Origin of the sequence: Comamonas sp. E6 (genome assembly GCF_001010305.1) — a bacterium.
GTDB classification, from domain to species: domain Bacteria; phylum Pseudomonadota; class Gammaproteobacteria; order Burkholderiales; family Burkholderiaceae_C; genus Comamonas; species Comamonas thiooxydans.
This window is the reverse complement of sequence record NZ_BBXH01000018.1, coordinates 55,239-112,204: the sequence shown is the minus strand read 5'-3', so window position 1 is coordinate 112,204 and position 56,966 is coordinate 55,239. Positions and strand designations below refer to the sequence as shown.

Sequence of the window (56,966 nt, the reverse complement as noted above, 5' to 3'; positions counted from 1 at the left end):
TGAGCTTGTGCATCTCGGCACCCTTGGGCGAGAGCACCAGCACATCGGCTTGCGTGCCGTTGTGGATGACGCGCAGAGCCAGCGGGTTCTTGCCGTTGCCGCGCTCGATCTGGCAGGTGAACGCCTTGCCGTTGCAGACGCCGCGCACCACCAGATCGCGAATATCGGCATTGCTGCGGAATTCGTAGGCCTTGTCGTCGATCACCACCTTGCAGACGCGGGCCTGGGCATCAAAGTCGGTCACCTCGCCAGTCACATACTGGTTCTTGCCTTCTGCCCCCAGAACCACAGCGGTGTACTTCTCGCCCACCTGCACCTGGTGGCCTTGCATCTGGCCGGTGATGGTCGATGCACGCGCACGGTAGCGGCGATTGCGGAACAGGGCCAGAGCCACCAGGAAGTCGGGATCATCGTGGGGCACGTCCTCGGCATGGAAGCCGTCGGCATAGTGCTGGGCGATGAAACCGGTGTTGAACTTGCCCGAGACAAAGTCCGGGTGCGCCAGCAGGGCCGCCTGGAACGGGATGTTTGAGCTGATGCCGCGGATGGCAAAACCGTTGAGTGCTTCGCGGGCCTTGGCGATGGCATCGTTGCGATCCTTGCCATGCACGATGAGCTTGGCAATCATCGAATCGTAGTACATGGGGATCTCGCCACCGTCATAGACGCCGGTATCCACACGCACGCCGTTCAGGTGCTCGGTGTCGGACTGCCACATAGTCTGCTCGGGCGGCGCAAATCGCACCAGGCGGCCAGTCGAAGGCAGGAAATTGCGGAACGGGTCTTCGGCGTTGATACGGCACTCGATGGCCCAGCCGTCGCGCTTCACATCGGCCTGGGTGAAAGACAGCTTTTCGCCGGCGGCCACGCGGATCATCTGCTCGACCAGATCGAGGCCGGTGATGCATTCGGTCACCGGGTGCTCCACCTGCAGACGGGTGTTCATCTCCAGGAAGTAGAAGTCCTGGTCCTTGCCGACCACGAACTCCACGGTGCCGGCGCTCTGGTATTTGACGGCCTTGGCCAGGGCCACGGCCTGCTCGCCCATGGCCTTGCGGGTTTCGTCACTGATGAAGGGCGAAGGCGCTTCCTCGATCACCTTCTGGTGACGGCGCTGGATCGAGCATTCGCGCTCGTTCAGGTAAACCACATTGCCGTGGCTATCGCCCAGAATCTGGATTTCGATATGGCGGGGCTCCTGAACAAATTTCTCGATGAAGATACGGTCATCGCCAAAGCTGTTGCGAGCCTCGTTCTGGCAGGAGGCAAAACCTTCAAAGGCTTCCTTGTCGTTGAAGGCCACGCGCAGACCCTTGCCGCCGCCACCGGCCGAAGCCTTGATCATCACGGGGTAGCCTATGCCCTTGGCGATTTCCACTGCCTGCTCGGGGCCTGCGATGGCGTCGTTGTAGCCAGGGATGGTGTTGACTTGGGCTTCGCCGGCCAGCTTCTTGGAGGCAATCTTGTCGCCCATGGCAGCAATGGAATGCGACTTGGGGCCGATGAAGGCAATGCCCTCTTCTTCGCAGCGCTTGGCAAAGCCCTCATTTTCCGAGAGAAAACCGTAGCCGGGGTGCACTGCCTGTGCGCCGGTCTGCTTGCAGGCTTCAATGATTTTCTCGCCCAGCAGATAGGACTCGCGACTGGGTGCAGGGCCCAGGCGCACGGCCTCGTCGGCCAGCTTGACATGGCGCGCGTCCTTGTCGGCATCGGAATAGACCGCCACGGTCTGGATGCCCATCTTGCGCGCGGTGGCGATGACTCGGCAGGCGATCTCGCCACGGTTGGCGATCAGAATCTTGGTAAACATGGATATATCTCCTGGTTCTTCTTGTTCTTACAGAGGAATGTTCCCGTGCTTGCGCCAGGGGTTGTCCAGCTGCTTGTTCTTGAGCATCTCCAGCGAGCGGCAGATGCGCTTGCGCGTTTCATGCGGCTGGATCACATCGTCGATAAAGCCACGGGCACCGGCCACAAAGGGGTTGGCAAAGCGTTCCTTGTATTCCGCTTCGCGCGCGGCCAGCTTCACCGGATCGTTCTTGTCTTCGCGGAAGATGATCTCCACCGCGCCCTTGGCACCCATCACGGCGATTTCCGCATGGGGCCAAGCCAGGTTCACGTCGCCACGCAAATGCTTGGAAGCCATCACGTCGTACGCGCCGCCATAGGCCTTGCGGGTGATGACGGTGATCTTCGGCACCGTGGCTTCGGCATACGCGAACAGCAACTTGGCGCCGTGCTTGATGATGCCGCCGTATTCCTGAGAGGTACCGGGCATGAAACCGGGCACGTCGACAAAGGTGACCACGGGGATGTTGAAGGCATCGCAAAAGCGCACGAAGCGCGCCGCCTTGATGGAGGATTTGATGTCCAGGCAGCCAGCCAGCACCAGGGGCTGATTGGCTACGACGCCCACGGTCTGGCCGGCCATGCGGGCAAAACCGATGATGATGTTCTTGGCGTACTCGGGCTGCAGCTCGAAGAAATCGCCATCGTCCACGGTCTTGAGAATCAGCTCCTTCATGTCGTAGGGCTTGTTGGCGTTTTCAGGCACCAGCGTATCCAGCGACATGTCGGCGCGGCCCACGGGGTCTGTGGTTTCGCGCACGGGAGCCTTTTCCTTGTTGTTCAAGGGCAGATAGTTATAGAGGCGACGCAGCATCATCAGTGCTTCCACGTCATTGTCGAAAGCCATGTCGGCCACGCCGCTCTTGGTGGTGTGGGTGATGGCTCCGCCCAGCTCTTCGGCCGTGACTTCCTCGTGAGTCACTGTCTTCACGACTTCGGGCCCGGTCACGAACATATAGGAGCTGTCCTTGACCATGAAGATGAAGTCGGTCATGGCCGGCGAGTACACGGCGCCGCCGGCACTAGGGCCCATGATCATGGAGATCTGGGGCACCACACCCGAGGCCAGCACATTCTTCTGGAATACATCGGCATAGCCGCCCAGAGAGGCAACGCCTTCCTGGATACGCGCGCCGCCCGAATCGTTGAGGCCGATGACGGGAGCGCCGACCTTCATGGCCTGGTCCATCACCTTGCAGATCTTCTCTGCATGGGTTTCGGACAGCGCGCCGCCGAACACCGTGAAGTCCTGGCTGAACACAAAGACCAGACGGCCGTTGATCATGCCGTAGCCGGTGACCACGCCGTCGCCCGGGATCTTGGTGTTTTCCATGCCGAAGTCCGTGCAGCGGTGCTCCACGAACATGTCCCACTCTTCAAAAGTGCCGTCGTCCAGCAGCAGCTCGATACGCTCACGCGCCGTCAGCTTGCCTTTCTTGTGCTGCGCATCGATGCGCTTTTGTCCCCCACCCAACCGAGCGAGTTCTCGCTTGGCTTCCAGCTGCTTCAGGATATCGTCTTGCATGCTTGTCCTCTAACGTGATTTGGGTTGCTTGTCTCGCAATGGTGATGCTGCGATGCTATGGTAATAAGAGCTGCTAGCGCCTACTGCATTTGGGCTAGAAGCAGATTTCTTGCTGCGGTACTGGCAGCGATACGACCTGCTGCCACATCGTCCTGAAGGACGGGGAGCATGGCCTTGACCTGCGGATGCTGGCGAAACGCCTGCTTGAGGCCGAAGTCGATGCGCTCCCACATCCAGGACAGGGCTTGCTTCTCGCGGCGCAGGGCCAGGCGACCGTTGACGGTCTGCAGCTCTCTGAAGCTGCTGACTGCAGCCCAGAAGCCCTCCACCCCCTGCCCCAGCAAGGCACTGATCTGCAGCACACGCGGCTGCCACAGCGCACCGGTGTTGGCGTGGTCGGGGTTGCCGTGCATGCCCAGCAGGCGCAGGCTCGATGTGATCTGGGCCTGGGCACGCGTGGCCGCATGGGGGTCGATGTCGGCCTTGTTGATGACCACCAGATCGGCCAGCTCCATCACGCCCTTCTTGATGGCCTGTAGGTCGTCACCCGCATTGGGCAGCTGCAGCACGCAGAACATGTCCGTCATGCCGTGCACGGCGATCTCGCTCTGACCCACGCCCACGGTCTCGACGATGACCACGTCGTAACCGGCGGCTTCGCAGACCAGCATGGCCTCGCGCGTCTTTTCGGCCACACCGCCCAGCGTGCCGCTGCTGGGGCTGGGGCGAATATAGGCCTCCAGCCGCATGGACAGTTGCTCCATGCGAGTCTTGTCGCCGAGGATGGAGCCGCCTGAGACTGTGCTGGACGGATCGATCGCAAGCACGGCCACACGCAGACCCTTCTCTATCAGGTACAGGCCCAGGGCTTCGATGAAGGTGGATTTGCCGACGCCCGGCACGCCGCTAATGCCAAGGCGAAACGCCTTGCCCGTATGCGGCAGCAGAGCGGTGAGCAGGCCGTCTGCCTGTTCACGATGGTCGGCCCGGGAGGATTCAAGCAAGGTAATGGCCTTGGCCATGGCCCGGCGCTGCACGGCAGGGTTGCCGCGCAGGATACCGTCTTGCATTTGCTCAGGGGTCACGTCGCGATCGCCTTTGCTATCGATGCTTGCCGGCCGATCAGAGACCGTTGGCCTTCTTGATCTGCTCCAGCACATCCTTGGCGCTGGCAGGAATGGGAGTGCCGGGTCCGTATACGCCCTTGACGCCCGCGTTGTAGAGGAAATCATAGTCCTGAGCGGGAATCACACCGCCCACAAAGACGATGATGTCGTCCGCACCCTGCTTCTTGAGCTCGGCAATGATGGCTGGCACCAAAGTCTTGTGCCCGGCGGCCAGAGTGGAGACACCCACAGCGTGCACATCGTTCTCGATGGCCTGGCGAGCGCATTCTTCGGGGGTCTGGAACAGAGGCCCCATGTCCACGTCGAAACCCAGGTCGGCAAAGGCAGTGGCGACCACCTTGGCTCCACGGTCATGGCCATCCTGACCCAGCTTGGCGATCATCACTCGGGGGCGTCGGCCCATGGCCTGCGAAGCGGTGTTGATTTCTTCCTTGAGCTTGTCCCAGCCTTCGGCGGAGTCATAAGCGGCAGCGTACACACCGGTCACCTTCTGGGTATCGGCGCGGTGGCGGCCAAACGCCTTTTCCATCGCGTCGGAAACTTCACCTACCGTGGCACGCAGACGCACGGCCTTGATGGACAGGTCCAGCAGATTGCCCTCGCCGGACTCTGCCGCTGCCGTGATGGCAGCCAGCGCAGCTTCGACCAGGGCTGCATCGCGCTTAGCCTTGATATTCTTGAGCCGCGCAATCTGGCTGTCACGCACCTTGACATTGTCCACTTCCAGAATGTCGACCGGGTCTTCCTTGGCCAACTTGTACTTGTTGACGCCGACGATGACTTCCTTGCCCGAGTCGATACGCGCCTGCTTCTCGGCGGCGGCAGCCTCGATCTTGAGCTTGGCCCAGCCGCTATCCACCGCGGCAGTCATGCCGCCCATGGCATCGACCTCCTCGATGATGGCCCAGGCCTTGTCGGCCATTTCCTGGGTCAGTTTTTCCATCATGTAGGAGCCGGCCCAGGGGTCGATCACATTGGTGATATGGGTCTCTTCCTGAATGATCAGCTGCGTGTTGCGGGCAATACGGGCAGAGAACTCTGTTGGCAGGGCAATGGCTTCGTCCAGCGCATTGGTGTGCAGGGATTGGGTGCCGCCAAACACGGCCGCCATGGCTTCGATGGTGGTACGAACCACGTTGTTGTAGGGGTCCTGTTCGGTCAGCGACCAACCCGAAGTCTGGCTATGGGTGCGCAGCATCAGGCTCTTGGGGTTCTTGGCGTCAAAGCCTTTCATGATGCGGCACCACAGCAGGCGCGCAGCACGCATCTTGGCCACTTCCAGGTAGAAATTCATGCCCACGGCCCAGAAGAAGGACAGACGGCCCGCAAAAGCGTCCACGTCCATGCCCTTGGCAATGGCTGTCTTCACATATTCCTTGCCGTCGGCCAGCGTGAAAGCCATCTCCAGCGCCTGGTTGGCACCGGCTTCCTGCATGTGGTAGCCCGAGATCGAGATCGAGTTGAACTTGGGCATGTTCTGGCTCGTGTACTCGATGATGTCGCCAATGATCTTCATCGACGGCTTGGGCGGATAGATATAGGTGTTGCGCACCATGAACTCTTTCAGAATATCGTTCTGAATCGTTCCGGCGAGCTGGTCCTGCGAGACACCCTGCTCTTCGGCGGCTACCACATAGCCGGCCAGCACGGGCAGCACGGCGCCGTTCATGGTCATGGAAACGGACACCTTGTCCAGAGGGATCTCGTTGAAGAGGATCTTCATGTCCTCGACGGAGTCAATCGCCACACCGGCCTTGCCCACATCCCCCGTCACGCGTGGATGGTCAGAGTCGTAGCCACGGTGCGTAGCCAGGTCAAAAGCGACGGAAACGCCTTGACCGCCGGCAGCCAGGGCCTTGCGATAGAAGGCGTTGGATTCTTCGGCGGTGGAGAATCCCGCGTACTGGCGAATGGTCCAGGGCCGGCCTGCATACATGGTGGCCTGGGGGCCGCGGATATAAGGGGCGAATCCCGGCAGCGTGTTGGTAAAGGGCAGATCGGCAGTGTCTTCAGCCGTATACAGCGGCTTGACGGTGATACCGTCCGGCGTGACCCAGTTCAGGTTGTTGATGTCGCCACCGGGGGCCGCCTTGTTGGCGGCCTTGTTCCAGGCTTGCAGATCAGCGGGTGCAAATTCTTGTGGGTCCTGTGCCGGATTCTCTTGGCTCATGTTGTCTCTCGTATGCGGTGCGCGCAGTGAAGTTTGGAATTGCGGTGAACTACCTAGATGCGCCTAGTGTACATGATTCATAATTATGAATTCAAAATACTTGCAGCATATAATCTCGCGTAATGACAAGCAAAACACTTACTCCTCTTGCGCTATATGAGCAGGTCGCCGAGCAGTTGCGTCAACGCATCTTCCGGCGAGAGCTTGAGCCCGGAGCCTGGATCGACGAACTCAAGATTGCCGAGGAATACGGCATCAGCCGCACCCCCCTGCGCGAGGCACTGAAAGTACTGGCCGCTGAAGGCCTGGTGACCATGAAACTGCGCCGAGGCGCTTACGTGACCGAGGTATCGCGCAAGGACATCTCCGACGTCTATCGATTGCTGAGTCTGCTGGAGGCAGATGCTGCGGCCGAGGTTGCCGGCAAGGCCACGGACGAGCAATTGCAGCGTCTGCAGCAGACCCACGAGGAGTTGAAGCGGAACACAGCCGACGCCGAGCGGTTCTTCGCGCTCAACGAAAGCTTTCACATGCAGATTCTCGATATTGCCGATAACCGCTGGCGTAACCAACTGGTGGCCGATTTGCGCAAGGTCATGAAGCTGAACCGTCACAAATCACTGTTCAAACAAGGCCGTATTGAAGATTCCTTGGCAGAGCACGAAGCCATCATGCAAGCACTGCTGAAGCGCGATCCGAAAATTGCCATGAGCGCAGTGCAGCAGCATTTCTCAAATGGACTCGACGCTGCGATCTAAAAGATCCATGTTCGATCCGCTCTAGTATTTATCCTATAAATTTGAAATATTGGATTACCCACTTCATGCGATGCTTGTCAGGTAACTGAATGTGCTTTCAGTGTTACAGGACCATGATTCATGCTGGCGCAATTTTTCTGGAGCCCGTCTGCCGACGCTCACGTGCTAAAGGGTGAATATGACCCCTTCCTTGTGACCTTATCGCTGGCAGTTTGTTGGATTGCCTCTGGTCAAGCTTTGCGCCATGCTGCTTTTGCCAGACTGGCCACATCAAGGCAGTTGCGCAACTGGTCCATTGTGAGCGGGTCGCTGGCACTGGGCATAGGCATCTGGGCCATGCATTTCATCGGCATGCTCGCTTATTCGATGCATGCTGCAGTTCAGTATGATTTGCCGGTCACCGTCTTCTCGATCATTCCAGGTATCGCGGCATCAGCAGTGGCCCTTGCCTTGCTGGCTCACAATGAACTCAATCTCAGGCAATTGGCATTAGGCGGCTTGACGGTTGGTATTGGCATTGCTGCAATGCATTACAGCGGCATGGCAGCAATGCGCATGCCTGCCACGCACCAGTACTCACCACTCTGGTTTGCCATTTCTCTCATTGTTGGCGTAGCGCTGGCCACCTTGGCGCTCTGGATTCGTTTCGGGCTGGCACGCTTCAACCTCAAACAAGACCACTGGCGCAAAACGCTGGCAGCCATCATCATGGGCGCCGCGATCTCGGGCATGCATTACACAGCCATGCTGGCGCTGCGAGTCACGGCCGAGCATGAAACGCATGACGCGGCATCATCGAACGATCGTTTGATTCTGGCGCTGACCATTGCCGTGATTACTCTGCTATTTGGCGGACTGATTGCACAGGCCAATGCCTTGATTCAGTACCGCAGTCGCTGGCAGAAAGTGGATATGAATGAAGCCCGACTGCAAGCTTTGGTGAATATGGCAGCAGATGGAATTATCTGCATCGATAATCGGGGATGCGTAACGGATTACAACCCAGCAGCTGAGGTCATATTCGGCTGGAGTCCAGATGAAGTATTGGGCCAGAACGTGAAAATGCTCATGCCCGCAGCGCTGTTCAACCAGCATGATCATTATCTGGAACAGCATGAAGCCGGCCAGCGAAACAACGCGCCACCTCTGAAGAACAAGATTTCAGAGGTGCTCGGCCAGCACAAGGACGGTACGCTGATTCCCATGCGCCTGGCCTTGAGCCAGGCCGAGGCCCGGGGTCAGCGCATGTATGTAGGCCTTCTGACCGATCTCTCAGACCGCAAGCGAACCGAACGGCAACTACATATAGCTGCCACGGTATTCAATCATTCCTTCGAAGGCATGGTGGTCCTTGATGCAAACCGGAAAATAGTAGATATCAATCCGGCCTTTGCGCGTATCAGCGGCTTGAACCGCCAAGGAGCGAAGAACAAGGAGTTCTCCAGTCTTTTCATCCACGACGATGACAACACGGCTGTCCAATGGTCGCAGATCTGGACCGAAATCGGTAAAAAAGGGCACTGGCAAGGCCTGCGTATCATGCACCATGACAGGAACCGACATCAGATTTCCCTGACGGCAGTGCGCGACGAGCAGCATCGCCTGCACCATTACATCGCCGTCTGCTATCAAAGCATCGATATCCCGCTTGGAGCCACGATCTGAGCCCTATACCAGCCTGGATGTCTCTGGCGCTATCATTCGCGTAGCGGGAAATTGCCCGCTTCCTGAAGGCAAGCGCATGAACCAAGCAAGTGAAACTGATGTACTGGGTCTCCAAGCAGAGAAACAGCATTTGACTATCGAGCAAGTGCAAACCTTGCCAGAGCTTCTGGCCATGCGGGTTCGCTGCACGCCATCAGGCGAGGCTTACCGAGAGTTCGATGAAAGCACAAATGCCTGGAAAAGCCTGAGCTGGGCCGAAACAGCCGAACGTGTCGCTCTGTGGAGCCACGCCTTATGTGCCTCGAATCTTCCTCCAGGCGCAAGGGTTGCAATCTTGCTGCCCAATGGTTTTGATGCAATGACCATCGACCAGGCCTGTCTGCGCTGTGGTTACGTGCCAGTTCCTCTGCATGCCATCGACAATGCTGGCAGCATTGCCTACATCCTGGCCGACTCGGGTGCTTCCTTGCTGGTCGTGGCCGACGCCAAGGCCTGGCAGAGAATCTGTGCTACAGGTCAGGACCTGCCGGGACTCCAGGCCGTTATTCACGCACAGCAAGGCCATCCAATCGATTCATCGAATGCCTACGTCGTACCTGTCGAGCAAGCAGAGCAGGACTCAGTCAAGGCCTTGCAGCGTAAGCCGGTCATTGTTTTGTCTGCCTGGCTTCAGGCTGGTCAGCAGCATACCTCTGCCCTCCCCCTGCCACCAAAGAAAACGGAGCTGGCGGGCATTGTCTACACCTCCGGTACGACGGGAAAGCCCAAGGGCGTCATGCTCACTCACGACAACGTGGTCAGTGATTTACACGCGGTGATGCAGCGTGTGAAGGCCTTCCCTGAGGACGTCTTTCTCTCGTTCCTGCCGCTCTCTCACACTTTCGAGCGAACTGCAGGCTACTACCTGGCCGTTGCTACCGGTTCCTGCGTCGCCTACGCACGCTCTGTTGCACAACTCGCACAGGATATGAAACAGGTCAAGCCGACCGTACTGATCTCGGTGCCTCGCATCTATGAACGTGTTTATGCCAAGGTTCAAGAGTCGCTTGCTTCCAGCCCTTTCAAGCACAAGCTGTTCGACGCTGCAGTCAACAAAGGCTGGAAGAGCTTCTGCGCTCATCAAGGCATGCCCTTGGGCGAGCAACTGGAAGCCAAGGCAAGCTGGGCTTCTGCCTTGCCCGGCTGGCTTTTGCGCAAACTTGTCGACCAGCCCCTACTTGCGCAGTTTGGAGGCCGGCTTCGCGTGGCTGTGAGTGGCGGAGCTCCACTGTCTCCGACAATTGCGCGCACTTTTCTAGGTCTGGGCCTGCCCATGGTGCAAGGCTATGGCATGACCGAAACCTCTCCTGTCGTCAGCGCCAACGGGCTCGACGATAACTGGCCCGATACCGTTGGCCGCGTACTGCCGGGAATTGAGGTTCGAATTGGCGAGGATCAGGAGTTGCAGGTGTCTGGCCCGGTAGTGATGCGCGGTTATTGGAACCGTCCGGAAGACACTACCAAAGCCTTTACTGCCGACGGATGGCTGAGAACCGGCGACCAAGCTTCAATCGAAAATGGCCGTATCCGAATTAAAGGTCGCATCAAGGAAATCATTGTTACATCGACGGGTGAGAAAGTGCCTCCCAATGATGTGGAACAGGCCATCCTCGTCGATCCCCTGTTTGAGCAAGTGTTTGTCGTTGGCGAGGATCGTCCGTTCATCGCCTGTATTGCGGTTGTTAGTCAAGTGGAGTGGGAAATCCTTTCCAGGAGTATTGGCCTAAACCCGAATGATGGATCCAGTCTGCAGCATGCAGCGGCAGAGAGAGAAGCGCTTACCCGAATCGAAAAGCAGACACGCAGCTTTGCCCGTTATGCAGTGCCCAGAGCCATCCACCTGGTCAGGGATAGTTGGAACATTGACAACGGCTTGATGACCCCTACCCTCAAGCTCAAGCGAAAGAATCTGATGGCTCACTACAAAGACGCTATCGAGCAGATGTACGTCAAACCCATTGACAGCTGGAAGACAAAGGCTTAGTAATTGATCGAGATAGGGCTTAAGGAGCCCTTGAGAAATTCATGTAAGTTACATTAAATATCTCTATCAATCTCACGCACGGCCAAGATGCCTTGCAATCAATTTCTGATTCTGTTACTAACTTCATATTCACCGACCTTCTCTCTTCTTCAGCCATTCGATGACGATGTCTGACACCGGCTTCTCATAGCCACGGTAATCATGCTTTGCTCCGGAAACCTCCACTTGCGTAAAGTTCTCGGAAACGAGGGACTTGCGAAAAGACGCTGCTCTCGCATCCATTTCGTTGTCACCGTACACATCGACAACTGGAAGCTTCACTTTTCGCAGATTTAGATTGGTGTTAACAGGTTCCTTGCCTCCCGCAGTCAATCCGACCCCGATGAAACCTACAATCGGCGCAGTGGGATTGTTTGCCAGGAAGCCAGTTGCCATACGCCCACCCATGCTGTGCCCCATCAAGTAGATGCGCTCCACTCCTTTCTGCATTTTCAGATATTCAATTGCAGATTGAATTCGCTGATAGGCCTCCGGAAACGAGGCGGCAAGCTCGGGCGAATCAGGCGAGTCTGCGCCAGGATCCGGCATCCGCAAAGAGAAGGTATGGAAGCCTAAGTCTTTGTGAATAGCACGCCTCAATGGACCGACTACGTTACCGTCTGGAGAGTTCCCTCTGCCGTGAGCCAGGACAACTCCCACCTTGGAGTCCTTTCCGTCAAGATACTCACCTTGAGGCATCTGCGCCGTAACCGGCATCGCCAAGACGCAACTGAAAACCCATATGAGTGATTTGAGCACTGACATCACAGGTACTCCCTTGGTAAGAGTTAGCTCTGGCGTGACGGACTTGCGCTTCAATAGCGCTAACTTGAGAGAATTGAACCCGCTACACATACTCTTGGAAGTCATCAATAGAGGCTCACTACTGTCCTCCAAAAGCCAGCTTACATGACCGCCAGGAGTCTTCTACCGCTCTTGAACTTAGCAGCTCTCGATAAATCAATCGATATTCATAGACCGCTTGATCTGCACCTGCAGGCTAAGCTGCTCTAATTCGTCGTCTCACCTTGCAAGATCACCTCTCAAACGGCAAATGATCTACAGTCTCTGCAGCTCCTGCACCAGCTTGTGCCTGCCATAGCGTGCCACGCGCCCAGGCAAGCCCGGTGCAACCAGACAATGTCATTGAGTACCTTGGCCAAGCCTATCCCCTCTTCGGTGCGCTAACCAGGCCTTCTGTAAGCACGTGATGTCGGCCGTCTTGGACCGCCCCCATGCCACGATGCCTTTTGCATCGCTGACATAATCCTGCAGTATCTGCTTAAGGGTGACGAGACCGTGAACAGGCAGGCCTGTCGCTTGGACTTCCTCGATTTCTGCTGCACGTCTCCGCTGCCATTCCTGGGCAAGAGCGCGCCGGGTGAATGTCTTGGACTCGGAAAGAGTCAGTTCTCCGCCTTCCTTCAGGCGGATCTGAGCCCGGAACGATATGACGCCATCGGCGTTCCTTCTCTGGGCGATGGTCCCAATCAGCGCACCATGAAATTTGTGGCGCACCAATGCAGCATTAGCATCAAAAAACCCGGTAGGACGGGTAAAACAAGGTCAATTTTCAGTGCACCACAAGGCACTTTTCATAGTATGAGCACCGAACAAACCGTTAAAAAACAAATAGATAGCAGAATGTGGCGTATGTCGGTGGCCCCTATGATGGATGGTTGCGATTAACCAACATCCATGCGGGTTTCTGGGCAGTCGTGTGCACGCGGTGTGCACTACCTAAACCCAAAGTCATGTGACAAAATGAAACCTCCAATCCAAAGGAGGCTACATGTCCGACGAACTTCTCGAACAACTCATTGAGAAAACCCAAGAGCTGATTGACCTCACCGGGGGGTGCTATTCGATGCTGGAAACAATTTCGGCAAAGATCACATCCTTAGAAGATAGCGCCATAGGTCAGGCCGATTTGTTTGCCGCCGTCGAACCAATAGGTCAGGCGCTAGATGAAGTTTCCCGTAGCCTCAGACGCTCATAAGACGATACGGGGCAAGCAGCCGCTCAAATAGCTTGCCCTCAACCATGGCGGCGCTGTCCACCGTCTCCCGGCAGACATAGAGCGTGCCCACCAGCAGCAGGCAAGCGGCGCGCACGGGCGGCTGATCTGGCAGCGCTTCAGCATTCAGGTACTCACGCACAGACGCCTCAGCGGCAGCAATCATTGCTGTAATGGCGGCATCTTCTGCCCCGTGGTCAACACGCAAGTGCAATTTGGTTTCGGCTAGTGTCAGCATTTGAGGCTTTCAGTTTCAAGGTGTAGGTGCCCCGGCCCTGCATCGCGCAGGCCGGGGCTTGTTTGCTTGCGCCCACCTTGGGAGCTGGTGCCGCACGCTGTCGGGGTTTTTCATGAAGCGGCACTCACCGACTAATCCGCCCCCGGCTTTCCACTTGCGTGGCCCCTCCGGGCAGGGTTAAACAAACGTGAATCCAGCCCCCTCATAGGGCTGTGCATAGTCGGAACGGCTGGCAGCCCCCATCGCCATGGCAAGAGCTTGCAGGCCGTCTATGCGACCCGTGGCCTTTGCTTTCGTCAGCTTGCGTGCGCCAGTCGGGTCTTTCACCACCGTGGCATTGGCGGCGCACATGGTCAGCACGGGATGGCCGCCATGTGCAATGCGCCCATTCAGCAGCTCGGCCTCTAGGGCATCCAGCGCCGGGGCCATGTCTCTGAAGCCCTGGCCCCATTCGACTAGAGGCAGCTCCACGCCCAGCATGTCCAGCTCACGGCGCAAGATGGTGATGCGCCAGCGGTCATAGGCAATAGCCTGCACGTCTAGGCCGTCCAAGATTTCCAGCATGTCATTGGCAACGTGTGAGTAATCCACGGTTGCGCCTGGCGTAGTGCGCAGCAGGCCTTGCTGTGCCCACATCGCATAGGGTGCTCGGTCACGGTTGCCACGGTCATGAATGCCCTGCTCTGGCGTCCAGAAGAACGGCTGCACCTGCCATACGCCCTCCACCTGCCCCACCAGCACCAAGGCTGTGAGGTCGGTGCGGGCTGACAAGTCCAGACCGGCATACACCGGGCCATCAAACGGCAGCGGCTCGGCGGCGCATTCCTTCCACACGTCGGGCGACACAAACGGGCTGTCTGTGCTGACTCGCTGATTCAGCAGCAGATTGCGGGCCATGTTCGCCATGCTGGGCATACGGACGGCTTGGGCCATCTGCTCGCGCAGGTCGTCACGGCTTCGGAATAGGTCTAGCGCCGGGTTTGCGGCCTGCCATGCTGCCTCATCGATCAGGTCTGCACCTTCAGGCGCTGCATACAGGCGGCACACAATGCGCTGGTCTTCACTGCGCTGGGCGTCGTCAATCCATTGGCTCAATAGGTCGGCATCGCTGGCCGCCTGTGTGGATATGGCGATCAGCAGCGGGGCCTCATGCGCGCCCTGCGATGTGGTCACAGCATCCACAAAGTCAGATTGCGGGCCACGAATCTGGCCGATCTCATCCAAGATAGCCAGCACGGGGCTAAGTCCGTGGGCGGTCTTGCCGTCTGCGGCCAGTGCTTTGTATTCCACATTTAACGGCAGGCCGATCAGGCGCTTACCGCTGGGCACAATGCGCACGATCTTGGACAGCTTGGGCGATAGCTGCACCATCTTGCAGGCCAGCGCAAAAACCAATGAGGCTTGGTCACGACTCATGGCACCGCTGACAATCTGGCTGTTTTGCTTGGCCTCTGGGCCTACCAAGTGCGCCAGCAGCAAGGCCCCGATCAGGCCGCTTTTGCCGTTCTTACGGGCAATGCTCAGGATGGCGCGGCGCGTGCCTGCCGGGTTGTCGTACACATCGCGGATAAATTGCTTTTGAAAGCCTGCCAAGCGCATGGGCTGGCCCACCTGGGCGCCCTCTGGCGTCAGGCAGAACTGCTCAATAAACTTGATGACTTTTTCAGCGCGGGTCATTGCAGTGTGCCCAGCGTTGGAATGAGGTCGTCGTGCTCACCACGGGCTTGGCGCTCGTTGGCCAGCGCCTTGGCGGCGTCCTCTGACTTACCCACCGTGGCTTCAGCGTGCACATGCAAGACACGGGACAGCGCCACAGCGCGGCGGCTCAGAGTCTCCAGCAGCTTGTGCTTGGGGTTCACCTGCGGCACGCCATTAGCGCCGGGGATGGTGAAGCCCTCAGCATCTGCCTCAGCCTGTAGCCGCTCAATGTCGGCCTGTGTGCGGGCCAGATTGGCGGCGGTCGTCAGGTCGGTGGCTGTCCACGTATCACGGGCACGGGCTTCCATGATGGCGACCCAGAACGGGCCATCACACGGGCGCAGGGTCACATGGGCGGGCGGCTTCAATGGCCCCAGCGCCACCGCCTGAGCGGCGGCCACGGCTGCGGCGGCACTGTCTGAGCGTTTGCGCTTTGGGGTCAGTTTCATGGCTTTTCTTCTCGGTTAGCGTTTATTCGCGTGGAGGGGCGCGGTCAGAGTCGATCAGTCGCCCGTGATTTCCTGATTCCACGGGTGTCGGGGGTCGGTGGGCATCCCGTGCACATCGCACCCCATCTGCACCGTTTTGCCGTGGTCTGACGCGGTTTTGCGGCTGTGGCAGGGGTGACATAGCCCTTGCAGGTTCTCGCGCTCGTTGTTGCCCGGATTACCGTCCTTGTGGTCAACGTCCTTGGCTTCCACAGTCAACCCACGGGCAGCGCAGTCCACACACAGGGGCTGATCGTTGAGCACTACGGCACGCAGCTTGCGCCATGCAGCGCTAGTCAGCGGCAGCGTGCGGCGCGGGTCAGCATCGCGGCCTGTCTTGCTCGGGCGAGGCTTGCGTGCAACCTTCAGCGCATGAGGGTTGACGGCCACTTGCAGGCGCGGCTTAGACATTGTTAGGCGTGGCTTCTTGTTGCTTGGCATCATCAATCCCTTCAATAACTGGCAGGTTTTCAAGGCGGCGGGCTTCTGACTTCAGCAGCCATCCGGCGTCAATGCCTTTGCCGTAGAAGTCGGCACGGTTCGCAGCATCACCACGCAGCAGGCCCTCTAGGCTGTGCTCGGCAAAGTAGGTGCGGCGGCCTGCATCGGTCAGGCACTTGGCGGCAATGCACTGCTCCCACATCACCAGCCAGCGGCGCAGTGACTGGGTGACAAACTGGCGGGCCAGCTCTACAGAGTTGGAATAGTTAGCTGACTCCATGGACTGCACGATCACGGGCGGCACACGAAACAGGCGGCAAACCTCTATCACGGACAGCTTGCGGGCCTCTATCCATTCGGCGTCCTCAAGGCTCATGCTCACGGTCTGGAAGTCCACGCCCTCTTCAAGAATCGCAGTGCGTCCAGCGTTCGCACCACCGGCGTGCTGGCTGCTCCACGATGAGGCAATGGCGGTGCGCTGCTCGGGCTTCAATTTGCCGGGGAACTTGAGCACGCCCAGCAGCTTGGCTCCGTTGTTAAAGGTGCTCACACCATGCTCACGCTCGGCAATTGCCAGCTCAACCACGCCACGGGCAGCAGCGATGGGCGATACACCAAGAATTCCGTCTTCACCAATGCGGTGGCGCAGGTGCAGGACTTCATGGGCCAGCAGGCGCGTCACCTTGCCGCTTGTCTCGGTCACGTCATACACAATGCGGTCATTGGCGCGCAGCGGGTTCACGCGATTGGGATTCAAAGGCCAAAGCGCCCTCACCTGCCCATCACTGCCCAGCTCAATGCGTGCATAGGCATTGCCACACAGCAGCACATTGGCCGTCATCAACTCGCGGAACTCCAGCGCGGTTTGCTCTGGGTTCGGCTGATCGTGCAACACGCGGTAAAGCGGGTGCTGCGAGGCTCGCTCGCGGTTGTCGTCGTCGCGCTTGTAGAGAATCAGCGGCAGGCTTGCCACAGTCTCAGAGATGGCCTGCACACAGGCATAGACGGCGCTGACGCTCTGGGCCGTGGTCGGGTTGACGGCTCCAGCGGTGCGCAGGGTCTGATAAGGCCCCCAAGGGTCGTTAGGGTTGGTGCTGCGGCGCTCAAGGCCCACAGCATTCAGGGCGCGGGTAATGAGGCTCATGTGCATGTCTCCAGCCACAGCTTGCGGCGGTCTTGGAAGCGTTCGCAAAATCCCATGGAGCGCAGTGCAACCTCTGTATCTGCATAAGCAGGATCTGCGGTCAGCGTGATTTCAGCCAACGTCACATCAACCAGAGTGCGCACAGCAACATCGGCGCGGCGCTCCCACTTCTCACCGTGAGGGTTCACGCGGAAACCAAAAGAGCACCCGCTAACATCGCCGCGCTTAACCAGCTCGGCCACATCACGCCCAACACTGGTATCAGGCAGCTCCAATGTGAAATGAAGGCCGTGGGCATCCTCTCGCAGCTCTAGGGTGTGGGCTTGGGTCGTGCCTAGCACTGCCCCCGTTTGATGGTCGTAGAGCGCACGGATATTGCGGCGGCTCTCCAGACTGCGGCGGAATGCTCCAGGTGCGATCTGCTCCCGGAATTCGCCTAAGTCCGTTTCTCGATTGAATACGGCTGCATAGCCCGTAACCTTGCGGCCTTGGGCTTGCACACCGCCTATAGAGCGAATCTCCATGGCGGCGCTCGCTTTACAGCGCCATGTCGTCAGCAACCACAAACGCCTTGGGATGGCGTACAGCCATATCCATGGTGTGCAGGATGCGGATTAGCACGGCGCCTTTTTCGTAGTGGCCGGGTGCGTAGGGGTTGGCCAGCACTTCGGTGCTGCCCCATTCGCCAATCACCAACTGGCTGAAGTCGCCAGCGATCAGGCGGCCCGTCTTGGTCGTCGTGCCCTGGGCGTCCAGTTGGTTGGTCACGTAGGCGGGCAGGTCAGCCACGCGACCCGCTTGCATCAGGTAGGCAGCGCCAGCCACTGTGTCCTTGAGCGTGGTTTGCAGCTTGGTTGCGGCCTTGGCGTGAGTCACGATGGCATTGGGTGTCACGTTCTCCAGGCCCAGCTTTTCCAGCAGCGCCACGATGCTGGCCCAATTAAGCGTAGCCAGCGATGCGGTCTGAATGCCCACAGTGTTCAAGATGCCCACGGGCTGCTTGGCTGCTGCATCACCGTGGAATGCGGCCTTGTCCACTGCCAAGCTCACCACCTGCGAGAAGTCATCGCGGGTCAGTTGCTCAATGGCGGGATTAGCCTGCTGGATCAGTTGGCGGGACAGGCTAGACAGCGCGCCCACATGCTTGGGTTCCAGTTTGATAGAGCCATAAGCGGCGCTGGATTCGGTCAGGCTGTCACCCTCTGCCAGCCAGTAGGCAGTTGCGGCCCCCGTCTGCTTGGGAATCACGGTATCACCACGCAAACCGGGCAGCACTCGGGCACCCAGCGAACGCACCAGCAGCGAGTTGCGCAGCAGGCCAATGAACTGGTCAGCACGGTAGTCGTCAGGCACCACGGCGGCATTGGTCGTGGTCGTCTGGGTCGAACGCTTTTCAAAGATGCTCGATGGCACCAGCACGCCACCTTTGCGGGCTTCTAAGCCTTGGCGCTTGGCTTCCTGCTGGTACTCAGCCAGGGCACCAGTCACGGCGCGCTGCTCAACCTGGGCGGCGATGGCGTCCAGCACATTAATGCGGCTTTCCATCTGGCGGGCTGCTTTGTCCACGGGTGCACCAGCGGCGCGGCGCTCCATGTCGTCAATGAATTGGGCGCGGGCTTCGTCAGCCTCCAGCGCTGTGATTTCAGCCTTGAGCTTGTCAAAGGCTGCGGCCTTGTCGGCGGTCATCTCGCCATCAGTCAGGGCACGGGCTTGGGCCACCTTGGCGGTGCGGGCTTCGCGGATAGCTGCAATCTGCATATTGGTCTTTCACGTTAGCCCACGATTTCCGGGGCGGTTTGAATAACTGCCAAACGCGGCAAATTAATGCCTAAATTGTCCTGGCTGATATTCAAAAACGCAATTGACGCAATATGTACCGATTAATCACCCATAAATAAAGCCCGCCATAAAGACGGGCTGCTAATTGCTAATTTTGCTAACGCTGCTAATTGAAGATAAAACTATCTAGTCGGTCATTAGCAAAATTAGCAGGATTAGCAATTAGCAAGAGGGTTCGCCTCCCAACCTGAGCTACTCTCTCTTACATAGCCACGCTTTGCAAGCTCCGAAAGTAGCTCATTAATTTTTTGCGCTTTCAATTTTCTAATTTCAGAAGGGCAGCTTTGAAGAATGTGTGCGTTAGTCACATGGCCTCCAGCCTTTAAAATCCAATCAACCATCTTGCGTGGCAATCGCTCAGAATTTACTTGCAGGGCCGACCCCATCAAGCGCAAATGCTCTTGAAGATAAAAGCGTGCAATTTTTATGCCTCCAAGCATTTGCGCTTCTTCGATTTGTGAAACCCCGTTCGATTCCACCATTGCAATCACACCAGCAATTCGCGCAGCTTGCTCTGCGGCTTTAGATGCAAAGGGCCGAATTCCCGAAAACTCTTTTCCTGGCGCTTGCTTTGCTTCCACCTCGTCGTAGAAGTTCACCCAATGCTGGGCTGCTAATGTGCTAATTGCTAATTCCTGCGGTACAAGCTCATAACCGTCACCGTCTGGGTGAACAGTTGGCATGATTCCAAGCAAGGCTTTAAGTCTTTCGTTATAGGCCACGACTTCAGGACGACGCTGCACATTCGCAGGGCGATATAAGCGCGTTCCCGCCAATGTCATAGGCTCAGCTATTAGGCAGCGTGCAAGCAAGCCTTGGTCATTAGCCAACGTATCCCCCATCAACTGATGAAGCAAGACTGGTTGCACTAAAACATGCATAGCCATGCGGCGACCTAACAGACTATTCAACCCCGAGCCAACCCGCAAAGCGCTTAATTCTTCTGCACTCCATGCCTTGAGATAAAACGCCAGCCCTGCCGATCTACGCTCATTAGAAAGCGAGTGGCCGCCCAAAAGCTCACCACCTTCAGCCGTGAAAATTCCAACGTGCGACTGATTTTTAAGTAGCGTAGCTACACCTTCCACCGTTGCGTTGTTAATGGTCAGAGTCTTAGGCGGCGGCGGCTTTGTATCTTTGTCTGAGTTCGCAGCAAATGCCTCATAGCTTTGCATCTGCCGTGTGTACTCGCGGGCCTGATGCTGACGAAACTCATTGACTGCATAGCAGGCGTTCTTATCAACTGCCGTTTTTCTGTCACCAGAAGCAGCACCAGTGATAACAAACAGGCTCAGAGGTGTCTTGTCTCCATGCGGCAGCACTACATCAGCCAGCGCCTGCACCGATAGAGAGGCAGCAGCCAATACACTGCCCGCTGCCAGACTGTCAGGCGCTTGCACATCTTCTGCAATAGCACGCGCAGCATTTCCCAAGATTGACCCCAATGCATCAAATGGGAAGTTCTCAGCCTTTGAACTTTGCACGCTAAAAGGTACAAGCTCGGGCCAATCGCCCTCAGATTTATCCCTCAGCACATCAGTCACCAGCCCACAAGCCCGCAGCACGGTGCGCTGCACATAGTCCTCCCGGTCGTGCTTATCGCGCGCCAGCCCAGAGGCACGCAGCAGACGGGTCATTCGCTCGCAGTCCTTGCCGGTCCACCACGCGAGATGTGCGCACAGTGCGGCGTCTGCACTGCTGCCGTCGTAGGCCGACGTGCTGCTGGGGTATGACTCGGACAGTGCCTCAGCATTGCCCGCCCATAGGTCGGCAAACGTCGCCTTACCGGCAAAGGCTGCGGCGGCGGATACGTGACGGCAAGCGCGGCGCACCAACTCATCGTCATCAGTCGGCCCTGCCCAGCCGTCGCACGGGCCATCAGTCCAGTCGGTCGCGGCTTGGTGCTGGCTGGGCGGGAAGTACTCAGCGACCAGCGCTGCCAGCTCTGGGGGGCTGTGGAATACCGACCCGTCAGGCGTCAGCATGTTACCTGTGAGGGCTACAAACCGGCCGCGTGTGTAGAACTCAACTCCAAGATCATCGCGGCGGTTACTATGCCGCTCGCGATTGCCAACGCCAAATATATGAAGGCCGCGCCCCGAGCTACTGACTTCAATGGCACAGCCCGCAAAGCGTGTGCACATAGACTGAGCAAGGCTAGACCACTCGCCAGAATCAGAAAGTCCATTGTCAATATCCAGAAAAAAGAACGGGTCACTGTCCGAGAAACTGAAAGCCAGCGGTAGTCCAGTCGCGGCGGCGTCCTGGTAGGTCATCCAGCGCGCAGGGTCGGTAGGGTCAACACGGTAGCCTTCGCGGCCGATGGCCTCCTTCTTGAGTTTGCCATTGACCTGCGGGGTTAGGCGGTAATTGAGCCACTGATTGAAAGCTGTGAAGCCCTGCAGGGCGGGAGGGAGGGTTTGGGGCATGGGCGGGCGGGCATTCACAGAAGCGCCTCCTTACCCAAGCTAGTGCGGGTGCGGGTCAGGCTCGCCAAATGCTCGGCCACTGCCTGCCGGGGGTACAGATAGCGATTGCCCAGCAAGATATATGCAGGGCCTTGGCCTCTTTTTCGCCACGCCTCGACCGTGCTATGGGACAGTTTGCCCAGCAGCATCAAGTCGCTTTCTGTGAAGCAGTCCAGCTTTTCTGCCAAAGCGATTAGGCGAGACATTTGCCCATCAGCCTGCACTGTTTGGCCGTCCGTGGCCTGTTGCACCTGTGTATTCATGACCTATTTCCTTTCAGGCGGGGTGCCTAAGTGATCGATAGGTCAAAGGTAATTTTGGGTCTGGGTTTCACAAATTGACGTACCCAATTTTTTAAAACTTTTGCGGATCGTCTCGGCTGAAAAGCGGCCCTCTTCGCGTCTTTCTATTATTTCAGCCGCACTTCTGTCTGATTTGTGTTTTAAGTGAGGTTCATTGCGCCATTCTTTCCAGAGGGCGACCTTGTCAGCCGGGACACTGCGACTCTTTGCAGCAGGCTTCACCCTCTTTTCCGTGGCTACCTCGTCAATCTGGTACACGCGCGCCATCATGCTCATACGCCCAAGCTCGAAGATGTCCTGAAATCCCTCTCCCGGTCTAAACAACTCAGGAGACTTCATAAACACATCAATCCTGCTGCAAAGCTGAAAAATCCTTGCCGCCATCCATACGCCGCTATCAACATCCACCCCTTTAATAGATTGCACATGCTCACGCAAAGCAGCTCCCTCATCCAAATGGCCGCTCAGGCGTGCGGCAGACGCAAAAGTCTCTGCGTCAATGTCGTGTATAGCCAGATACCGGGCTGCCCACTCTCTATACCTAACAGTGGAGCCTCTGAAATAATGGAAAACGTCTGGGTCAATCGACGTGCAACCGTGGGCGTCCTCAATTCGTTTGGAATAGCGCTTTCCCTTTTTCGTAGCCATCACACCCCTCCAGCCTTGATAGCGTTGTGCACGTCCTCGGGCTTGATGGCCGTATAGCGGCGAAGCATCTGCCATGTCTTATGACCCGTCAGCAGTGCCACCTGTGGAATGCCCAGCCCCATGCGGAAAAACTCTGCGGCGGCACGGTGGCGCAGGTCATGAAAATGCAAGTCCTCAATGTCTAGGGCTTGACAGGCGCGTGTAAACGACGCCGAAACGCTGCGCTCGTCATACGGAAAGAGAAACCCTGTGCCCTTTTCCTGAATGAGCGGCTCAACGATGGCCCACGCGGCGGGCAGCAGCGGCACAGTCTGATTGTTGCCGTACTTGTTCTTTGGGTCTTTGCGGTCACGTATCACCACGGTCTTGGCGGCGATGTCCACGTCCTCAACCTCTAACCGTGTGATTTCGCCCTGTCGCATACCAGTTGCCAAGGCAAAGCGGCAAATAGTCTGCATGGGGATTTTCTGGCGGGTCATGCCGGCCCACAGTGCATAGATGGCGTCTAGCTCTTGGTCTGTCGGCTCCCGGTCACGCTCTTGGCCGCGCGTCTTTAGCCCACGATGCACCAGACTGGCACGGGCTTCCAGCGCCAGCCGCTCAGGAATGTCTAGCTGACGGGCATGGCGTCCCCATTTAAGAACGGCTGACAGGAAAGACAGATCAGCGGCAATCGTCACGCCACCAGCCCCGGCTTTCTGGCGGCGGTCGATGAAGTCACGCAGCACTACCGCATTGAGGTTCGCCAGTTTGCCCTTGCCCAATTCGCGCTTGAGCATTTCCAGCGTGGCGGTCTTGGTCTTGCCCACCTTGTCAGTGGTCGATTCCCTGTACTTGTCTATCAAGTCGCCTACAGTCACCGTCTTGGGGATGGGGGCAAAGCCTCCGGCTGCAATATGGTTCGCTTGAGCCTCGATGGCCGTGGCCCATTCGCGTGCCTCGCGCTTAGTTGCGAAGGTAGCACCCCTAGAGATTCCGGCCCTTCGGACTTGAGCGCGCCACTTGCCGGACGGGAGCTGAGAAAATGTCGCCATGTGTGTGCAATCGTGTGCAGTGAGATATGCCCCGATTTTGCACTTTTAAAGCCCCCCGTGTGCATTCCGTGTGCACCTCAGAGTGCACATGAGCAAAAATGACAGTTCAAGAATCTAAAAACATCCAATCAAATCAAGAACATAGCATGTGGCGCATGTCGGTGGCCCCTATGATGGACTGGACAGACAAGCATTGCCGCTATTTCCACCGCCTGCTCAGCCAGCACACCCTGCTCTACACCGAAATGGTGACAACCGGAGCTCTGGTGCATGGCGACGTGGCTCGTCATCTGCGGTTTGAGGCCGAAGAGCACCCCGTGGCATTGCAATTGGGTGGCTCGGAGCCGGCCGATCTGGCGCACAGTGCACGCCTGGGCGAGCAATGGGGCTATGACGAGATCAATCTCAACTGCGGCTGCCCCAGCGAGCGCGTTCAGCGTGGGGCTTTCGGCGCCTGCCTGATGAACGAGGCCGCACTGGTAGCCGATTGCGTAAAGGCCATGGCCGACGTGGTGTCCGTTCCCGTCACTGTCAAGCACCGAATCGGCATCGACAAGATCGAAAGCTACGATTTTGTGCGCGACTTCGTCGGCACCGTTGCCGATGCAGGCTGCCAGGTGTTTGTGGTTCATGCTCGCAACGCCTGGCTCAAAGGCCTCTCCCCCAAGGAAAACCGTGAAATCCCGCCGCTGCGCTACGAAGTCGTGGCACAACTCAAGCGTGACTTTCCGGGCCTGACCATCGCGGTCAACGGCGGCATCAAGACCGACGACATAGTGCAGCAGCAGTTGCAGCAGGTCGATGGCGTCATGGTGGGCCGCGAGGCCTACCACAACCCCTGGTGGATGGCGTCCTGGGATGCTCTTTACTATCAGGATGAGAGCAGAGAGCGTACGCGCGAACAGATCGAAGAGCAGATGGTGCTGTATATGGAATGCGAAGCACGCGAGCATGGCACGCACTGGTATTCGATTGCCCGGCATATGCTGGGGCTGCGCAACGGCCTCGCCGGTGCGCGCCGCTGGCGCCAGGTCTGGAGCGACCACCGTCTCAAGACCCTGCCTGCGCACGAGGTTATGAAGCTGGCCCGCACCAAGCCGAACGAGATCCAGCCGGAACCCGCGGAGCAGATGCTTTGACCTTGCATGAAAAGCTGGCTTCGGTCAGCTTTTTTACTTTCAAGCGCGGCCAAGTCCGGCATGCGTTGCGCAATCCCCGCAGTTGCGCAGTTTGAAGGGAATTCACTACTTCGCATGTCAAACTCTGCTGTTATATTGCACTGCAACATAACCAGCAGAAGTGCGTCCCATGCTCTATCAGATCTACGAAATGCAGCGCGCAATGGTTGAGCCCTTTGCAGACTTTGCCCAGGCCGCCTCCAAGTTCTACAACAACCCCCACTCGGTCTTCAGCCAGGTGCCCCTGGCCCAGCGCATGGCAGCGGGTTTCAACCTCATGTACCGCTTGGGCAAGGACTACGAAAAGCCTGAATTCGATCTGCATAACGTCGAAGTCAACGGCGTGGATGTCACCATCCGCGAGCGGGTGGAGGTCGACAAGCCGTTTTGTGAGCTGCGCCGCTTCAAGCGCTTTTCCGACGATCCAGAAACACTGGAGCTCATGCTCAGCCAGCCTGTGGTGCTGATCGTTGCACCGCTCTCGGGCCACTATGCCACCTTGCTGCGCGACACCGTGCAAAGCATGCTCGGAGGCCACAAGGTCTATATCACCGACTGGAAGAATGCCCGCACCGTGCCGCTGTCCGAGGGCGAGTTCCATCTGGACGACTATGTGAACTACGTGCAGGAATTCATTCGCTATCTGCAAGGGCGCTATGGTCAGTGTCATGTAGTCAGCGTCTGCCAGCCCACGGTGCCCGTGCTGGCGGCCGTCTCGCTGATGGCCAGCCGTGGCGAGGTGACGCCGCTGTCCATGACCATGATGGGCGGCCCCATCGATGCACGCCGCTCACCGACAGCCGTCAACAACCTGGCCGAAACCCGCAGCTATGAATGGTTCGAGAACAACGTCATCTACGAAGTGCCGAACAATTACCCTGGTGCCGGCCGCCGCGTCTACCCCGGCTTTTTGCAGTACTCTGGCTTTGTGGCCATGAATCCCGACCGCCACGCCAACAGCCATTACGACTATTTTAAGGACCTGATCAAGGGTGACGAGGCCAGCGCCGAGCACCACCGCAAGTTCTATGACGAATACAACGCTGTGCTGGACATGGATGCCGACTACTATCTTGAGACCATCGCCACCGTGTTTCAGGAGTACAAGCTGGTCAAGGGCACCTGGGAAGTCAAAAACGAGCAGGGCCAGCCCGAGCTGGTGCGGCCTCAGGACATCCGACACACAGCCTTGCTGACCGTGGAAGGCGAGCTCGACGATATCTCGGGCGCAGGACAGACCCGCGCCGCCCATGATCTGTGTGCCGGCATCGCAGCCGAGGCGCGCCAGCATATCGAAGTCCAAGGTGCAGGCCATTACGGCATCTTCAGCGGTAGCCGCTGGCGCAAGACCGTCTACCCGCAGGTGCGCGACTTCATCCTGTCCCACCAGCCCGCGAGCGCGACAGCCGCCAGCGTCGCAGGCCATCTGAGCAGCGTCAGTGACGACGGAGTAGAGCTGGAAAGCAACGAGGCCCATGCAGACAAGTCTGCCAAGGCTGTAAAAACAGGTCAAAATAGCGCCCCAGCCCTGAAAGGACGCGACTCCCACCGCGCCAGGGCGTAAAGGCTCGCCAGACCAGAATGAACTCATCCATGCCCGTAGCCTCTTCGCTTCAAGCACTGGCTGCGAACATCGATGCAGCCCTGCCCCAGACACAGTGCACGCGCTGCGGCTATCCCGACTGCGCGTCCTATGCCGAGGCCATTGCCAGCGGAGAAGCCGCCATCAATCAATGCCCGCCCGGCGGCCAGGAAGGTGTGCGCCGTCTGGCGACCATCACTGGCAGGCCGGAGTTGCCGCTCAACGCCGAAAACGGCCTGGAAGCACCGCGCACCCTGGCTGTGATAGACGAGGCCTGGTGCATAGGCTGCACGCTGTGCATCAAGGCCTGCCCTACCGATGCGATTCTCGGCGCTAACAAGCGAATGCATACCGTGATTGCCGAGCATTGCACGGGCTGCGAGCTGTGCATTCCCGTCTGTCCGGTCGATTGCATAGAGCTGGTCAATGCCAGCGGCGAGGCCACGGGCTGGTCAGCCTGGAGCGCAGCCCAGGCCGAACATGCCCGCCGCCGCTATGGTGTGCATCGGCAGCGCACGGGCCGCAAGGCCAATGCGCCGGTGCGCACCACGGCACAAACCGCAACTGAACAAGCTGGCGCTCAAGCCGACACACCGTCAGCGCCCGCCACAGACAAAAAAGCCACGCTTGCCGCCATTCTGGCCAAGGCCAAAGCCCAGCGCGCAGGAGCCTGATACCCAATCAGCCTCTGGCGCTTGAAAAAAAGCCTGTGCTCTCAATGCCGCAACAAATCAGTGGCGACAAGTGCCCATCAGGCTTCCATTAGGCACTGACCAGGCTCTTGTAGACGCCGCAGCCCCAGTACAGGCCTGCATGCTTGCAGACATAGGACATCTTGGTCTGCACCTGCTGGTTGCTGGGATTGATGTAGTCGTATTCAACCCAGCCCGGACGAAGCTCGGCCTGGGCCATGATGTCGGCCATCAGGCTACCTCCGTCGATGCCGGGCACATCCTGAACGCGCAGCCCCACTTTGGCCGGATTGCCGCCAAAGGCCCGGTACTCCCCCTCAGAAGACAAGGCAAACACATACATGTCGCGGTCGTGGAATGGCTGCGCAGGATCGGTCACGGTCTGCAGCAGGCTGGCAACACTGGACGAGCTTTTGGCTTGCCGCATGGTCGCATTCACCAGGGCCACCGCCTCCTCGGCTGTACCCTGCTGCAGCCTGAAGCGCGACACCGCATCCGACAGATGCCGGGCGCGCAGCTGTAACTCCTGCGCCTGCTGCAGCGCCTGACCTACCATCTGGGCGTTGTGCTGGGTGATTTCGTCGATCTGACGCACGGCATTGCTGATTTCCTGAAGACCCGAGCTCTGGCTGCTGGCCGTGTCCGCAAGCGTCCCCATATGGGCAACCACATCGTGAATGGCCCGCGTCACGCCCTGGATCTCCTCGCCTGCACTGCGTAACTGCTGCGTGCTCTGGGTGACCTGCTGCACGGTCTCGCCGATCAACTGCCGAATCTCCTTGGCGGCTTCGGCGCTCCGCTGCGCCAGCGTCCGCACCTCACTGGCCACCACGGCAAAGCCACGCCCCTGTTCACCGGCTCTGGCAGCCTCCACCGCAGCGTTCAAGGCAAGAATATTGGTCTGGAAGGCAATGCCGTCAATCACGCCAATGATTTCCCGCATGCGCCCGGCATTGCGCTCTATCAGCTCCACCGACTGCACCGCATGCTGCATGGCTTGGGCGCCCTGATCGGCAGCGGCGCACACGCCGTCAGCGCGGGAATGTGCTGCCTTGCTCACTTCCGCATTGTGCTCAACCGCAGAGGTGAGCTGCTCGACACTGACCACCGTCTGCGCGAGATTGCTCGCCTGCATCTCGGTTCGTTCAGACAAGGCCTGATGGTCCTTGACCATGCCCTGTCCAGCCTGGGCAACCAGGGCCGCGTTGCTGCGAACATCGGCCACCATTGCCGACAGCGCATGTACCATGGACTTGGTAAGGCTTGATGCGGAAAGTCCTTGTTGCGGCTCTCCGGCAACGCCAAGACTCAGGTCTCCATGAGCGACTCTTTCCAGAGCCAGCTGCATGTCCTGCCACTGCTGCTGCCAGCTCTTGTGAAGAGCACCGACCCACAACAGCACTCCCATGATCCACAGCAGCAACCAGCCCAGCTGCCATGTTCCGCTCAGGCCCAGCAAGGGCAAAACAGGCCCAGCCAGCAGCCATGGCAGCCCCGACCACAGCAGTCCGGAATTCCTCATTCGTACGCGGTTTTTTTTGTCGGGCAAGATGCGCTTTTGCATTGCCTGTCTCCATTCGTTTTTTGTGGTCGACTTCGTTTGCTGAGCTTGCAGCCTGCTCACGGTAGCCCTTTGCTCTGTCATCCAGCTTACGTAACAAATTGCAATTTACGGTGCCTGCAAACCCGCAAAATCGAAACCATGAGCACTGTTTTCTCATGCGAAAATGGCATCAGCCCATAATGTGTCACTATGAATCCCCTGCTCTCGCGCTTACAGCCTTATCCGTTTGAACGCCTTCGCCAACTGTTTGCCTCTGCCCAGCCGCCCGAGGGCCTGCGCCCCATCAGCCTGGGCATCGGAGAGCCGCGCCATGCCACGCCGGCGTTCATTGAAAAAGCACTGAGCAGCGAACTCCAGGGCCTGTCCGTTTACCCCGCCACAGCCGGTCTGCCGGCGCTGCGCCAGGCCTGCGCGCAATGGGCCAACCGGCGCTACGGCATAGAGCTTGATGCAGCGACCCAGGTTCTGCCCGTCAATGGCTCGCGTGAAGCCCTGTTTGCCTTTACCCAGGTGGTGGTGGACAGCACCCGAGCCGGTGCGCGCGTCATCTGCCCCAATCCCTTCTATCAAATCTACGAAGGTGCGACGCTGCTGGCCGGGGCCACCCCCTATTACGCCGCCAGCGATGCCGCGCGCAACTTCGCCGTGAACTGGGATGCCGTGCCCGAGGAGGTATGGCAGAACACGCAGATGATTTTTGTCTGCTCTCCCGGCAACCCCACGGGCGCCGTGATGCCGCTGGGCGAATGGGAGAAGCTGTTCGCCCTGTCCGACAAGCATGGCTTTGTGATTGCCAGCGACGAGTGCTACAGCGAGATCTACTTCCAGGAGGAAGCTCCGCTGGGCGGCCTGGAAGCGGCACAAAAGCTCGGTCGCCATGATTTCAAGAATCTGGTGATGTTCACCAGCCTGTCCAAACGCAGCAATGTGCCCGGACTGCGCAGCGGCTTTGTGGCAGGCGATGCGGCCCTGCTCAAGTCCTTCCTGCTCTACCGCACCTATCACGGCGGCGCCATGAGCCCCGTGGTGCAGACGGCATCGATTGCCGCCTGGGGCGACGAGGTCCATGTGCAGGAAAATCGCCGTCTCTACCGCGAGAAGTTTGCCCAGGTCACACCCGTGCTGTCCAGGGTCATGGATGTGAAGCTGCCCGATGCCAGCTTCTACCTCTGGGCAGGCATTCCGCCGCAATTGGGCATGGATGATGCACAATTCACCAAGGAGCTGTATATTCATACAGGTGTGACAGTTTTGCCGGGAAGCTATCTGGCACGTGAGGCCCATGGCTTCAACCCCGGAGCCAACCGCATTCGCATGGCTCTGGTGGCCGAGACGGCAGAATGCCTGGAAGCAGCTCAGCGCATTGCCCGGTTCATCGAGTCGCGCATACGCTGATTTCCACCCCAGCGCCTGCCCGGTGCAGGCCTTTATGACTTAACGATTCACCTCAACTTTCGATCCTTGACCGAAAACATCATGACGCAACAACTGCAATCCATCATCGACAACGCCTGGGACAACCGTGCCACTATTTCGCCTTCCGCCGCCCCCAAGGAAGTGGTGGATGCCGTGGAGCACGTGATTGCCGAACTCAATGACGGCAAGCTGCGCGTGGCCAGCCGCGAAGGCGTGGGCCAGTGGACCGTGCACCAGTGGATCAAGAAGGCCGTGCTGCTGTCCTTCCGTCTCAAGGACAATGCCCTGATCAACGGTGGCGCCCTGAACTTCTTCGACAAGGTTCCCACCAAGTTCGAAGGCATGAGCGAAGCCGAGATCGCCGCCACCGGCGTGCGCGTGGTACCTCCTGCCGTGGCCCGTCGCGGCTCCTTCATCGCCAAGGGCGCGATCCTGATGCCTTCCTATGTGAACATCGGCGCCTATGTGGACGAAGGCACCATGGTCGACACCTGGGCCACCGTGGGCTCCTGCGCTCAAGTAGGCAAGAACGTGCACCTGTCGGGCGGCGTGGGCCTGGGCGGCGTGCTTGAGCCCCTGCAAGCCAACCCCACCATCATTGAAGACAACTGCTTCATCGGCGCCCGCTCCGAAGTCGTAGAAGGCGTGATCGTGGAAGAGAATTCCGTTCTGGGCATGGGCGTGTACATCGGCCAGTCCACGCCCTTGTTCAACCGCGAAACCGGCGAAATCACCTACGGCCGCGTGCCCAGCGGCTCGGTGGTGGTCAGCGGCAACATCCCCAAGCAGACCAAGGATGGCAAGGACTACTCCATGTATGCCGCCATCATCGTCAAGCGCGTGGATGCACAGACCCGCTCCAAGACCAGCATCAACGACCTGCTGCGTGACTGATGGGCGCTTGGCCACGCTTGCTCTGCCTTGATGCAGACACCGCCATGGCCGCCCCCGCTCACAAGCCTGCCCGCTCCCGAGCGTGCAGGCTTTTTTCATGCTGGAAATCAGCTTTGCGCATCAAGCGCGACCTGCACCGAGTTGACACACGCTAACATGCGTGCACAGAGAGGCTGAGCGAAAAAGGATGAAGAAAAAATGAGCACCATGGAAAAAATTCTGCGTCTGATGTCCGAAAAAAAGGCTTCGGACGTCTATCTCTCCGCCCGTGCGCCGGCGCTGATCAAGATCAACGGTATCTGCATCCCCATCAACAATCAGGAGTTGCCGGTCGAAGCTCCGCTGGCCTTGCTCTCCGAAGTCGTCAAGCCGGAAGCCATAGAGGAGCTCAAACAGACGGGCGAGCTGAACATGGCCATTCCCATGAGCGGCATAGGACGTTTTCGTATCAGCGCCATGCGCCAGCGTGGCTCCTACGCAGTTGTCGTGCGCTTCATCTCGCAGCAGGTGCCCTCGCGCGACAGCCTGAACCTGCCGTCCATTGTCAGCGAACTGGTCATGGAAAAGCGCGGCCTGGTGCTTGTCGTTGGCGCCACGGGCTCGGGCAAGAGCACGACACTGGCGACCATGATCGACGAGCGCAACGACACGCTCACTGGCCATATCCTCACGGTGGAAGATCCCATCGAATACCAGTTTCGCAACAAGAAATCCATCGTCAACCAGCGTGAGGTCGGCACCGATACCAGTACCCTCGCAACCGCACTCAAGAATGCGCTGCGTCAGGCACCCGATGTGATTCTGATCGGCGAAATCCGCGACCGCGAGACCATGTCGGCCGCACTGGCCTATGCCCAGTCCGGCCATCTGTGCCTGGCAACCCTGCATGCCAACAACAGCTATCACACGCTCAATCGCATCCTGTCCTTCTTCCCCGAGGAGGTACGCCCCAGCATGCTGGGCGAGCTGGCCGCCTCGCTCAAGGCCGTGATCTCTCAGCGCCTGGTCCGTACCGTTACCGGCACCCGCGTGCCGGCCGTGGAAGTCATGCTCAATACCAAGCTCATCAGCGACATGATCGTCAAGGGCGACTTCGGTGGCGTGAAGGAGGCCATGGAAAAATCCATGGCCGAAGGCTCGCAGACCTTCGAGGACGCACTGGCAGCCCTGGTGCGCAGTGGCACAATTGAGCGCAGTGAAGCGCTGGCCTATGCCGACTCGCCCACCAATCTGATGTGGCGCATGGATAATGACGTCAGCCACGCGGCCACTGCTGCCAACGCCCCGGCCGTCACCGATGTGACTCTGCCCGGCGATGACGATATGCCGTCCTTCACGGAAATCACCCTGGATGTCAGAACCGCCTGAAGCCGCCAGCCAAGGCGGCATAGGCATTGTTTTAGTTTGAAGCCCCCTCCATGTCCCGGACACTGCAACTGACCGAGCAGCTCATCAGCCTGCCCTCCGTCACCCCCGAAGATGCTGGCTGCCTTGAGCTGCTCGCCGATGCCCTGACACCCATGGGATTTACCTGCGAGCGGCTGGACAGCGGCCCCGCAGACTTCCGCGTACAAAACCTGTGGGCAAAGCGCGCTCCTGCGATTTCTCAGTCTACGCAAGGTGCTATCAATTCAGATAGGCCTGTGCTGGTCTTTGCCGGCCATACCGATGTGGTGCCACCCGGCCCGCTCAAGGAATGGACCAGCCCGCCTTTCGTGCCCATGCACCGCGACGGCAAGCTCTACGGCCGTGGTGCCAGCGACATGAAGACCTCCATCGCCGCCTTTGTCGTGGCGCTGGAGGAGTTTTTGCAGACCACACCCGAGCCTGCCTTCGACATCGCCCTGCTGCTGACCAGCGACGAGGAAGGCCCCTCGATCGACGGCACCAAGGTCGTGGTCGAAGAGCTGCGCCAGCGTGGCGAGCGCCTGGACTGGTGCATCGTGGGCGAGCCCACCTCGGTCAAACAGACCGGCGACATGATCAAGAACGGCCGCCGCGGCACCATGAGCGGCAAGCTCACCGTCAACGGCGTGCAAGGTCATATCGCCTACCCGCAACTGGCACGCAACCCCATTCACGAGGCCTTGCCCGCACTCGCAGAACTCGCGGCCACGGTCTGGGACCGCGGCAATGCGTTCTTCCCGCCCACCAGCTGGCAGATCAGCAATATCCATGGCGGCACGGGCGCCAGCAACGTCATTCCCGGTCACGTGGTGATCGACTTCAATTTCCGCTTCTGCACCGAGTCCAGTTCCGACTCCCTGCAAAAGCGCGTACATGAAATCCTGGACCGCCATGGCGTCGAATACTCGCTGGTCTGGACCGTGGGCGGACAACCTTTTCTGACCACACCGGGCACCCTGGTGCAGGCCGTGCAGGCCGCCATCAAGGATGAAACCGGACTGGATACCGAGCTGTCCACCACGGGCGGCACCAGCGATGGCCGCTTCATCGCCCAGATCTGCCCTCAGGTTATCGAGATGGGCCCGCCCAATGCCAGCATCCACAAGATCGACGAACACATCGCCGTAGCCGATATCGAGCCCCTGAAAAACATCTACCGCAAGACTCTGGAACAACTCCAGCGCCAGCAGACCGCACCCTAGACCGCATGAGTACTACCAGCACAACCCTGATCTCCGGCAACACCGTTGCCGAACTGATTGCCAGCGGCACCCAGGCGCTCACCGCTGCCGGCGTGGCTTTTGGCCACGGCACGGCCACGGCCGAAGACGAAGCGGCCTGGCTGGTGCTCTGGAAGCTGGGCCTGCCCCTGGACAGCGAACTCACGCCCGGCGCTCCGGAATCTATAGCAAATCAGCCTGTATCTCTTGATGCACAAGCGCAGACAGCTACTCTTTTTGAAGAACGTATCCGCAGCCGCAAGCCCGCAGCCTATCTGACGAACGAGGCCTGGCTGGTGGGTGTGCCCTTCTACATCGACGAACGCTCCATCGTGCCGCGCAGCTTCATCGCTGAGTTGCTGGCCGACGGCAGCATCGACGGTTGGCTGTCCGACAAGACCGTGCAGGTGCTCGACCTGTGCACTGGCAACGGCTCCCTGGCCTGCCTTGCCGCCATGGCCTATCCCGAAGTCCGGGTGACCGGTGCCGATATATCGACCGATGCCCTGGCCGTCGCCCGCATCAATGTGGACAAGCACGGGCTGCAGGATCGCGTGACGCTGCTGGAAAGCAACGGCATGAGCCAGGTGCCTGGCCCCTGGGATCTGGTACTTTGCAACCCGCCCTACGTGAACTCCGACAGCATGGGCAAGCTGCCTGCCGAGTACCAGGCCGAGCCCGAGCTGGCCCTGGCCGGCGGTACCGACGGCATGGACTTCATCCGCCGACTGCTCGAGGACTTGCCAGCGCGCCTGAACAAGGACGCCGTGGTGGTGCTGGAGATCGGCAATGAAAAGCCGTACTTCGAGGCCGCCTTCCCCGATCTGCCAGTGTTCTGGCTCGACACCAGCTCGGGTGACGAGCAGGTGCTGCTGATTACCGAAGAGGCGCTGCGCCACTGGTCCGAGGGCAATACCGCCGCCTTGCAGCTGTAAGTTCTTCGTTCCGTATCCAAGGCACAGGCTGCTCAAAGCCTTGTGCCTTTTTCTCTATGCAGGTCTTTGAACAAGCGCTCAAGCACGCTTGACCGCGCTCGGATAGCGAAAACCGCCGCCCGCAATCTGCAGACCATCGCGCCTGCCTGCAAAGAAGCGGGCATTGAGCTGCGCAGGCCCCAGATCCTCTTCCATCTCGAAGCCCGCCGCGCCCAGCAGCTCTGCCATGCCCTGCGGCGTGCTGGATGCATGCCACGGTTCAGCAGACCAATGCTGTCGTAGTGATACAAGGTGCGCACGCTCTCGCCTGCACGCTGGGCCACTCCTCCGGTCGTGAGATCGGTGCCTGTCATGGAAATCGAATGCCCGGACGACTGGAGCCAGCCGGGCTCGTTTGCGGCTACAAGACTCAGTACGACATCATGCGTGTCGCCAGCTTGGAGATGGGTGTGCGTATCATGCCTTCCACGCGAGCTGGCAGCAGCATGGGCTTGAGCAGCATGCGCACGGCAAGATCGGCAGGCAGGCGACGGCTGACCAGCTCGTAAATGCGCTGGGCCATGTCTTCGAAGCGAGTGCTGCTATCGGAGAAATAAGGACCCTTGTGCGCCCAGACATGACGCAGCGCGATATCCGAATCGCTCTCTCTCAACTCCTTGAGACGACCATACAGTGCCTTGGCAATGCGCGTGCGGCCCACAGGCGCCTGCTGCTGCAGCTCCTTGAAGTACTTGAGGAAATGCTTGAAGTGGTTGACCTCGTCGTTGCGGATATTGCCCAGCAACTCGCTCAGAACCGGCTCATCGCTGAGTTCGCGCAAGGTGTGATAGTAGGCCGTGGTGCCTGTCTCCACCACACAGCGCGCCACCATTTCCAGGCGCGGGTCGGGGTAGAGCTCCTCCATGGTGCACAGCTGCGAATATTCGGCAAAAAAGCTGTCGTAGGCTTGCTGCCAGGGAAACTCCGGCCACACGGCTTCCACATAGGCCCGTAGCGCGCGTCCGTGCTGCAGTTCTTCGGACTCCCATTGATCCTTGAGCCAGACCGCGATCTCGGGCCAGGCAGCGTAATGCTCGGCCAAGTTGGCCGCGTAGGTATCCGAGCCGGTTTCGATGAACGAGGCACTCATCAGCAAGAAGAACAGGTCCTGGTTGTACTCTATGGCAGTGCGATCGATGGCAGAGAAGTCAATGTCTTCAATGCGCCAGTGGGCAGAGCCTTTTCTGCTCGGGGTGGTTGAAGGTGAAGAGAGGGACACGTTTTGCTGCATCAGTTGTAGGACCGACATACTTAATCTGTCGGACTTCAGACTTAGAGATATGCCATCTTGTCGACATTTGGCCCTTACGCCATGTCAGATTACACCGACATTACAGGAGACTAACAATTCTTCAAATAGCCTTCTACAGGCTTTCATACCGACCTTCAAGCTGATTTTTTGAGTTGCGATCATGGATCTTCGCGGACTCCGCTATTTCATCACCGTGCGGGAGTCTGCACCCAGGCCCCAAGCGCGTGAACATGAGCTGAAATTCACCGAAACGATGATGGAGCGTATAGGTCTTCAAGCCATATGAAAGCTCGGACAGACCTGCCACAACCGGGCACCGCTACCGCCCTGCTCATTCCCTCAAGCTCCTGAGCCTGAGGGCATTCGCGGATAATCGACCCCAGTCATGATCAGTCTCAAGAACATCACGCTGCGCCGCGGCACCAAAGTCCTGCTCGACCAAGTCAGCACCACCATCAACCCCGGAGAGTCTGTCGGCCTTGTCGGCCGTAACGGTGCAGGCAAGTCCAGCCTGTTCGCCCTGCTCAATGGCAGCATCAGCGAAGACGGCGGTGATTTCTTCATCCCTCCTCAGTGGCGCATGGCACAGGTAGCCCAGCACATGCCGGAAACCGACGAATCAGCCACCCGGTTTGTTCTGGATGGCGACACGCGCCTGGCCGAACTGAACGCCCAGTTGGCTGCCGCCGAAGCCTCAGGCGATGGTATGGAAATCGCCCAGGCCTATGTGGATCTGGCCGATGCAGGTGCGCATGATGCTGAATCACGCGCGCAAGCCCTGATTCTGGGTCTGGGCTTCAAGGTGTCCGAGCTGGATCATCCCGTCAACAGTTTCTCGGGCGGCTGGCGCATGCGTCTGCAGTTGGCCCGTGCACTGATGGCTCCCAGCGATCTGCTGCTTCTGGACGAACCCACCAACCACTTGGACCTGGATGCCCTGGTCTGGCTGGAGGCCTGGCTCAAGCGCTATAGCGGCACGATGATCGTCATCAGCCACGACCGCGAATTCCTGGACGCCATCACCAACGTCACACTGCAGATCCAGGGCGGGCAGATCAACCGCTACGGCGGCAATTACTCGCGCTTTGAAGAACTGCGTGCCCAGCAGCTGGAGCTGCAGGCGGCCAGCTTCGCCAAGCAGCAGGAAAAAATGGCCCATCTGCAGAAGTTCATCGACCGCTTCAAGGCCAAGGCCAGCAAGGCCAAGCAGGCACAAAGCCGGGTCAAGCAGCTCGAGCGCATGGAAAAGGTCGGGCCGGTACTGGCCGAAGCCGAGTTCACCTTCGAATTCAAGGAACCCGCCAATCTGCCCAACCCCATGCTGGCGATTACCGATGCCAGCTTCGGCTATGAGGACGAAGACGGCAGGCAGACCACCATCTTGCGGGGCGTCAACCGCTCCGTGCTGGCAGGCCAGCGCATCGGCATCCTCGGGGCCAACGGCCAGGGCAAGTCGACCCTGGTCAAGACCATCGCCCGCGAGATGAAGGCGCTGGCCGGCACCGTCACCGAAGGCAAGGGCCTCAATATCGGCTACTTTGCCCAACAGGAACTGGACGTTCTGCGCCCCGGTGAGAACCCGCTGGAGCACATGACACGTCTGGCCAGGGAGCTCGGCGCTGCCGCACCCGCCGCCAGCCGCGAACAGGACTTGCGCAACTGGCTGGGCACTTTCAACTTCAGCGGCGACATGGTCAAGCAGTCTGTGGGCAGCATGAGCGGTGGCGAAAAAGCCCGTCTGGTACTGGCCATGATCGTCTGGCAACGCCCCAATCTGCTGCTGCTGGACGAGCCTACCAACCACCTGGACCTGGCCACGCGCGAAGCGCTGGCCATGGCGCTCAACGACTTCGACGGCACCGTGATGCTGGTCTCCCACGACCGTCACCTTCTTCGCGCCGTATGTGAAGACTTCTGGATGGTGGGCCGCGGCGTTGTCGGCCCGTTCGACGGCGACCTGGACGACTACCAGCGTTATCTGCTGGAGGAGTCCAAGCGCTTGCGTGAAGAAGCACGCAATGCCGAACAGCAGGCCAACAGCACGCCAGCGGTGCAAACTCCGGTAGAACTCAAGCCAGTTACGCCTGAAGCCCCTTCTACAAAAGCGCTGGACGCTCTGAAAACAGAATCATTCCCTGACACCGTGGCTGACCCCAAGGAAGCCCGTCGCCTCGCCGCTGCAGCTCGCCAGCAACTGGCCGAAAAGACCAAGCCCTTCAAGAAAGAGCTGGAACAGATCGACAAGACGCTGCCCAAGCTCAATGCCCAGCGCGGCGCGCTGGAGGAAAAGCTGGCCACGCCCGGACTATCCGGTGGCGATATCGTGGAAGCGGGCAAGCAGCTGAGTGCCGTCAACGCTGAAATCGATCAACTGGAAGAGCGCTGGCTGGAGCTTTCGGAGCAGATCGAAGCCCTGACCACCGAAACCTGCTAAGCCCAGGAAAAGCCCTGCCATTGACCAGCTTTGGCAGGGCGCTCTTCATTTTGAACATGCATGCCGGCTGCTGAAAACATCAGCAAACGCGAGTTGCATTTTCTTGCGCTGTTGATTCAGCTTCTTGTCAACCTGCAGTTCAGGCCAGGCGTTGAACCACTCAAAGGAGTGAACTGCAATGACCACCACTGTTACCGACACCGCCAAAGCCCAGCCCGCACAGGCCGCAGCAGCTATGTCTCTGATGGCTTGGCCCTGGGACGAACGTGATCGCAAGCGTGCCCCCGCCTTTGCAGCCTGATTATCACTGGATAAAAGAACAGGTAAAAAATTTCCAAAAAGCTGTCAACGAGCTGAATCCGTCAGACGTTAAACAGACATACAGGAGAGATTCCAATGCAAACCACGAACATCATGTCCATCTGGCCCGAAGACGAGCGCGATCGCAAGCGCTAAGCGCTCGCCGCGCAACACTGTGCAGACCAAAGCGCAGTGTGTTGCAGCCAGGTGCCCGGGCAGTCGGCACTGATAGGCCAAAGAAGCATCAGCCTTGCTGCCCTGCACTCAACCAGTCGCTTTGCAAAGCGACACAGAAACCCAAGACCCGCATGAATGATCTCTGCGGGTTTTGTCATTTGGGCATCGTCCCGCTCTTTGCCTGCAGGGAAAAGCAGCAGCGACATGAAAAAAGGAGCCTGAGCTCCTTTTTGCCGAATGCCTGAAAAGGCTTAGTGCATATGCAGGCCGCCGTTGACCGCAAAGTCCGCACCTGTGGAATAGCTGCCCTCTTCCGAAGCCAGCCAGGAGATGATGGAGGCGATCTCCGCAGGCTCGCCCAGACGCTTGACGGGTACGCCCGCCACGATCTTTTCGAGCACGTCGGGACGAATTGCCTTGACCATATCGGTGCCGATGTAACCAGGGCTGACTGTATTCACGGTCACACCCTTGGCAGCCAACTCTTGAGCCAGCGCCATGGTGAAGCCATGCATGCCGGCCTTGGCAGCCGAGTAGTTGGTCTGTCCGGCCTGTCCCTTGGCGCCGTTGACCGAGCTGATGTTGATGATTCGGCCCCAGCCCTTTTCCACCATGTCTGCCACCACCTGCTTGGTGACGTTGAACATGGAGTTGAGGTTGGTTTCGATGACCGACTTCCAGTCGTCCGGCGTCATCTTGACGAACATGCGGTCGCGGGTGATACCCGCGTTGTTCACCAGTACATCGATGTTGCCGTGCTCTGCCTTGGTCTGGTTGAAGGCTTCGACGGTGGATTCCCAATCCCCCACATTGCCAACCGAGGCATAAAACGTGTAACCCAATTGCGCCTGCTCGTCCAGCCACTTGCGGTAGTCGCGCGATGGTCCGCAACCCGCGATCACCTTGAAGCCATCCTTATGCAAACGCTGGCAGATTGCGGTACCGATACCGCCCATGCCCCCCGTGACGTACGCTACTTTCTGACCCATTCATCTCTCCTGTCAATCAATGGTTATTTCACGATCACACTATCAACGATAAGAATTCTGAGGAATTGCTTATCGTTTTGAACGCCACACACCCTGCACGCTGGCCATGCCAGTATGCAATCGAGTAGGTCCGAATGAACCCGCTTTCGCCGTGGTTTACCTCGTGATCTTCCCTAGGGTCGATGGGAGGCTGGCATCAGCGGGCTTCCCAGACTGCGCCGGCCTTCAGGAGCACCGGAGCAGTCTGCAATCCTGAAGCCTCAGCAGGCTTCCACAGCCATAGCAACACCCATGCCACCGCCGATGCACAGGCCGGCCAGGCCCTTCTTGGCACCGCTGCGCTGCATTTCATGCAGCAGCGTCACCAGAATGCGGCAGCCCGATGCACCAATGGGGTGACCGATGGCGATGGCACCGCCGTTGACGTTGACCTTGGCGGTGTCAATGCCCAGATCCTGATTCACCGCGCAGGCCTGTGCGGCAAAGGCTTCGTTGAGTTCGAACAGGTCCACATCGGCAGCCTTCCAGCCGGCGCGATCCAGCGCCTTGCGCGTGGCATAGACAGGACCCAGGCCCATGACCTCTGGAGCCAGGCCGCTGGTGGCATAAGACACGATCTTGGCCAGGGGCTTGAGGCCCAGTGCCTTGGCCTTGGCCGCCGTCATCACCACCACGGCGGCGGCGCCGTCGTTCAGACCCGAGGCATTGCCGGCCGTCACCGAACCTGCCTTGTCGAAAGCGGGCTTGAGGGTGGCCAGTACATCGGCATTGGTCTTGCGGTTGACGTATTCGTCACTGTCGAACACGATGGGGTCACCCTTGCGCTGGGGAATGCTCACGGGAACGATTTCGTCCTTGAACTTGCCAGCATCCTGCGCGGCCGCAGCCTTTTGCTGGCTGGCCAGCGCCAGCGCATCCTGCTGCGCGCGGCTGACGTTCTTTTCCTTGGCCACGTTCTCGGCAGTGATGCCCATGTGGTATTGGTTGTAGACATCCCACAGACCGTCCACGATCATGGTGTCCACCATCTTCCAGTCACCCATACGCTGGCCGTCACGCGAATTGGGCACGGCATGGGGCGACAGGCTCATGTTTTCCTGGCCTCCGGCAACCACGATTTCGCTGTCTCCCGTTGCCACGGCCTGAGCCGCCAGCATCACGGCCTTAAGGCCGGAGCCGCAGACGGCATTGATCGTCAGCGCAGGTGTCTCCTTGGCAATGCCGGCCGCCATCATGGCCTGACGCGCAGGATTCTGCCCGGCCGCGGCCGTCAACACCTGACCCATGATGACTTCACCGACCTGGTCCTTGCCCACCTTGGCACGAGCCAGAGCCTCGGAAATCACGGTCGCACCCAGCTGGGTTGCAGGAATCTTGGCCAGAGAGCCGCCGAACTTGCCGACCGCCGTACGCACGGCGGAAACGATAACGATGTCTTCCATTGCTGACGAACCTTTCTAGGTTTCTTACAAGTGATGCATGCGTGCGGGTTGCATCCTGTTCATCGTGCCACCCGCCGCTTCCTATCACGGTGCGAGCCTTGTTTGCTGCACCGCAATATGGAACTGATTGTGCCTCAGGCCTCGCTCAGGCTTTTGACAGAACGTAGCGACCCGGAGCATCTTCGATGGCTTCATAGGCACGTGCACGACCATAGCTCTTGGGAGCCGCGAGCTGCTTGCCTGCATGGCTGCCCAGCCAGGCACTCCAGTCCGTCCACCAGCTGCCCGGATACTCCGTGGCCTCGGCCAGCCAATCGTTGAAGGCCTCAGGAAACTCGCCATCCTCACGCAGCCAGTGGCTGCGCTTGTTCTTGGCCGGTGGGTTGATGACGCCGGCGATATGGCCGGAGGCACCCATCACGAAACGACGCTCACCGCCCAGTACCTGCGACGAGGCATAGGCCGCCGCAACAGGAACGATGTGGTCCTCGCGCGAGCCGTAGATATAGACCGGCATCTTGAGCTGGCTCATGTCGATCTTCTCGCCGCACACGGTCAGCACGCCGGGCTTGATCAGGTTGTTCTCCAGGTAGAGATTGCGCAGATACCAGGCGTAGAACGGGCCGGGAAGATTGGTGGAGTCGCTGTTCCAGTAAAGCAGATCGAATGGCGGCGGTGTCTCGCCCTTGAGGTAGTTGCCCACCACATAGTTCCAGACCAGATCATTCGGGCGCAGAAAGCTGAAGGTGGATGCCATGTCCTGGCCCTTCATCAGCCCGCCTTTGCCCATTTGCATCTCACGCAGGCGCACCATGTTTTCATCAATGAAGATGTCCAGAATGCCTGTGTCGCGGAAGTCGATCAGCGTGGTCAGCAGCGTCATGCTGGCTACGGGAAAAGCATGGGCCTCCACCTTGGCCGCAGCAGTTTTGCTGCCCGTCTTTGCAGCCGCAGCGCGGCTGCGGGGCTTGGCAGCTTGCGGCTGTCCATGCTCGCGGGCATGGCGTGCAGCCAGCACTGCCATGGCAGTGGAGAGCATGGTGCCGCCCACACAGAAACCCAGCACATTGATCTGCGGCGCCTCGCAGATATCCTGAACCGTGCTCACAGCCTTGAGCACGCCATCTTCGATGTAGTCATCCCAGCTCTTGTGCGCCTGGCTTTCGTCGGGATTGCGCCAACTGACCACAAAGGTGCGATGCCCCTGGCTGACGGCATAGCGAATCACGGAGTTGTCCGGCTGCAAGTCCAGAATGTAGAACTTGTTGATGCAGGGCGGCACCATCAGAAAAGGCTTCTCGAATACCTTGGCAGTCAGTGGCTTGTATTCGATGAGCTGGAACAGCTCGTTCTCGAAAACCACCGCGCCTTCGGTGGTCGCCACGTTCTTTCCCACGGTGAACAGGCTTTCGTCGGTCATGGAGACATGGCCCTGGCGCATGTCGGCCAGCAGATTGGCAATACCCTGAGCCAGGCTCTCGCCCTTGGTTTCAACAACCTTGTTGAGCGCATCGGCGTTCAGTGCCAGAAAATTGCTGGGCGCCATGGCTGCCACCCATTGCTCGACCGCAAAACGCACGCGATTGCGTGTTTTTTCATCGCCCTGCACCGCTTCGGCCATACCGGTCAGCATGCGACTGCCCAGCAGGTAGTTGGCTGCGGCCATCGATGCAACGGGATTGGCGCTCCACTCTGGCTTGGCAAAGCGCTTGTCCTTGGACAGCAGGGCCTGAATCTGTTTGCCATCTGCCAACGACTGCACCGACTGCAGGTATTCCTGCTGCAGCCCCTGCAGTTTGGCCGCATCGAACTGCACCGCTTGAGCCGACCCCGTTGCCATCTGGGGCATGGCCGATTGCATGGCATCCATGATTCCAGCCCAAGGGTTGGGTGCGGCCCCCAGACCTGGCATGGCGCTGAGCCCCATGGGAGCACCGGACTGCATCTGCTGAAGCGTTTGGAGGCTCTTGCTCCAATGCTCCTGCCAGAATTGTTGAATGGATTGGCCAGCTTGGCCCCAGCTCGGGTCAAAATTCATGCTTACATCCTAGTCAAGGCAAGCGACCGGCGATCTCAGGGTCTGGGGACGCTTGCGGAATCTGCAATACGGCTCACACGGCGGCATTGTCACCTATGTGCCAGGCAGTTCCGACAAGAAGCGGCCTCATTTTGCCGTTATGAAGCTGTTTTGACACAAAACAACCCGAAGCCAGCATGCTTTCTGGCTCACTACAGAAACACCATGTACCTCATTGCCATCGCCTGGATGTACGTTGTCGTGATGATGACGATCGCCGAGGCAGCCAGCCCCGGCGGCACCCTGCTGGGTGCATTTTTCACCTTCGTGCTCTACGGTCTGCTGCCGCTTTCCATCGTGCTCTACATACTGGGCACGCCGGCCAGAAAGCGCCGCCTCAAAGCCCGGCAGGAACAGGAAGCGCTAGCTGCAGAACACGTGCCTCCCAGCCCCGGCTCAGGCATCGCGCCAGATGCTGGCAGCCAGCCGCCCGCTGCCGCCCAGACGAGCGGCGTCGCGCCGGTGCGAGAAGAAACGTGATGCATTGCTGACCGTGCACCAGGGCCGGCTGCCATCGTTGCCGAAGATTGCAGCAATGCCCAATGCAGCAAGCCTCTGGCGTGCCAGTTGCGCCAGATCGGCCAGATATTTGATGCTGCTGCCCGGTACAGGCACAAAGTGTCGTGCCGCATCGGCGTCATGCGCCACGAAGATATCGCGCACTTCGGCCCCCACTTCAAAGGACTCGGAACCTATGCATGGGCCCAGCCAGGCCTGAGTGCGGGCGGCAATCCGGGACGGCTTCGTGTCGGCCGCCGAAAGCGATTGCTGCGCCTGCACTTTCCGGGAAAAAGACTCGAAAAGCATCTCCAGCACACCGCCGTGCAACGGCCCCTCAGACTGCTGTCTGCCGGGCGGCATGCCGGCCAGACCACGCCAGCCCGCATGGGCCGCGCCCACGACCAGCCCCGAATCATGGGCCAGCAACACGGGCAGACAGTCCGCCACCATGACGGTGCAGACCACGCCTGCATCATCGGTCACGCAGGCATCGAAGGCCGCACCATTGGACTCGGCCACATTGCCTGCGTCCAGCGTCAGCACGTCCACGCCATGCACCTGCTGCAAGTACGCCGTGCAGGCACCAGGGGTGCGGGCCTGCAGCGCCGCATTGAACAGTTCACGGTTGCGGCGCACGTGAGCGGGGTTGTCGCTTACGTGGTCGCCCAGGTTCATGCTGCCCCAGGGTGCCTGACTGACGCCGCCCTCGCGCGAGGTGCAGATGGCATGCACGCCGGGCAGAGCCGGCCAGTCCGGGACCAGCCAGGAGTCAGGCCAGAGGTCCGGTGGACCCGGCCTATAGGTCTCGCTCATGACGCCCTCTTCACTCAGCATCCGGACAGGCCGAAGGATGGGCCTGCTGGAAAGCCGGCAAGGCGTTGCACCGCTCGACCACGTCCATCAGGCGCGGCAGAGCCTCGAGATTCACATTGAAGCGCTGGGCGTTGTAGATCTGCGGGACCAGGCAGCATTCGGCCAGGGTGGGCGCGTCACCCCAGCAAAACGTCGACGGCGCCAGGCCCATGGCCTTACGTTCGGCATCCAGCAGCGCCAGCTGACGCTCGAAGGCTTCCAGACCGGAGCGCACCCAGTGCGCATACCAGCCATTCTTGGCCTCGTCGCTGGCCCCCATTTGGTGCACCAGGTACTTGAGCACGCGCAGGTTGTTGAGCGGATGGATCTCGCAAGCCACCATCTGCGCCAATGCGCGCACATGGGCACGGCCCAGTGCATCCCTGGGCAGCAATGGTGTTTCAGCATGGGTCTCATCGAGATATTCGATGATGGCCATGGACTGCGTGAGCCAGTGCCCCTCGTCCGTCACCAGTGCGGGCACCAGCGCGTCACCCACATGGGAGGCATAGGCCGCAGCCTTTTGTTCGCCGCGCACCAGATGCACGGGCACGGAGTCATAGGACAGCCCCTTGAGTTGCAGCGCAATGCGCACACGATAAGAGGCGGAAGAACGGAAATAGGTATGCAGCTTCATGATGTGAGCAGCATAGCGCGAGCCGCACGGACTGGCATTTTCCCTAGGGCCGGAATACGTAAAAGCCGTCATATGCCACGCCGTCTCCAGGCCTGCATCGTGGCACACTGCTTGCCACATCAACCATTGCTGATTTCAGCGCGTGTTCTTGCCGAGGACTTCATGAGTTACGTGTTCAATCCCCCTGCCGTTGCCAGCCTGCCTGTTGTGGGCCGCGGCGAGCGCTTTCCCATTCACCGCATCTACTGCGTGGGCCGCAACTATGAGGATCACGCCAAGGAAATGGGCTTTACCGGCCGCGAGCCACCGTTCTTCTTCATGAAGCCTGCGGACGCGACCGTGGCAGTGGAAGCCGGCAGCACCACCACCGTGGCCTATCCCACGCTGACCCAGAATCTGCACCATGAAATCGAGCTGGTCGTTGCCATCGGCAAGGCCGGCAAGAACATCAAGGCAGCCGATGCACTGCAGTACATCTACGGCTATGCCGTGGGTCTGGACATGACACGTCGCGACCTGCAAAACGACATGAAGAAGCAAGGCCGCCCCTGGTGTATCGGCAAGGCTTTCGAGCAATCCGCCCCCATAGGCCCCATCACGCCAGCCGATCGGGCGGGAGACATCGTCAACGCCGAGATTTCGCTGCAGGTCAATGGTGACTATCGCCAGCGCAGCCACATCCACAAGCTGATCTGGAATATCGCCGAAACCATTGAGCATCTCTCCAGCGCCTGGGAGCTGCAGCCCGGCGACCTGATCATGACCGGCACCCCCGAGGGCGTGGCCGCCGTGGTCAAGGGCGATGTGCTGGAAGGCGCAGTCACCGGACTTGAATCCATCAAGATCCAGATCGCCTAAGAATCCCTGGCGCACAGGCAGTTAGCGCCGGCCAGGTACTCCGGGAGTCGCACCGCAAGGTGTGACTCCCTTTTTCATAGCTGTTTGCGCATGTTGTACCTGCGCTAGCGGCCTGATTTGCTTATAGTTGCGGAATGATTTTTCGCAGCCCCATCAAGTTCTGCCGCAATTGCGGCACCGCAGTCACCTACCGCGTTCCTGACGATGGGGATACGCGCGAGCGTGCCGTTTGCCCGGCCTGCCACACCATCCACTATGAAAACCCGCTCAATGTGGTTGGCACCCTGCCCGTGATGGACGACGGGCGCGTGCTGCTGTGCAAGCGCAATATCGAGCCGCGCCGCGGCAAATGGACGCTGCCTGCAGGCTTCATGGAGCTGGCCGAAACCACCAGCCGCGGAGCCCAGCGCGAAACCGACGAGGAAGCCGGAGCCGACATCGAGCTGGGCAGGCTGTTCAGTCTCATCAACGTGCCCCAGGTAGGACAGGTCCATCTCTTCTATCTGGCCCGCCTCAGAAGTACGCAGTTCTACCCCGGGCCCGAAACCATGGAGGCCCAGTTGTTCGCCGAGGCAGACATCCCCTGGGAAGAAATCGCGTTTCGCACCGTCAAGCTCACCCTGGAACGCTTCTTTGCCGACCGCAGGGCCGGCGTGCTGGAGCAGCCGCAGGTGCACTGCATGGACCTGCTCTGAATCGGCCAGATTGGTTACCCACTTTCTCACAGAAAACACCGCTCTGTCTTGGGGGTACAGAGGAAGTTGTCCGACGCCAGGCTCACTTCTACAGGCCAAAAATTACCAATGAATACAAATTGCGTGTGATCTGACATACCTCCTACGCAATACCGTGAAAGGTCAAGCCATGAGAGCGGGCATCGTGACGGCGTTCTGATCGTCAGCAGGCACATTGCCTTCTGGCTGTTTCATACCAGTCTGCCTTGTCGATGCCCTGACTCATGCATTTACAGTCAATTTACTGGATGAGGCGTCATGAAGGCATCTTTGAGCCCCACACTGAAGTCTCAACAATTGCTGCAGCGCGTCTGGGCTTTTGCGCTCCTGGCACTGATCCTGATGCTCAGCGCCAGCTGCAGCCTTTACCTGCTCTCCGCCGTGCGAGCGTTTGTCAACGGAGAAAGTCTCTGGTCCAAGGCCCAGAAAGATGCGATTTACTCGCTTTCCCGCTACGCGGATGAAGGCAACCCGATCGACTTCGCCCATTATCAGCGGGCCTTGCAGGTGCCGCGTGGCGATGCCGAGGCACGCATTGCCCTCTACGACAAGCCTCTGCGCCTGGACCTGGCGCGCAAAGGCATAGAGCAAGGCCAGAACCACCCCGATGATGTCAGCTCCCTCATCTGGCTGCTGCGCACATTCCGCTATTTCAGCTGGGTGCAGGAGCCCGTCGCGTACTGGAAGATGGGTGACGAGTACCTGAATCAGCTCGATACACTGGCCCAGGAAATCCGGCATGGATACGAAGTCGGCAACATCAGCCGCGAAAACATTGCCACCTGGAAGCGCGAGATCGACCTGATCAACCAGGGCGTGACAGCCCTGACCAGGGCCTTCAGCGACTCTCTGGGCCAAAGCTCGCGCAATATCGTCTGGCTGCTGCTCGCCCTCAACGGTGCCCTGGCCATTGGCCTGGTGAGCCTGTGGGTCTGGAATACCTGGCGCCTGATCCTGCTGCGAGAGCAGGTTCAAGACGGCCTCAACAGCGAAAAAGAGCGTGCGGAGACCACGCTGGCAGCGCTCAGCGATGCGGTCATCACCACCAATGCCAAGGGCATGGTCAACTATGTCAACCCCGCCGCCATAGGCCTGCTGGGTCTGCAAAAGCAAAGCTATCTGGACAGGCCCATCAAGCAGGTGTTGCAGTTCTACACCATGGATGCCTCCATCACCAGCGAAGGCCTGCTCGCACAGCTTGTCAATGACACCAAGGAGACCACTGTCGTGCGCGACGAGCAAACGCACTGGGTTCGCCGCACCGACCACAGCATCGTGCCGGTCAAGGTGCTGGGCTCCGCCATGCAGCGCGATGCTCAGGCATCGGGGGCAGTCTTCGTGCTGCGCGATGTGTCACGCGAGCAGCAGTACATGGACCAGATTTCCTGGAATGCACGCCATGACACGCTGACGGGGCTGGAAAATCGCGGGGAATTCGAGCGGCGGCTGCAAAAAATGCTGACCCAGGGTCTGCACCAGGTCAAGCCCTACGCTCTTCTCTACATCGACCTGGACCAGTTCAAGCTCATCAACGAAACCAGCGGCCATGCCGCCGGTGATGAGGTGCTGTGTGAAGTCTCTCGCATGTTGCAGGCCAATCTGCGCGAAACCGATTGCCTGGCGCGCATGGGCGGCGACGAGTTTGCCGTGCTGCTGGAGAACTGCCCTCCTTCCAACGTCGCGAGCATTGCCGAGAAGCTGCGCCTGGCAGCCCAGCAATTGCAAACCACCTGGGGAGAGAAGATATTGCGCACCGGCTTTTCGATCGGTGCCGTGCATGTTCCCGGTGATGCGGTCAATGCCTCCGATCTGCTGCGCATGGTCGATATGGCCTGCTATCAGGCCAAGGAGCGCGGGCGCAACAAGGTCTTTTTCTACAAGGCCGAGGACGGAATCTACAGCCGCTATGTCAGCGAGATGGAATGGGCCACACGCATTCGTACCGCACTGGACGAAGACCGCTTCTGCCTCTATGCCCAGAGCATTGCACCGCTGCAGGCCCGCAAGCATCGCCGCCACAGCGGCATGCACTTCGAAGTCCTGCTGCGCCTGCGCGATGAAAACGGCCAGATCCTGGCCCCCGGACATTTCATACCCGCCGCCGAGCGCTACGGCCTGATGCCATCGCTTGACCGCTGGGTGATCACCAGGGCCCTGCAGACACTGGCGCAGCAGCCCGGACACGCCAAGCTGGTGGAAACCTGCGCCATCAACCTCTCCGGTCCCAGCCTGGATGACGACGGTCTGCTGGAATTTGTGAAGGAGCAGTTGCAGCAGCACGGAATTGCACCGCAAAAGCTATGTTTCGAAATCACCGAAACCAGCGCCATTGGCAACCTCAGCAATGCCACACGGCTGATTCAGTCGCTGCGCGCCCTGGGTTGCCGTTTTGCCCTGGACGACTTCGGCGTCGGCATGTCGTCGCTGACCTATCTGAAGCAGTTGCCCGTCGACTATCTCAAGATCGACGGCGGCTTTGTGCGTGACATGCTCAAGGACAAGGGAGACCACGCCATGGTGGAGATGATCAATCGCATCGGCCAGACACTGGGCAAAAAGACCATTGCCGAGTTCGTCGAGAGCCGCGAGATTGCCGAGGAACTCATGACCATGGGCGTGGATTATGTGCAGGGCTACGCCATCGCCCGCCCCAAACCCATGACCAGCGAATACTTTGCCCCCACGCAGGAAAACCAGCTGCCCCAGTGGTGCGGGGCTCTGGCCATGGGCTGACAGCAGCGCATGCCAATACGAAAAAAACGACGCATCAAGCGTCGTTTTTTTGTCGGCGGCAGTCAGGCTGCAGCAATCAGCGCGGCTTGCGCGAACCCTGGCCCGCCGGCTTGGCGGGCCTTGCCGCAGTTTTGAAACCGGGCTTGGCCTTGCCAGTCACACCCGCGCGCGGCGGCAGGCCGGTATGCTGGGTCAGCAGCTTGCCCGGTTGAGGCTGGCTGCTGCGGAAGCGCACATCGCCCTTGGGCTCCAGGCTCGTCTCTTCGCTGCGGCGTCGCACGGCCACGGCCTTGCCGTCCTTGTTGGTGGTGTAACCAATTCCGCCACCCGCCTTGGACGAGGTGCTGTTCTTCTTTCGTGCACTCTGATAGCTGCCGTCGACCAGGGGCTGGAAGGTCGGGATCAGGTGCTGCTTGCCGTTGCCGATCAGATCGGCGCGCCCCATGGTCTTGAGCGCCTCGCGCAGCAGCGGCCAGTTGTTCGGGTCGTGATAGCGCAGGAAAGCCTTGTGCAGACGGCGGCGCTTTTCACCGCGCACGATGTCCACGCGCTCTTCGGCCTCGTCGCGCATCTGGCGGCGCACCTTGGTCAGCGTGTTGCGACCGCTGTGGTACATGGCGGTGGCCGTGGCCATGGGGCTCGGGTAGAAGGTCTGCACCTGATCGGCACGGAAGCCGTTCTTCTTGAGCCAGATGGCCAGATTCATCATGTCCTCATCGCTGGTGCCCGGGTGGGCGGCGATGAAATAGGGAATCAGAAACTGCTTCTTGCCGGCCTCTTCGCTGAACTTCTCGAACAGCTGCTTGAACTTGTCATAGCTGCCGATGCCCGGCTTCATCATCTTGGTCAGCGGACCTTGCTCGGTGTGCTCGGGGGCGATCTTGAGATAGCCGCCCACATGGTGCTGAACCAGCTCCTTGACGTACTCGGGCGACTTCACCGCCAGGTCGTAGCGCAGGCCGGAGCCGATCAGAATCTTCTTGATGCCGGGCAGCTTGCGCGCGCGGCGATAGATCTTGATCAGCGGGCCGTGGTCGGTGTGCAGGTTCTGGCAGATGCCGGGGAAGACACAGCTGGGCTTGCGGCAGGCCGCTTCGATCTGCGGGCTCTTGCAGCCCAGGCGGTACATATTGGCCGTGGGCCCGCCCAGGTCGGAGATGGTGCCGGTAAAGCCCTTGACCTTGTCGCGGATCTCTTCGAGCTCCTGGATGATGGAGTCTTCGGAACGGCTCTGGATGATGCGGCCCTCGTGCTCGGTGATGGAGCAGAAGGTGCAGCCGCCGAAACAGCCGCGCATGATGTTCACCGAGGTGCGAATCATCTCCCAGGCCGGAATCTTGGTGGCGCCCTCATGGCTGCCGCTTTCGTCGGCATAGGCGGGATGCGGGCTGCGCGCGTACGGCAGGCCGAAGACCCAGTCCATTTCGGCCGTTGTGAGAGGAATGGGCGGCGGATTCATCCACACATCGCGGGCCGTGGTCCCCTCGCCGTGAGCCTGTACCAGCGCACGGGCGTTACCGGGGTTGGTTTCCAGGTGCAGCACGCGATTGGCGTGGGCATAGAGAATCTGATCGCTCTTGACCTCTTCGTAGCTGGGCAGGCGCAGCACCGTGCGCTCGCGTGGAGGCAACTTGGACTTGCTGCGCAGCGAGAGGTTGGGCACGAACTGGATGGGCTGGACCTTGGCTACCGATGCGCCGTCATTGGGGCCGTCCGCTTCCGATTTCGCGGCATCTTCCTTGGAGCAGCTCTGGCCCTGGGCCTCGGCCTGCTCGCTGGTCGTCATATAGGGGTTGATATGGGGCTCGACCTCGCCGGGCTCGTCCACCGTGGTGGAATCGACCTCGAACCAGCCCTCCTCCGAAGCGCGGCGGAAGAACGAAGTGCCGCGCACATCGGTGATCTGCTCCACCGGCTCGCGCGCCGCGATGCGGTGTGCCACTTCGACCAGGGCGCGTTCTGCATTGCCGTAGAGCAGGATGTCGCACTTGCTGTCCACCACGATGGAGCGGCGCACCTTGTCGCTCCAGTAGTCGTAGTGGGCAATGCGACGCAGCGAGCCCTCGATGCCGCCCAGCACGATGGGCACGTCCTTGTAGGCCTCGCGGCAGCGCTGGCAGTAGACGATGGCCGCGCGATCGGGGCGCTTGCCGGCCACATCGCCGGGGGTATAGGCATCGTCGCTGCGAATCTTGCGATCAGCCGTGTAACGGTTGATCATCGAGTCCATGTTGCCGGCCGTCACGCCCCAGAACAGATTGGGCTTGCCCAGGGCCTTGAAGGCCTCGGCGCTGGTCCAGTCGGGCTGGGCGATGATGCCCACGCGAAAGCCTTGCGCCTCCAGCACGCGGCCGATGACGGCCATGCCGAAGCTGGGGTGATCCACATAGGCATCGCCCGTGACCAGAATGATGTCGCAGCTGTCCCAGCCGAGCTGATCCATCTCCGCACGGCTCATGGGCAGGAACGGCGCCGGACCGAAGCGCTTGGCCCAGTACGGCTTGTAGCTGGTCAGCGGCTTGGCATCGCGGTGGAAAAAGGAAACATCAACCGGGGCGTTCATGTGGATGGGCTTTATATGGCCTCATGGCCTATTCGGAGAAACAACCCGTCAGTGTACTTTTCCGCCCTCAGCCTTGCACGAGCAAGGTCTTGCAGAAACAGGGTTGAACTCTGAACTTCATAGCATCCAGCGCTTTCCTTCATTGAAATTCGATGCATAACACACCTTAAATCATTGAAATGCAAGCGCCAGACACTCACTTCTTAATAGCACCAGAATCCAGATAACGCGCCGACTCAGTCCTTTTCCTGCCTCGTCACAGCGCCAGTGGCAGGATCAAGCCTGAGCTTCATGACTGTCTGATCGGCGCGCAGCATCTTGACCTTGTAGCTGGTCTTGCCCCAGTCCGAATCCAGCTGGGCCTCCAGCGGCTTGCCTGGCAAGGCGGCAACAGCTGCATCGACGGCCTGTACCAGCGTGATCCGGGCATCGGCCAGGCGCTTGGCATGCTTGCCCTCGGCCCGGCCCTTGTTCTCCTCCACTGCGGCATCGCCCGTGCTGGCATTCACGCGCAGCTTGATTTCCTCATTCACGGGCGAGATCAGGGTGACCGAGTAATAAGGCGCAGCGCCTTTCTTACCCTCTTCCAGCTCGACATCGATCGCTTTTCCGGGAGCAACGGCCTGAGCTTTTTCGACAGCCTGACTCAAGCCGATCTGCACGGCACCTGTCAAGGCAAGCCATTCGGCAGCCGACTTGGCCAGGGCCGGAGTCGCACTCAATCCACTCAGGCTCAGGGCTGCAGATAGCAGCAAGGTACTGGGACGCAATCTCATGGACCAATCCTCCTACAGTGGCAATGGCTCCAGTCTGCCTCGATTCCATGGCACGGCCTTGTCGGAGATCAAGCCATATCGACTTGTAGAAAATTCATCTCAAACTATTGATAGGCAAAGATTATCCGCTATGAAATCCGAGGGTCAGCACGCTGAAAACCCGCCAGGAACGAGCCTGGGCGGGTCGGGCTGACCGCCACGGACAAGCCTTTTGCTTACAGATCTTGCTGGGCCGCCGCAATCATTTCGCCAAACTGGCGGGCATCACCGAGCTGATTGGCGGCCAGCAGCGCCAGCTTGACCAGCAGCAGCTCTGACTTTTCCGCGCCCACGGCATCAATGGCGACAGCCAACTGGTCGTACACGGTCTCCAGACCGGCGATATCAAGAGTGGTTTGGGTCATTTGAATCTCTCCTCAGGCGGGCAGGGCAGCCTTGAATGCGGCTTGCAGACGATTGGCGTCCAGCGCCATCCAGCGCGCACAGACATGCTGATCGGGGCGCAGCAGATAGGCGGCGCCGTCGGCCATCACGCCGTAGCGGGCGCGGCAGCGGCCTTCGGTGTCATCAAGTACCAGATCGGAACCTTCGACAGTGCCTGAAGCGTGGCTGCTGACGGCGATCAGGCGCACGGCAACACCGCGGGCTCTGACCCCGGCCGCGACCGCCTGCAGTTCGGCGGGAATCGCCTTGCCGCTCGTGAAATACAGCAGATCGAAGCCGCCGCCCAGATGGTCGAGCAAATAGCTGTCCGGCGCAAAGCGCACGTTGAGAGGCGGCGCGCCATGGCCGGGGCCGGCCTTGAACAGCAGGTTATCGTCACCCATGCTGTTGAGCGGCGAGCTGCCGTACTCATGCGGGCGCGAGGTGCGCCAGTGATAGAGCGGGCCGACAAAGGGTTGGCTCAGCGACAGAGACAGCACGGCGTCGCGCAGCAGCCTGAAACCTCTGCTTGGCGGCGCCATGAAGCGTGTGCTCTTGCCGGCCTCTTCCACAATCTCGCGGGCCGCGCCCACTCGTTCGCTGCTATAGCTTTGCAGCAGCGCTGCGCTGGCCGCGCCCTTGGCGACGAGTGCCAGACGCCAGCCCAGGCCCTGAGCATCCTGAAAACCGGTGTTGGCGCCGCGCACGCCGAAGATGGGCAGCATATGGGCTGCATCGCCCGCAAAGATCACATGGCCATGCACATAGTCGGGCAGGGTCAGCGCGCGGGCCGAGTACACGGAGCTCCAGTCCATCTCCCAGGGCGTGCCGCCAAAGCCGATCATCTCCAGCTGCGCATCGATGCGCGCCTTCAGCGACTCGGGCCTGAGCGCATCCTCGGGATCTTCCCCGGCAGGCAGTTGGTAGTCCACACGCCAGATGCCGTGTGGCTCGCGGTGCATGAGGATGGTGTTGCCCGGGTTCCATGTGGGATCGAAGAATGCGAGACGTTCGGTGGGCAAAGGCAAGTCGATGCGGATATCGGCAATCACGAAGCGGCCCTCGTAGGAAGCGCCCTCCATCAATAGATTCATGGCCGTGCGAATCCCCGAACGCGCGCCATCGCAGGCCACCAGCCAGTCGGCCCGCAGCTCGTAGCTGCCTTCCGGGGTATCCACCTCCACCAAAGCCTGCTCGCCCTTTTGCTCGACCTTGTTCACGCGGTTGCCCCAACGCAGCTCGATCAGCGGGTTGGCCTGCACTGCATCGACCAGATATTCCTCCAGGTACTGCTGCTGCAGATTGATCATGGGAAAGAAGCGGTCGTCGTCGGCCCGCGCGTTTTCCATGCGAAACACGCGCTGGCCGCGGTAGATGCTGTTGCCGTAGCACCAGGGCAGTCCGGTCTCCGTCACGCGCTGGGCCACGCCCACCTGCTGCAGGATTTCCATGGAACGCCGCGTGAACACAATGGCACGGCTGCCTTCGGACACCTGCAATTCGGCTTCGAGCACCACGCAACGCTGGCCGTGACGGGCAATCTCCAGCGCCGTGGTCAGGCCCACGGGGCCGGTGCCGACGATGACGATGGGGTGGCTTTGCTCGCCCGGATTCCGGGAGGCAAGCCAGGGCTGATGAACCTGGTACTGGTAGTAGATGGAGCGGCGTGGCTCGGCAAATGGCTGGTGCATGTTCTTGTCTCCTGGGGGCGCTGTCGTGGTCAAACCGGTGCGCTTTCATCCCCTTTCGGTCTGGCTTGAGATGCAGTGTAGAAAAGCAGCTCAAGGCCGATGTCACCAGATGGAGACAATGCCGACCAGCAACCGATATTCAAGTCGAATCAGCCTCCAGCCTTTACAGATCAACCCCAAGCAGCTATCAAAGTTGACCATCGACAGCTTCAGCGGGCTCCATCAGCAGCGCAAACAGCTCGCGCTGCCCCTGCACGCCCAGCTTGGCGCAGACGCGTTTGACATAGGTGCGCGCGCTGCTGACGGTAATGCCCAGGCGCTGCGCCAGCGCATCTGCATCCAGGCCCTGGGCCAGTGCCCGCACCACGTCGAGGTCGCGCGGCGTCAGTTGCTCGAAGCGCCGCGCCAGACGCGCCAGCACCAGCCCGACCAGGTCGTCCTGCAGCGTCTGCCCCGCGTAATGCAGACGCATGGCCTGCATGACCAGAGGCGCAAAGGCCTCGATCCGGGCAATGGCTGCGGCGTCGAAGCAGCCATGCTCCTCGCCCCGATACAGGTTCACAGAAAGCCAGCGCGCGTTTTCCTGCAGCATCAGCAGCGACAGCCGCTCGGCAATGCGCGGCAGCTCATAACAGACATGGCGGTACTCGGGGTGCTGAACATCGTGCGGCCCCTGGCGATGCAGCCAGACGCGCGGCCTGGCATGCGGGTCCCTGGCAAGGCGCGCCAGCTCGGCCTGCATCACGCGCTGCGAACCATCGAGCGGATAGAAGCGCTCGCTGTAATCCTGGGAGATCATGGGCAGCGCCCCCGTGCGCGCCCTGTCGCCCATGCCCACCACGCGCGGCCTGGCCATGCCCTGGAAGGAGAATATCGTGCACTGCGCCAGCGGCACATGGCGCCCCAGCAGCTGCAGGATCTGCTCGGCCACGGCATCGCTGCTGCTGCGCCCCACTCTTTCCATCATGGCCGTCACATCGGCCAGGGCCACGGACAGTTGCGCTGCCTGCGCGGCAGCCGGCAGCAGCATCCAGTGCGAAGAATCGGGAAACGGCGCAGAGCTAGCAGTCATGGCTGCGATTCTCGCCGCTGTATCGTGCCCACGGACAGGAAAAACCGGCTCTCCCTTTCAGGAGCGGCCGGTCTGGTTTGAGACAGAAAATGCGGCCGGGCCTACCATTCGCCCACATTGCGTATGCGCTGCAGCAACTCCCATTCATCTTCGGGTGCCGCAGCCTGCAGAGCCTGGGGCTCTGCCAGCTCCTGCGCCAGCGGAGGCGGCGTGAAATGCTCGCGACCAAAAGTATGTTCGCTCAGGGACTGTGGATGCGGATTGTTCATGACGGCCTCCTTTGCTCAAAGCTTAAGGCTCGAGGCTTGCCGAAATTGTAGGAATTGACTTAAGGACACTGTCGAGCAACCCCCACAAGCCGCGTCGTCATGTCATGGATAGGTCACAACTGCCGCTACCCGGCCCATGTACCGCAACGCTGCTCGGCCCCGACTTTGCGGTTATGCTGCCGCCGCTATGCCTCAGACTCTTCGTGCTCCCGTCTCCAGTGAACTGATCATCAAGAAAAGCCGCTTCATCGGCTGCGTTCAGCCGATGACGGACCGCTCCAGCGCGCAGGCCGTGGTGGATGCACTCTGGCGCGAGCACCCGGGCGCCGCCCATGTCTGCTGGGCCTTGCTGGCGGGCGGTCAATCGGCGGCGGTGGATGATGGCGAGCCCAGCGGCACTGCCGGTCGCCCCATGCTGGATGTGCTGCGCCACCAGGATCTGGAAGGTGTGCTGGCCACCGTGGTGCGCTATTTTGGAGGCGTCAAGCTCGGTGCCGGCGGACTGGTGCGCGCCTATACCGATGCCGTGGCCCAAGCCTTGCTGCAGGCCGAAAAAGTCGCCATTCAGCGCATGCAGATCCTGCAATGCACGGCCCCCTATCCGCTGGAGGGCCTGGTGCGGCGCATGGCCGATGCAGCAGGTGCCGAACTGCTGGAGGTCGATCACGGCAGTCTGGTGAGCTTCAAGCTGCAGATGCCTGAACCCGACGCTGCCGAATTTGTCAGCGCACTCAATGAAAACGGTCAGGGCCGCATTGGCTGGCTCAAGCCGGACGAGCTGTAGATC

General features: G+C 59.7%; 50 protein-coding genes (1 of these 50 only partly in view). 20 read left to right on the top strand and 30 right to left on the bottom strand.

From position 1 onward, the window contains the following. The 4 genes from CSE6_RS16840 to scpA form a co-directional block, all read right to left on the bottom strand. Positions 1-1,810, bottom strand: partial view of an acetyl/propionyl/methylcrotonyl-CoA carboxylase subunit alpha gene (locus tag CSE6_RS16840; protein ID WP_059441047.1) — the 5' portion only. 239 nt of this gene lie to the left of the window's left edge; 1,810 of the gene's 2,049 nt are visible here — the first part of the coding sequence; the start codon lies at positions 1,808-1,810; its stop codon lies beyond the left edge, outside the window. Positions 1,811-1,837: 27 nt separating this feature from the next. Next, positions 1,838-3,373, bottom strand: coding sequence for an acyl-CoA carboxylase subunit beta (locus CSE6_RS16835; RefSeq protein ID WP_059441046.1), 1,536 nt, complete (start codon positions 3,371-3,373; stop codon positions 1,838-1,840). Between the two features lie 80 nt (positions 3,374-3,453). Beyond that, entirely contained in the window at positions 3,454-4,458 is a 1,005-nt protein-coding gene (gene meaB / locus CSE6_RS16830; protein ID WP_172415174.1) for a methylmalonyl Co-A mutase-associated GTPase MeaB, read from the bottom strand. Between the two features lie 37 nt (positions 4,459-4,495). Continuing rightward, positions 4,496-6,670, bottom strand: a complete 2,175-nt coding sequence (gene scpA, locus CSE6_RS16825; protein ID WP_034381153.1) for a methylmalonyl-CoA mutase — start codon at positions 6,668-6,670, stop codon at positions 4,496-4,498. Between the two features lie 122 nt (positions 6,671-6,792). Between scpA and CSE6_RS16820 the strand changes: the two genes are divergently transcribed. From CSE6_RS16820 to CSE6_RS16810, 3 genes are all read left to right on the top strand, one after another. Beyond that, positions 6,793-7,428 (top strand): GntR family transcriptional regulator, encoded by a 636-nt coding sequence (locus tag CSE6_RS16820; protein ID WP_003065031.1) that lies wholly within the window; start codon positions 6,793-6,795, stop codon positions 7,426-7,428. A 120-nt stretch (positions 7,429-7,548) separates the two neighbouring features. After that, on the top strand, positions 7,549-9,093 hold the full coding sequence (locus CSE6_RS16815) for an MHYT domain-containing protein (RefSeq protein WP_034381155.1): 1,545 nt from the start codon (positions 7,549-7,551) through the stop codon (positions 9,091-9,093). Between the two features lie 76 nt (positions 9,094-9,169). Continuing rightward, the gene (locus tag CSE6_RS16810; RefSeq protein WP_052088325.1) at positions 9,170-11,116 is read left to right on the top strand and encodes a long-chain fatty acid--CoA ligase; all 1,947 of its coding nucleotides are present in this window, start codon (positions 9,170-9,172) and stop codon (positions 11,114-11,116) included. A 129-nt stretch (positions 11,117-11,245) separates the two neighbouring features. Here CSE6_RS16810 and CSE6_RS16805 read toward each other — a convergent pair whose 3' ends face one another. Continuing rightward, positions 11,246-11,920, bottom strand: a complete 675-nt coding sequence (locus CSE6_RS16805) for an alpha/beta hydrolase (protein ID WP_034355583.1) — start codon at positions 11,918-11,920, stop codon at positions 11,246-11,248. A 555-nt stretch (positions 11,921-12,475) separates the two neighbouring features. Here CSE6_RS16805 and CSE6_RS16800 point away from each other — a divergent pair. Continuing rightward, the gene (locus tag CSE6_RS16800) at positions 12,476-12,844 is read left to right on the top strand and encodes a hypothetical protein (RefSeq protein WP_152668599.1); all 369 of its coding nucleotides are present in this window, start codon (positions 12,476-12,478) and stop codon (positions 12,842-12,844) included. 103 nt (positions 12,845-12,947) lie between these two features. Further along, positions 12,948-13,154, top strand: coding sequence for a hypothetical protein (locus CSE6_RS16795; RefSeq protein ID WP_059441044.1), 207 nt, complete (start codon positions 12,948-12,950; stop codon positions 13,152-13,154). Here the strand turns inward: CSE6_RS16795 and CSE6_RS16790 are convergent. From CSE6_RS16790 to CSE6_RS16740, 11 genes are all read right to left on the bottom strand, one after another. Further along, on the bottom strand, positions 13,141-13,410 hold the full coding sequence (locus tag CSE6_RS16790; RefSeq protein ID WP_059441043.1) for a head-tail connector protein: 270 nt from the start codon (positions 13,408-13,410) through the stop codon (positions 13,141-13,143). The two genes, CSE6_RS16795 and CSE6_RS16790, sit on opposite strands and share 14 nt — an antisense overlap. A gap of 177 nt (positions 13,411-13,587) precedes the next feature. Continuing rightward, a complete protein-coding gene (locus CSE6_RS16785; RefSeq protein WP_059441042.1) occupies positions 13,588-15,087 on the bottom strand; it encodes a terminase large subunit in 1,500 nt (499 codons plus the stop codon). After that, positions 15,084-15,557 carry a hypothetical protein gene (locus CSE6_RS16780; RefSeq protein ID WP_052052662.1) on the bottom strand — a complete coding sequence of 158 codons (474 nt, stop codon included), beginning with the start codon at positions 15,555-15,557 and terminating at the stop codon, positions 15,084-15,086. Before CSE6_RS16780 ends, CSE6_RS16785 begins: the two co-directional genes overlap by 4 nt. A gap of 54 nt (positions 15,558-15,611) precedes the next feature. Then, positions 15,612-16,007 (bottom strand): HNH endonuclease, encoded by a 396-nt coding sequence (locus CSE6_RS16775; protein WP_152668598.1) that lies wholly within the window; start codon positions 16,005-16,007, stop codon positions 15,612-15,614. Beyond that, positions 16,000-17,181, bottom strand: coding sequence for a phage portal protein (locus CSE6_RS16770; RefSeq protein ID WP_059441041.1), 1,182 nt, complete (start codon positions 17,179-17,181; stop codon positions 16,000-16,002). Before CSE6_RS16770 ends, CSE6_RS16775 begins: the two co-directional genes overlap by 8 nt. Beyond that, positions 17,178-17,705, bottom strand: coding sequence for an HK97 family phage prohead protease (locus CSE6_RS16765; RefSeq protein WP_059441040.1), 528 nt, complete (start codon positions 17,703-17,705; stop codon positions 17,178-17,180). The genes CSE6_RS16770 and CSE6_RS16765 overlap by 4 nt, the downstream gene beginning before the upstream one ends. A gap of 13 nt (positions 17,706-17,718) precedes the next feature. After that, positions 17,719-18,939 (bottom strand): phage major capsid protein, encoded by a 1,221-nt coding sequence (locus tag CSE6_RS16760; protein ID WP_059441039.1) that lies wholly within the window; start codon positions 18,937-18,939, stop codon positions 17,719-17,721. Between the two features lie 236 nt (positions 18,940-19,175). Next, positions 19,176-21,467, bottom strand: a complete 2,292-nt coding sequence (locus CSE6_RS16755) for a DUF3987 domain-containing protein (RefSeq protein WP_152668597.1) — start codon at positions 21,465-21,467, stop codon at positions 19,176-19,178. After that, on the bottom strand, positions 21,464-21,751 hold the full coding sequence (locus CSE6_RS16750) for an AlpA family transcriptional regulator (RefSeq protein ID WP_059441037.1): 288 nt from the start codon (positions 21,749-21,751) through the stop codon (positions 21,464-21,466). The genes CSE6_RS16755 and CSE6_RS16750 overlap by 4 nt, the downstream gene beginning before the upstream one ends. Before the next feature lie 42 nt (positions 21,752-21,793). Next, positions 21,794-22,438, bottom strand: coding sequence for a hypothetical protein (locus tag CSE6_RS16745; RefSeq protein WP_059441036.1), 645 nt, complete (start codon positions 22,436-22,438; stop codon positions 21,794-21,796). After that, positions 22,438-23,472, bottom strand: a complete 1,035-nt coding sequence (locus CSE6_RS16740; protein ID WP_059441035.1) for a site-specific integrase — start codon at positions 23,470-23,472, stop codon at positions 22,438-22,440. Before CSE6_RS16740 ends, CSE6_RS16745 begins: the two co-directional genes overlap by 1 nt. Positions 23,473-23,570: 98 nt before the next feature. Between CSE6_RS16740 and dusA the strand changes: the two genes are divergently transcribed. From dusA to rsxB, 3 genes are all read left to right on the top strand, one after another. Beyond that, the gene (dusA, locus tag CSE6_RS16735) at positions 23,571-24,611 is read left to right on the top strand and encodes a tRNA dihydrouridine(20/20a) synthase DusA (protein WP_083994753.1); all 1,041 of its coding nucleotides are present in this window, start codon (positions 23,571-23,573) and stop codon (positions 24,609-24,611) included. 169 nt (positions 24,612-24,780) lie between these two features. Next, entirely contained in the window at positions 24,781-26,214 is a 1,434-nt protein-coding gene (locus tag CSE6_RS16730; protein ID WP_045840240.1) for a polyhydroxyalkanoate depolymerase, read from the top strand. Positions 26,215-26,243: 29 nt separating this feature from the next. Continuing rightward, entirely contained in the window at positions 26,244-26,906 is a 663-nt protein-coding gene (gene rsxB, locus CSE6_RS16725) for an electron transport complex subunit RsxB (RefSeq protein WP_193751137.1), read from the top strand. Between the two features lie 88 nt (positions 26,907-26,994). On the opposite strand, the gene CSE6_RS16720 is transcribed toward rsxB, so the two are convergent. Next, positions 26,995-28,488 (bottom strand): methyl-accepting chemotaxis protein, encoded by a 1,494-nt coding sequence (locus CSE6_RS16720; RefSeq protein ID WP_034390326.1) that lies wholly within the window; start codon positions 28,486-28,488, stop codon positions 26,995-26,997. A 189-nt stretch (positions 28,489-28,677) separates the two neighbouring features. Here CSE6_RS16720 and dapC point away from each other — a divergent pair, with 189 nt between their 5' ends. The 5 genes from dapC (at position 28,678) to prmB (ending at position 34,360) form a co-directional block, all read left to right on the top strand. After that, a complete protein-coding gene (dapC, locus tag CSE6_RS16715) occupies positions 28,678-29,883 on the top strand; it encodes a succinyldiaminopimelate transaminase (protein WP_034390327.1) in 1,206 nt (401 codons plus the stop codon). 81 nt (positions 29,884-29,964) lie between these two features. After that, positions 29,965-30,798, top strand: coding sequence for a 2,3,4,5-tetrahydropyridine-2,6-dicarboxylate N-succinyltransferase (gene dapD / locus CSE6_RS16710; RefSeq protein ID WP_003065004.1), 834 nt, complete (start codon positions 29,965-29,967; stop codon positions 30,796-30,798). 198 nt (positions 30,799-30,996) lie between these two features. Then, on the top strand, positions 30,997-32,166 hold the full coding sequence (locus CSE6_RS16705; protein ID WP_034355447.1) for a PilT/PilU family type 4a pilus ATPase: 1,170 nt from the start codon (positions 30,997-30,999) through the stop codon (positions 32,164-32,166). Between the two features lie 50 nt (positions 32,167-32,216). Beyond that, a complete protein-coding gene (gene dapE / locus CSE6_RS16700; RefSeq protein WP_034390332.1) occupies positions 32,217-33,407 on the top strand; it encodes a succinyl-diaminopimelate desuccinylase in 1,191 nt (396 codons plus the stop codon). 5 nt (positions 33,408-33,412) lie between these two features. Further along, complete coding sequence (gene prmB, locus CSE6_RS16695) at positions 33,413-34,360, top strand: 50S ribosomal protein L3 N(5)-glutamine methyltransferase (RefSeq protein WP_059441032.1); 948 nt, start codon at positions 33,413-33,415, stop codon at positions 34,358-34,360. Positions 34,361-34,438: 78 nt separating this feature from the next. On the opposite strand, the gene CSE6_RS26145 is transcribed toward prmB, so the two are convergent. Both CSE6_RS26145 and CSE6_RS16690 read right to left on the bottom strand, forming a co-directional pair. Then, entirely contained in the window at positions 34,439-34,588 is a 150-nt protein-coding gene (locus CSE6_RS26145) for a hypothetical protein (protein ID WP_156160284.1), read from the bottom strand. A 181-nt stretch (positions 34,589-34,769) separates the two neighbouring features. After that, entirely contained in the window at positions 34,770-35,630 is an 861-nt protein-coding gene (locus tag CSE6_RS16690; protein WP_059441031.1) for a ferritin-like domain-containing protein, read from the bottom strand. Between the two features lie 406 nt (positions 35,631-36,036). On the opposite strand from CSE6_RS16690, the gene CSE6_RS16685 reads away from it, so the two are divergent. Together CSE6_RS16685 and CSE6_RS26720 are read left to right on the top strand one after the other, a co-directional pair. Continuing rightward, positions 36,037-38,085: an ABC-F family ATP-binding cassette domain-containing protein gene (locus CSE6_RS16685; protein ID WP_059441030.1), complete on the top strand. Its 2,049-nt coding sequence runs from the start codon at positions 36,037-36,039 to the stop codon at positions 38,083-38,085. A gap of 178 nt (positions 38,086-38,263) precedes the next feature. Further along, a complete protein-coding gene (locus CSE6_RS26720; protein ID WP_003064982.1) occupies positions 38,264-38,386 on the top strand; it encodes a hypothetical protein in 123 nt (40 codons plus the stop codon). A gap of 427 nt (positions 38,387-38,813) precedes the next feature. Here the strand turns inward: CSE6_RS26720 and phbB are convergent, their stop codons facing one another. From phbB to CSE6_RS16670, 3 genes are all read right to left on the bottom strand, one after another. Next, complete coding sequence (phbB, locus tag CSE6_RS16680) at positions 38,814-39,551, bottom strand: acetoacetyl-CoA reductase (protein ID WP_003064980.1); 738 nt, start codon at positions 39,549-39,551, stop codon at positions 38,814-38,816. A gap of 260 nt (positions 39,552-39,811) precedes the next feature. Continuing rightward, positions 39,812-40,993, bottom strand: a complete 1,182-nt coding sequence (locus CSE6_RS16675; RefSeq protein ID WP_003064978.1) for an acetyl-CoA C-acetyltransferase — start codon at positions 40,991-40,993, stop codon at positions 39,812-39,814. Positions 40,994-41,138: 145 nt separating this feature from the next. Next, positions 41,139-43,031 carry an alpha/beta hydrolase gene (locus CSE6_RS16670; protein WP_059441029.1) on the bottom strand — a complete coding sequence of 631 codons (1,893 nt, stop codon included), beginning with the start codon at positions 43,029-43,031 and terminating at the stop codon, positions 41,139-41,141. A 204-nt stretch (positions 43,032-43,235) separates the two neighbouring features. Here CSE6_RS16670 and CSE6_RS16665 point away from each other — a divergent pair, with 204 nt between their 5' ends. Next, entirely contained in the window at positions 43,236-43,550 is a 315-nt protein-coding gene (locus CSE6_RS16665; protein ID WP_034385059.1) for a hypothetical protein, read from the top strand. On the opposite strand, the gene CSE6_RS16660 is transcribed toward CSE6_RS16665, so the two are convergent. Next, entirely contained in the window at positions 43,467-44,384 is a 918-nt protein-coding gene (locus CSE6_RS16660) for a polyphenol oxidase family protein (RefSeq protein WP_034379429.1), read from the bottom strand. The genes CSE6_RS16665 and CSE6_RS16660 overlap by 84 nt on opposite strands. A 10-nt stretch (positions 44,385-44,394) precedes the next feature. Continuing rightward, positions 44,395-45,060 carry a maleylacetoacetate isomerase gene (gene maiA / locus CSE6_RS16655; RefSeq protein WP_034355595.1) on the bottom strand — a complete coding sequence of 222 codons (666 nt, stop codon included), beginning with the start codon at positions 45,058-45,060 and terminating at the stop codon, positions 44,395-44,397. A gap of 162 nt (positions 45,061-45,222) precedes the next feature. Here maiA and CSE6_RS16650 point away from each other — a divergent pair, with 162 nt between their 5' ends. The 3 genes from CSE6_RS16650 to CSE6_RS16640 all read left to right on the top strand — a co-directional run bounded on the left by CSE6_RS16650 (position 45,223) and on the right by CSE6_RS16640 (position 49,385). Continuing rightward, positions 45,223-45,918 (top strand): fumarylacetoacetate hydrolase family protein, encoded by a 696-nt coding sequence (locus CSE6_RS16650; RefSeq protein WP_034355597.1) that lies wholly within the window; start codon positions 45,223-45,225, stop codon positions 45,916-45,918. A gap of 134 nt (positions 45,919-46,052) precedes the next feature. After that, the gene (locus CSE6_RS16645; RefSeq protein ID WP_012838408.1) at positions 46,053-46,613 is read left to right on the top strand and encodes an NUDIX hydrolase; all 561 of its coding nucleotides are present in this window, start codon (positions 46,053-46,055) and stop codon (positions 46,611-46,613) included. A gap of 297 nt (positions 46,614-46,910) precedes the next feature. After that, complete coding sequence (locus tag CSE6_RS16640) at positions 46,911-49,385, top strand: bifunctional diguanylate cyclase/phosphodiesterase (protein WP_034355468.1); 2,475 nt, start codon at positions 46,911-46,913, stop codon at positions 49,383-49,385. Positions 49,386-49,461: 76 nt separating this feature from the next. Here the strand turns inward: CSE6_RS16640 and CSE6_RS16635 are convergent, their stop codons facing one another. The 6 genes from CSE6_RS16635 to CSE6_RS26140 all read right to left on the bottom strand — a co-directional run bounded on the left by CSE6_RS16635 (position 49,462) and on the right by CSE6_RS26140 (position 56,179). Next, positions 49,462-51,948, bottom strand: coding sequence for a YgiQ family radical SAM protein (locus tag CSE6_RS16635; protein WP_059441028.1), 2,487 nt, complete (start codon positions 51,946-51,948; stop codon positions 49,462-49,464). Positions 51,949-52,184: 236 nt separating this feature from the next. Continuing rightward, entirely contained in the window at positions 52,185-52,724 is a 540-nt protein-coding gene (locus tag CSE6_RS16630; RefSeq protein ID WP_034355475.1) for a PepSY domain-containing protein, read from the bottom strand. A 215-nt stretch (positions 52,725-52,939) separates the two neighbouring features. Beyond that, positions 52,940-53,128: a DUF2783 domain-containing protein gene (locus tag CSE6_RS16625; protein ID WP_034355478.1), complete on the bottom strand. Its 189-nt coding sequence runs from the start codon at positions 53,126-53,128 to the stop codon at positions 52,940-52,942. 12 nt (positions 53,129-53,140) lie between these two features. After that, positions 53,141-54,838 (bottom strand): FAD-dependent monooxygenase, encoded by a 1,698-nt coding sequence (locus tag CSE6_RS16620; protein ID WP_034379378.1) that lies wholly within the window; start codon positions 54,836-54,838, stop codon positions 53,141-53,143. Between the two features lie 187 nt (positions 54,839-55,025). Then, positions 55,026-55,910 carry a helix-turn-helix transcriptional regulator gene (locus CSE6_RS16615; protein ID WP_059441027.1) on the bottom strand — a complete coding sequence of 295 codons (885 nt, stop codon included), beginning with the start codon at positions 55,908-55,910 and terminating at the stop codon, positions 55,026-55,028. A 101-nt stretch (positions 55,911-56,011) separates the two neighbouring features. Beyond that, positions 56,012-56,179, bottom strand: a complete 168-nt coding sequence (locus CSE6_RS26140; protein ID WP_003064951.1) for a hypothetical protein — start codon at positions 56,177-56,179, stop codon at positions 56,012-56,014. 187 nt (positions 56,180-56,366) lie between these two features. Here CSE6_RS26140 and CSE6_RS16610 point away from each other — a divergent pair, with 187 nt between their 5' ends. Beyond that, positions 56,367-56,963, top strand: a complete 597-nt coding sequence (locus CSE6_RS16610) for a YigZ family protein (protein ID WP_003064949.1) — start codon at positions 56,367-56,369, stop codon at positions 56,961-56,963. Positions 56,964-56,966 lie beyond the last annotated feature (3 nt).

Excerpts from the sequence above, each read along its gene's own strand:
- CSE6_RS16835 (WP_059441046.1), bottom strand. The coding sequence starts at position 3,373 with ATGCAAGACGATATCCTGAAGCAGCTGGAAGCCAAGCGAGAACTCGCT.
- scpA (WP_034381153.1), bottom strand. The coding sequence starts at position 6,670 with ATGAGCCAAGAGAATCCGGCACAGGACCCACAAGAATTTGCACCCGCT.
- CSE6_RS16820 (WP_003065031.1), top strand. The coding sequence starts at position 6,793 with ATGACAAGCAAAACACTTACTCCTCTTGCGCTATATGAGCAGGTCGCC.
- CSE6_RS16815 (WP_034381155.1), top strand. The coding sequence starts at position 7,549 with ATGCTGGCGCAATTTTTCTGGAGCCCGTCTGCCGACGCTCACGTGCTA.
- CSE6_RS16810 (WP_052088325.1), top strand. The coding sequence starts at position 9,170 with ATGAACCAAGCAAGTGAAACTGATGTACTGGGTCTCCAAGCAGAGAAA.
- CSE6_RS16805 (WP_034355583.1), bottom strand. The coding sequence starts at position 11,920 with ATGTCAGTGCTCAAATCACTCATATGGGTTTTCAGTTGCGTCTTGGCG.
- CSE6_RS16795 (WP_059441044.1), top strand. The coding sequence starts at position 12,948 with ATGTCCGACGAACTTCTCGAACAACTCATTGAGAAAACCCAAGAGCTG.
- CSE6_RS16790 (WP_059441043.1), bottom strand. The coding sequence starts at position 13,410 with ATGCTGACACTAGCCGAAACCAAATTGCACTTGCGTGTTGACCACGGG.
- CSE6_RS16785 (WP_059441042.1), bottom strand. The coding sequence starts at position 15,087 with ATGACCCGCGCTGAAAAAGTCATCAAGTTTATTGAGCAGTTCTGCCTG.
- CSE6_RS16780 (WP_052052662.1), bottom strand. The coding sequence starts at position 15,557 with ATGAAACTGACCCCAAAGCGCAAACGCTCAGACAGTGCCGCCGCAGCC.
- CSE6_RS16775 (WP_152668598.1), bottom strand. The coding sequence starts at position 16,007 with ATGTCTAAGCCGCGCCTGCAAGTGGCCGTCAACCCTCATGCGCTGAAG.
- CSE6_RS16770 (WP_059441041.1), bottom strand. The coding sequence starts at position 17,181 with ATGAGCCTCATTACCCGCGCCCTGAATGCTGTGGGCCTTGAGCGCCGC.
- CSE6_RS16765 (WP_059441040.1), bottom strand. The coding sequence starts at position 17,705 with ATGGAGATTCGCTCTATAGGCGGTGTGCAAGCCCAAGGCCGCAAGGTT.
- CSE6_RS16760 (WP_059441039.1), bottom strand. The coding sequence starts at position 18,939 with ATGCAGATTGCAGCTATCCGCGAAGCCCGCACCGCCAAGGTGGCCCAA.
- CSE6_RS16750 (WP_059441037.1), bottom strand. The coding sequence starts at position 21,751 with ATGAATACACAGGTGCAACAGGCCACGGACGGCCAAACAGTGCAGGCT.
- CSE6_RS16745 (WP_059441036.1), bottom strand. The coding sequence starts at position 22,438 with ATGGCTACGAAAAAGGGAAAGCGCTATTCCAAACGAATTGAGGACGCC.
- CSE6_RS16740 (WP_059441035.1), bottom strand. The coding sequence starts at position 23,472 with ATGGCGACATTTTCTCAGCTCCCGTCCGGCAAGTGGCGCGCTCAAGTC.
- dusA (WP_083994753.1), top strand. The coding sequence starts at position 23,571 with ATGACAGTTCAAGAATCTAAAAACATCCAATCAAATCAAGAACATAGC.
- CSE6_RS16730 (WP_045840240.1), top strand. The coding sequence starts at position 24,781 with ATGCTCTATCAGATCTACGAAATGCAGCGCGCAATGGTTGAGCCCTTT.
- rsxB (WP_193751137.1), top strand. The coding sequence starts at position 26,244 with ATGCCCGTAGCCTCTTCGCTTCAAGCACTGGCTGCGAACATCGATGCA.
- CSE6_RS16720 (WP_034390326.1), bottom strand. The coding sequence starts at position 28,488 with ATGCAAAAGCGCATCTTGCCCGACAAAAAAAACCGCGTACGAATGAGG.
- dapC (WP_034390327.1), top strand. The coding sequence starts at position 28,678 with ATGAATCCCCTGCTCTCGCGCTTACAGCCTTATCCGTTTGAACGCCTT.
- dapD (WP_003065004.1), top strand. The coding sequence starts at position 29,965 with ATGACGCAACAACTGCAATCCATCATCGACAACGCCTGGGACAACCGT.
- CSE6_RS16705 (WP_034355447.1), top strand. The coding sequence starts at position 30,997 with ATGAGCACCATGGAAAAAATTCTGCGTCTGATGTCCGAAAAAAAGGCT.
- dapE (WP_034390332.1), top strand. The coding sequence starts at position 32,217 with ATGTCCCGGACACTGCAACTGACCGAGCAGCTCATCAGCCTGCCCTCC.
- prmB (WP_059441032.1), top strand. The coding sequence starts at position 33,413 with ATGAGTACTACCAGCACAACCCTGATCTCCGGCAACACCGTTGCCGAA.
- CSE6_RS26145 (WP_156160284.1), bottom strand. The coding sequence starts at position 34,588 with ATGGCAGAGCTGCTGGGCGCGGCGGGCTTCGAGATGGAAGAGGATCTG.
- CSE6_RS16690 (WP_059441031.1), bottom strand. The coding sequence starts at position 35,630 with ATGCAGCAAAACGTGTCCCTCTCTTCACCTTCAACCACCCCGAGCAGA.
- CSE6_RS16685 (WP_059441030.1), top strand. The coding sequence starts at position 36,037 with ATGATCAGTCTCAAGAACATCACGCTGCGCCGCGGCACCAAAGTCCTG.
- CSE6_RS26720 (WP_003064982.1), top strand. The coding sequence starts at position 38,264 with ATGACCACCACTGTTACCGACACCGCCAAAGCCCAGCCCGCACAGGCC.
- phbB (WP_003064980.1), bottom strand. The coding sequence starts at position 39,551 with ATGGGTCAGAAAGTAGCGTACGTCACGGGGGGCATGGGCGGTATCGGT.
- CSE6_RS16675 (WP_003064978.1), bottom strand. The coding sequence starts at position 40,993 with ATGGAAGACATCGTTATCGTTTCCGCCGTGCGTACGGCGGTCGGCAAG.
- CSE6_RS16670 (WP_059441029.1), bottom strand. The coding sequence starts at position 43,031 with ATGAATTTTGACCCGAGCTGGGGCCAAGCTGGCCAATCCATTCAACAA.
- CSE6_RS16665 (WP_034385059.1), top strand. The coding sequence starts at position 43,236 with ATGTACCTCATTGCCATCGCCTGGATGTACGTTGTCGTGATGATGACG.
- CSE6_RS16660 (WP_034379429.1), bottom strand. The coding sequence starts at position 44,384 with ATGAGCGAGACCTATAGGCCGGGTCCACCGGACCTCTGGCCTGACTCC.
- maiA (WP_034355595.1), bottom strand. The coding sequence starts at position 45,060 with ATGAAGCTGCATACCTATTTCCGTTCTTCCGCCTCTTATCGTGTGCGC.
- CSE6_RS16650 (WP_034355597.1), top strand. The coding sequence starts at position 45,223 with ATGAGTTACGTGTTCAATCCCCCTGCCGTTGCCAGCCTGCCTGTTGTG.
- CSE6_RS16645 (WP_012838408.1), top strand. The coding sequence starts at position 46,053 with ATGATTTTTCGCAGCCCCATCAAGTTCTGCCGCAATTGCGGCACCGCA.
- CSE6_RS16640 (WP_034355468.1), top strand. The coding sequence starts at position 46,911 with ATGAAGGCATCTTTGAGCCCCACACTGAAGTCTCAACAATTGCTGCAG.
- CSE6_RS16635 (WP_059441028.1), bottom strand. The coding sequence starts at position 51,948 with ATGAACGCCCCGGTTGATGTTTCCTTTTTCCACCGCGATGCCAAGCCG.
- CSE6_RS16630 (WP_034355475.1), bottom strand. The coding sequence starts at position 52,724 with ATGAGATTGCGTCCCAGTACCTTGCTGCTATCTGCAGCCCTGAGCCTG.
- CSE6_RS16625 (WP_034355478.1), bottom strand. The coding sequence starts at position 53,128 with ATGACCCAAACCACTCTTGATATCGCCGGTCTGGAGACCGTGTACGAC.
- CSE6_RS16620 (WP_034379378.1), bottom strand. The coding sequence starts at position 54,838 with ATGCACCAGCCATTTGCCGAGCCACGCCGCTCCATCTACTACCAGTAC.
- CSE6_RS16615 (WP_059441027.1), bottom strand. The coding sequence starts at position 55,910 with ATGACTGCTAGCTCTGCGCCGTTTCCCGATTCTTCGCACTGGATGCTG.
- CSE6_RS26140 (WP_003064951.1), bottom strand. The coding sequence starts at position 56,179 with ATGAACAATCCGCATCCACAGTCCCTGAGCGAACATACTTTTGGTCGC.
- CSE6_RS16610 (WP_003064949.1), top strand. The coding sequence starts at position 56,367 with ATGCCTCAGACTCTTCGTGCTCCCGTCTCCAGTGAACTGATCATCAAG.